Source organism: Streptomyces sp. NPDC001508 (genome assembly GCF_040298665.1).
Lineage (GTDB): Bacteria > Actinomycetota > Actinomycetes > Streptomycetales > Streptomycetaceae > Streptomyces.
The window spans coordinates 364,619-419,934 of sequence record NZ_JBEPAP010000002.1; the positions used below are offsets into that span (position 1 = coordinate 364,619).

Genomic DNA, 55,316 nt, shown 5'->3' on the forward strand with positions numbered 1-55,316 from the left:
ACCGGCTGCTCCCGAAACTGGTACATCCCAGCGAGGCCATCCATCACCAGGGGGGCTGAGATTCTCCGGTAGTCGGGAATCGGCACGTCCGTGCCCTCGTAACCCTGGAGTTCCCGCAGCGCCCAGGCCCGCAACGGTTCGGAGTGAGCGTGCCCGCCCAGGGTGATCACCTGGCGCAAGATCGGCGCGAGCGGGCGGCTCTCGTCGAGGACGTCGCCTTCCAGTCTGTCGAGGCGGCTTCGGCGGAATCTCACTTCACGGCCACGGTGACGATGACGCCAGCAACCGTCCCCAGAGCGGCGATGGCACCCCAGATGACCGAGGTGCGGTGCCACCAGGGCTGCGGAGTCGCGGGCGCGGGTTCATTGACGTTGGCGCTCGCGGTGCCGCCGCGGTCCGCTTTCGCGTTCGGCGCCACGATGTTGAAAGTGGAGCCGTCGCCTCCTGTGATGTTGAGGGCCTGTTGCGCGGCCGAGTTGATCTGGTCGGGGTTCGGGTTCTGCTGGCCCGGGGGCATGGCTGCTCTCACTTCCGCGACGAACTGGGTCAGACGTGTTCTGATTTGATCGAGGACGCCCGCGATACTGGCGACGGAGACGTCCCAGTGCAGAGAGGTGATCTGGGAACCTTCGTTTCCCTGCTGATGCTGCTCCTGCGTCATCAGTAGGGCGTAGTCGGCAGAACCGGGCGGGCTCAGGCGTACCGACGCCCTGTCGGTGCGGGCGACCAGCGCTTCGAGTTCCCGTACTCCTTGTCGGATCGGCGCGCTCTCCCCGATGCCGCGATCCTGTGCGTGTTGAGGTAGTTGGTTTGGACTGACCCGCTGGGTATTGTCCCGAATGATCTGACCTGGAAGGTAGAGATCGACCACGACTTCGAGCGCGGCTGGCACCTTCCGGTAAGAGGGCAGCTCATCGGACGCCGCGTACCCCTCCAGCTCTTTCAGCGCCCATGCGCGCAGCTCATCATGGCGCGCGTAGCCGGCCAACATGAGGCACTGCCGGAGCGCAGTGGCGAGAGAGGCAGCGTCGTCTAGGACGGCGCGCTCAAGCTGCTCTAGTCCTCGGACGTCGGGTGTCGTCACGGCATCCAGTTTGCACGGCCCCACTGACAACACCGGTCGGATTCGTTGTCCTGGTGCGAGGATCCAGCCTGGAGCAGTGGAACCGGGCGTTCACCGGAGACCACACCCGGGCCCTCGGCCGGCCCACCCAACAACCAAATGGGCCCCCGACTCCGTCGGCGGCCCATCGCGAAATATCGAGGCTCGGGGGCAGCGGTATTTCCGGCGGGCCGGGATGACCTCGCGTATCCCGCTGCCGGTCACGAGGTCACGCTTCCCGCTTGGCGTCGATCTCGGCGATCAGCGCCTCGATGCGGGTCTTGATCTCGTCGCGGATGGGGCGTACGGCCTCGACGCCCTTGCCCGCCGGGTCTTCCAGCGCCCAGTCGAGGTACTTCTTGCCGGGGTAGATCGGGCATCCGTCGCCGCAGCCCATGGTGATGACGTAGTCGGACGCCTGGACGGCCTCGGTGGTCAGGGTCTTCGGCTTCGCCTCGGAGATGTCGATGCCGACCTCCTTCATGGCCTCGACCGCGGCGGGGTTGACCTGGTCGCCTGGGATGGAGCCGGCGGAGCGGACCTCGATCCGGTCGCCCGCGAGGTGGGTGAGGAATCCGGCGGCCATCTGCGAACGCCCGGCGTTGTGGACGCAGACGAACAGCACGGAGGCGAGCGGCCTGGAGGACATTGGTTCTTCCTTCGTAAGTGGATCAAGAGGGTGATGAGGGACGGTCTCAGGCGCTCGGCAGCGAGTCGAGCAGTTCGGTGATGTGGGCGTCGATCTCGTCGCGGATGCTGCGGGCGACGGCGATCAGGGCACCCTCGGGGTCGGTGACGGGCCAGTCCAGGTAGCGGCGGCCGGGGACGATCGGGCAGGCGTCGCCGCAGCCCATCGTGATGACGATGTCGGCGCCCTGCATCCGGCGCGCGCATCGTTATACTCCGGATCTCCGCTTTCGAGGACGCGGAGTAGGGACGCCGTGACAACACGCGTCTTACGGCCGATGCGTAGCACACGGCACGGAAACTGCCCGTTGCGGATCAGGTCGTATCCCTTGGCCCGTGAGAATCCCAGCGCCTTTGAGGCGTCCTCCACGCTCCCCGTTCCGTCCCAGGTGGCGCGGATGTGAGCGGGGCTATAGCGAGGGCCCAGAGTCTCTTCGATCTGCGTGTGCATTCCGATTACTTTCGTCTTGGCGGGTAGCCCGTGCCGGGCCTACGGACACCGCATGCGCCCGTCATCGCGGTGACCGTCAATCCTCCGCGTTATCGCCGGTTTGGCTAACCGGCGATTTGGGGCTATGTTGCCTCGCTCGCCGTGGAGGGGCCCACTCTGACAGCCTGAGGCACGATGCCGGAGAGGAGTCGGCAGAGTCCAGCACTACACTGCATTGCCTAGCACTGTGACGAACGGTTACCACGGATGAGTTGGGTGTTGTATGGGTCGCAGTTCGCCCCGTTGCACCACTGCAGGTCAATCGGGGTCTGGCTCTTCGGGGTCAGGCCCCCTAATTTTCACCGTGCTGGATAGGTGCTGGATTTCCTGACTTCTCGTCACCTGCCGTCAACTCCGCATCTGCTGTACTGTGCTGGATTCGTGCTGGACGCCGACGAATCACGGGTACCACCGGCCTGCGTGCTGCACGCCGGGGCAACTGACCCGGTCGATCGGGCCTCCGGCACACTTTCTTCACGTGACTCGCGCCGGTTGCGGAAACAAAGCTCTGCCTGTCCGACGTTGTCGATCTCCTATGCGATAACGGGGGTGGTCGGCTTGAAGTTGTTCCGGACGGACGCATCGCAATGCGGAGTGAGCGAGGTCATGCCGCGTCTTGCTGAGGTCGAGGCAGATGTGCAGGGTCTCGTCGAGGCGCACATGGAGACGCTGCTAGGCGTCCGTTTCCTGGCGAGTGAGTACGGCACCGGGCCGGTCCACAAGGGCCGGATCGATTCGCTCGGGCTGGACGAGAACGGATCGCCGGTCATCGTCGAGTACAAGCGCGGTGTCGACGCCGGCGTCATCAACCAGGGCCTGTTCTACCTGGCATGGCTAATGGACCACCGTGCCGAGTTCGAGCACCTGGTCCGCGACCGGCTAGGGGTGACGGCCGCGTCCCAGGTCCTGTGGACCGGTCCGCGTCTGATCTGCATTGCCGGCGATTTCACCCGCTACGACGTGCATGCGGTGCGCGAGCACCGGCGGTCGATCGACCTGGTCCGCTACCGATTCTTCGGCACCGACCTGCTCGGGCTTGAGACCGTGGCGTCCGTGAGCGGCGATATGCAGGTGGTACGCCGAGGGCGCCGCCAGGCGGTTGCTCGGGCAGCAGCCGATGCCCAGGACGCGTCGATGGTGGAGCTGGCGAGGGCGGTCGATGAGGCACTGCTCGCGCTCGGAGACGGTGTGAACCGCGTCGAGCGCAAGACGTACCGGGCGTATCAGCGGCTGCGGAACTTCGCCTGCCTCTGTCCGCCCCAGCGGAGCAAGCTGCTGGTCTACCTGAAGGTCGACCCGAAGGATGTCGACCTCGTCCCGGGATTCACCCGGGATGTCTCCGGTCTCGGTCATCACGGGACAGGTGATCTGGAGGTGCAATTGCGTACCCCGAGGGACGTGGAGCGGGCGCAAAGTCTGTTCATGGCGAGTTACGCGGCGGCGTGATCGCTGGCGGGTCTCTCGGCCGTGCGTGCTTCCTGGGTGGCCCGTGCCCGTCGGGTGATGCCTTTCGACGTAGGGGCAGTGAGGTGCTCGTAGTCGGCGACTACATCGGAGACAGCACCCGAGCTGAAATCGCCTACGCCCGGTCGCTGGGCAAGCCCGTGCGGTTCACGCACCCCGAAGTCGACCCCTACGCCTGACCGCCCACCCCCACACCCTCCGCAGGCGCCGACCGCTGGGCTGGCGCGCTACTTCGTCGCGATGACGTAGACGCTGCCCCACTGGCGCTTCGGGTTGGCAATGGTGGGGTCGAACGTCCAGGGTTCGACGGTGGTGAAGCCGGCCTCGGTGAAGAGCTGGACAAGCTTGTCGTGGTCGTAGGCCCACAGGTGCGGGGTGTACGTGGGGTCGTCGTCCTGGTCTCGGAAGACGAGATTGACGAGGTCGAGGCGGGTGTTGATGTCGCTGAGGCCGTCGCGCTTGGCATACCAGCGCCGGATCATCTCGTCGGAGTCTTCCAGGGCACCGGGGTACTCGCTCAGGGCGAAGGCGGCGTCGGGGACACCAGTGACGATCCGGCCGCCCTGTACAAGGACTCGGTGCGCCTCTCGGACATAGTGCTTCGCGGAGCGTGGGTAGTCGATGTGCTCCAGGAAGTGCTCGGAGAAGATCTCCTCGGCGCTGTCGTCCTGAAGGGGTATGCCTTCGCGGATGTCCCAGAGGAGGTCGGCCGGCGGGACGAGGTCGATGTTGAAGAAGCCGTCGACGCGGTGGGTCCCGCCACCGATCTGGACCTTGGCGGGCTTGTCGTCGATGCGGCCGTGGGGCCAGGCGTGGCGGCTGGCGTGGTGGTAGCGGTGGAGTTCGATCTCCTTGGCGGCGGCCCGAAGGGCGCGGGCGAGGCCGTGGGTGGTGGCGGGGTCGGCGAGGACGGTTTCGATCTGCTCGCTGAGAAGGTCGACGGAAGGTACACCGAAGGGACTCATCACGGGGCTCCTGTGCGAGAGTGCTTGTGATGGGTGGATCCGCTGGTGGCTCAGGCGGCGCTAGGCGCGGGGGACCACTGGTTGTTGCGCATGAGGGTGTACTTGATGTCCACCAGTCGCGGGGCGATGGTCAGCGAGAGCTCCTCGGCCGGGTGCAGGTGGCCGGCCTCGTCTTGCTCGGCGCGCCAGACGCGGTAGTCGAGGTTGGGGTAGGCCGGGTTGATGCCGACCTCACCTTTGGGCATCGTGCCGTTGAAGGGGGCGACGATGTCCATGTGGTTCCAGTAGTTCCAGGCTTGCAGCGCCTTGTGCTGGTCGAAGTAGAAGTAGAAGTCGGGGTAGCGGCCGAATGTGCGCAACTCCCGGTGGATGAGATGACCCAGCAGAGGGCCGAGCTGGGTGGCCAGCGAGTCGAACTCCCAGCGCGTGTGGTGCCAGTCTTCGGGGGCGTCGCCGGGTGCGAAGAGGCGGGCTGCGGCGAGATAGCTGATCCGCTCGACCAAGTACGCGCTCGCGTGGCTGGCATCGATGGTCGGATCGACTCGGTGGATGAGCGCGGAGAGCTGCTTCGGGCGGGGCCGGAACCTCGTCAGGTCGAACTTCCCGGCCATGGCGGGGAAGGCGGCGAACAGCATCTCCTTGTATAGCCAGTTGTTCAGCTCACCGAGTTCGGCCAGGCGTCGGGTCTGGTGCGAGACCGAGTGGAGCATCAGGTATTCGGCGACCGCTTCGAAATACAGGTAGCCGAGGATCGGCAGGCGGGGGATCGTCTCGTCAAGCAGCTTGAGGAACGGATCGGCGCCGACCCTGATGCCCTGGTAGGCGACGGCGGCAGCGGTAGCGAGGAACGCGACCGAGTTTTTGACCCGGCTGACGACGGTCTCGCGCAGATGGTGTCGTTCGTTCTTGCTCAGCAGATATTCGAGGTGGCTGTAGATCTGCAGGTGGATGAGGCCCAGCCGCAGGTAGTCCACGCCGGCGAGCCCGCGGTACACCTGAGGCGGGGTGTCGATCTCGAAGATCAGCGGGGTGGGGACGCGGCCGGTGACGCCGAGCTTGGACAGGAAGGTCGGCGCTTCCTTGGTCAGGACGTAGGCGCCCAGGTTGTGCATGCGGAAGCCCTGGTCGGTCGCGGTGAGAGGCGCGCAGTAGATGCTTCCGACGAGGCAACCGCCCGACGGGTAGAGCACCCCCTGCCGGCTGATCTCCTCCAGAGCGTGGGTGACGTGCAGCAGGTGCAGCTTGCCGTTGCCGCTCAGGGCCTCGAAGAGGGCGTTCCGCCGCAACAGGTGGCCGTTCGGAGTGTCCTCGGCGAGCCGTCTGTCCCAGCCTGCGGCCTGAGTGGCGAGCGGGTCGCTGTCGTCGGAGGGGTTGGGGATGAGGGTGGAGTCGAAGAAGGCGTGGGCGTCGGCCCACAGGTGGTAAGCGTCGAGAAAGTCCATGGCTAGACCAGGCCCTTCTCGGCGAGCGCGTAGCGGACGGCTGTGCTGCCGCTGGCCCCGGCGAGGTGCGCCCGCTCGGAGACGAGGACCAGGTTGAAGGCGAGACCGCGTAGCTGGTCGAAGGCGGGCTCGCGGACGTACCGGGCGTCCGGCCACCACTTCAGCTTCGGCAGACGGTAGCGGTCCAGGGCATCGGCGGCCTTGACCACGTCGGTGATGCGCTCGGCCCGGGCGTGGTCGGCCTTGTCGTCCGCGGTGAACGCTTCGTACGGAATGTCGTGCAGGCGGATGGCGGTGCACGCCTGCACGATCCGTCGGGGTATCGCGGTGAGGCCGAAGTGGCCCCAGACGGTGTCGGCGTTCGCAGCGAGCCAGATGGCCGCGCGGGCGCCGTGTCCGCGGTCGTCCTGGTCGTGGCGCCGCTGGCAGTCGTGGATGGCGGCGGCGATGATCGCGGTGGTGGCGTCGGCATCGCCGAGGCCGTTCGCCTCGGCGAGGAGGGCGGCGAGCGCCGCCGTCCTCATGGCGTGCCGGACTCCGTGGAGGGAGGTGTACAGGCGAGGGTCTGCCCACCATCGGGTGGGCAGATCGCCGTGCGCGAGCAGCTCCTTCGGCTGCGGGCGCAAGGCTGGCTGTGGCGCCGGCGGGAGGTCGGGCCTGTGGTCGCTGATCCACGCGACGGTGGCGTGATCCATGTGCTGGTGGAGCGGGAGCTGCCCTTGGGCGGCCAGGTCGATCAGACTTGCGGTCAACGGGGTCGTGCTCATTCGTGCCCACCCCCTTGGTGGTTTCCGCGGTGATGTTCCCTACCGGATCGGCGCGGCCTGTTGCTCGCGCTCCCTGCGCTCCTTCTCGGCGGCCTCGAAGGCTGCGGTGAAGTCGGTCAGCTCCTGCTCCGTCATCAAGGTCACGCCGAGTGCCGTTGCGACGTCTGTGATCTTGGCCTCAGCCTCGGCGCGGGTGGCGTCCGGGGCGCCGTCCTCCAACAGGACCTCGAACTCGGCGTGGTAGCCCCACGCCTCACTCCACTTGACCGCGATCTCGACGCCGTCGAGGCGGAAGTTGTGACGAAAGTTGAACGCCTCGTGCATCGTCGTCTCGAACCCGAGGGCGTTGAAGACCTTCACCGCAGCGGGAACGTCGGCTGGAGCGATGGCGAACTCGGTCTCCGAGAAGGCCGCGCCCTGCCCGATCTTGCTCCCCTTGAGTGTGATCTTGGCGGTGCCGGCAGCGGTGTTGTCGGTGACCTTGAGGAGCTGGTCGGGGAGCACGTAGAAGTAGATGTGCTTGTCGTCGGGGCCCAGGTCCTCCCCGTCCGCCTTCAGACGGGTGACGAGCTGGTCGTGAACCTCCATGGTGAAGCGGGCGCGCATCTCGATCTCGACGGCCACGGGACTGCTGCCTCCTCGTTTCAGGCATGGCGAAGCCAGCCGGACGCTGCCGTGCGGGGCCTGTCCGGTCGGGCGATCGCTATGGGGTTGGTGGTCGAACGCGGGGCAATGCGGCCGATGCGGTCCCGGCCGCATCACCCCGGTGGATCGGTGGGTTTCAGCCCAGGGCGCCGAAGCGCTCCTGGACGACACCTGAGTGCAGGTAGGTCGGCAGCTGGATGCCTCCCACTGACGTGCGGCCGGTGGCGACCTGCTCCTCCGTCTCGCTGGGGAAGCCCTCCAGCAGACGGAGGCACTGCTCGGCCCACTCACGTGAAGCGGGCCAGTCCCCCAGGTCGCGGTGGCGCGCCGCCAGGGCGTACGCGGTCTCGGTGGCCGCCCACAGGTCGGTCGTCAGCTCACGCTGGAAGATCGACTCCAGCTCGTCGGTGGAGGCCAGGCGGGTCTGGTTGGTCATGGTGCCCTCTCGGTTCAGACGGTCGTGCCCCAGTGGTGATCAACGCGACGGCGTCCCCGCAGTGACGCCGTGACCCGCTGTTAGTAGGTGTAGATCTCGGCCAGCGTCTTGTAGTCCTGCAGCTCGCCCTTGTCGAACCACAGCTCCACCTCCTGCTTGGCCTCCTCCGCGTTGCCGGAAGCGTGTACGAGGTTCGCGACTGCCTTGCCAGAGGCGATGCTGGCCGCTGCGCTGTAGTGCGAGAAGTCGCCCCGCACCGTGCCGGCCGGAGCCTGGTTCGGGTACGTGCTGCCGACGATCTTGCGGACGGTGGCAATGGCATCGAAGCCCTCCAGCACCAGGGCGATGACCGGGCCCTGCTGCATGAACGTCGACGTGACGTTGTAGACCTCCGAGCCCAGCCGTTCCTCAAGGTCGAAGTAGTGCCGACGGGTGAACTCCTCGTCCATCCACTTCATCTTGGTGCCGACGATCTTCAGCGCGGCGTCCTCGAACCGCGCGATGATCCTTCCTGCCAGGCCACGCGCCAGCGCATCGGGCTTGAGCAGGACGAGCGTGCGCTCGACGGTGTGTACCTCAACCTCGGACATGGCTCCCTTTCGCCTTGCCAGCAAAGTCTTATGACGGTCAATCATCCATCACTAATTGAGGTTACCGGCGCCGCCCGGGGTGCTCGGGCGGGCGTGCAATACCCCGGATGGGTGGACGTCGGCATGGCGTCGCTGACCAGCCAACCGAGGTGACCGATCTAGCCAACTTCGCCTCCCTTGTCGTCCGCCGGTGATACGCACCTAGAATCCCCACGTGATCGTCTGGTGCACTCGTCCCTTCTGTGGCCTGCCCAAGGGCTGAGACTGTGGCGGGTGTTTGCCTGGCTCCTGCGACTCTGATTCTTCCGACGCTCCAGCTGCGTGACCATGCAGTGCCAGTGCGGTGGGAGTGCACCTTCCGCGCGCAGGTTCCTGCACCAGAGCGACGATGAGGGGACAGCATCATGGACGTGGTCGAGCGCTGGACCGGCCGCTACGCCTGCCTGCTGCAGTCCGCCCTGCGCCTCGGCAACGAACAGTTCGCCGCGCACTTGGGTATCGCCGTGAGAACCGTGGCCGCTTGGCACTCCGACGCCTCGGTCGTCCCTCGCAGGGAGATGCAGCAGCTCCTCGACACGGCCTACGAACAGGCTCCCGCGGCTGCGCGGCAGCGCTTCGCGCTCCTGCTGGCGAACGAGCGGGGCCCGACAGATTCGACACCGTCAGGCGCCCAGGCGCTGCGTGTGGCCATCGCTGTGGTCATCCGGAACCGAGATGTACTGCTCGTGTGCCGGCGCGACGACGACGCCGCCGGGATCACCTGGCAGTTCCCGGCCGGTGTCATCAAGCCAGGAGCCAAGGCGGAGACCACCACCGTGCGGGAGACCTTGGACGAAACGGGTGTCCACTGTGCGGTCCGGCAGCGCCTTGGGAACCGGCTTCATCCCGTGACCGGCGTGCTGTGCGAGTACTTCCTGTGCGAATACCTGGCGGGCGAAGCCAGCAACACCGACGCAGTCGAGAACATCGACGTCATGTGGGTCCCAAGAAACTCGGTCCCCCGCTTCATCCCCGTCGATACGATCTTCCCACCCATCCTGGCTGTCCTGGAGGAGCAGACGTGACGCAGCAGAACGCGGAGGAGCAGCCGGGCATCGCCGCGGCCATCGTCGTCAGCGAGGGGCGCGTGCTAATGGTGCGGCGCCGGGTCAGCGAGGGACAGCTCTCGTGGCAGTTCCCGGCCGGCGAAATTGAGCCGGGCGAGACCCGCGAAGACGCCGCCGTACGAGAGACCCATGAGGAGACCGGGGTGGAGGTGGCCGCCGTGAAGCTGCTCGGCGAGCGGATCCACCCGAAGACGGGTCGGTTGATGTCGTACACGGCCTGCGAGGTGGTGGGCGGTACTGCCCATGTCGCGGACGCCGAGGAGTTGGCTGAGCTTGCGTGGGTCGCCCATGACGATATTCCGCAGTACGTGCCATATGGGCTGTTCGAGCCGGTGCAAGAGTATCTGGACGCAGTCATGGCAACCTGAGTGGTTCCAGCTCAAATGGATGATCTCTTGAGCTCGAGTAAGTGCGTTGGCATCAAGGCTGGAACCGGTGTGGCTATGACGTCGTCAACCGGACCCAGCGTGACGGCCCGAAATGGCCCCACTTTGTGAAGACCACCGACGGGTGATGGGGCCCCGGCGCGGCCCGGAAACCGCCGACCTCCCGGCCCGGCCTGCCGTGGGAGTGACGCTTAATGCCCCACGACCTCACGGAAGTCGTGATTCTGTTACTCCAAGCGCCACCGTCCAGCACTGGGGCGGGGTGGCGGTCAGGGTCAGGCGTGGGGAGAGGCCAGAGGTGAACGAGGAGAGGTTCAGCGAGATGGCGGGCCAGCTCGCCCGAGCCAGCTTGGATTCGTGGCGCGCGGGAAACCGAGCCTTCGCAGTGCTGCATTGCGGCATCGGGTGCGAACACATTCTCAAGGCCCTCTTGTGCCGCCACGACCCGCTTCTCATCTCAGAGAAGGGCGACCGGGCCCACCGCTTCCATGCCCTCGGATTCGGAAACGCGCCAGGAGTCAAGCCGCTGGCCGAGGCTCGAACCATCGGCATCACGGAAGCGTTCAGGGACGCGACAGTCTTCATGGACGGACGTATGCCCCTCGACGAGCGCGGCTTTCATCCGGTCGCCGCATCACGCAACGGCGTTGCTCATTACGCGCACCACAGCGAAGAGTCTGCGGCCGAGGTAGTCAAACTCGGTCTCCAGGTCATCGAAGCCGTACGCGCCGAACTGTGCCTCGACTCCTCCACCTTCTGGGGCGAGTACCAGTCCGTCTTCACGAACCTGGACAAGGTCGCCGACCTGCCGAGCCAGAAGGGCCAGAGCGACCGGCCGGCCATCGAAAGAGCGACCGAGGACCTAGCGTTTCGCCAAGCCCAGAAGGTCTTCAGCGAGCTCACCACAGCCGCCCGGACGGCTCAGTCGGTCATTTCATGGTGGGCTGAGGCGCGGCACGCCGACGTCCAGGAAGCTGTAGCCCGCCCGACCTTGAGCGCAGCCCTGCTCACCGCCCTCGACTCCGCTGGGGACCGGATAAGGGACGCGGCGAGAGAGCTTCTCGTCGCCTACGACATAGTCCCCTACACCTTCCCGCTCGAAGCTCCGCCCAGCCCTTCCGAGATCGAGCAGCGGGCGCGGACCGCAGTGATGGTGAAGGTTGTACTCGCATCGAGCGTGGGCGCCGCCATCCGTCGCGTTCACAACGACTTCCCTGCCTTGTCCATCGCGCCGATCCTGGCTGAAGTCAGCGCTTCAGGGCGTCTACTGGAAGACGCCCAGGCGAAACCCGGCACACGCCGCTGGTGGCATAACTGCCCGGCCTGCGGATACAGCGGCAACGTCTACGGTGACCTGGAGCCCATGGGCTGCTCCTGCGAAGGGGAGTGGGACACCTGCCCGCACTACGACCGGAACGAGGGGGTGGGAAGTATCCAGTCGTTCCTCTGCCCGTTCTGTGGGCTACTTCTGAATCACAGCCCTGAGCTGGCGGCGGCCGGCGTCGCGCCCGAGACGGCAGTGCCCTTGGACGCGTCACCGGCGAGTGGGTGACATAGAACCACCGCCTGCGCCAGGACGGCGTGCAAGATTCGCCGGACAGACCCTAAGCGTCACGAACACCAATGTCAGTGGCATCGGCGACGATGGCCCCGCCCGGCACCACACCACCCCTTGGTCTGAGAGGACTCCTCGTGGCCCAATCCTTCACCGTGCAGCTGACCTTCGGCAGCCACCGCATCGAGAACGTCACCTTGCAGTGGGGGGTTGGGATGGGCGGCGATACGCGGAGGGACGCTCCCAGCTGGGGCACTGACATCGAAGTCCCGGCTGTGATTGAACTCCTCGATCTGATTACAGCTGGAGCGATCACTGCCGAGCAGGCCCGAGACAAGCTGGACCGTCTGACAGCCGCAATCAAAGAGCGGATGGATCGCGAGTATGAGGAGATGATCGAACTGATGGAGCAGCCCACGCCTCGTGCGGTGCGCGAAAAGATTCGCTTCGATGACCGGTGGGTGTATGTCATATCGACCGACGGCACCCCTGGCTCAGTCAAGATCGGCGTTGCGAAGGACATAGCAATGCGGATCAAGTCGTTGCAGTCAGGCTCCGCGACCAAACTGGAACTTCTCTGGAGCGCTCGCGGTGGGTTCCCTCTTGAGCGCTACCTGCATGAGCAATTCAACGCCAGGCGCACCCACGGGGAGTGGTTCGACTTCGAAAGCTGCCCCGACCCCGTCAAAGAGATCAACGAGGCCGCTCACGCCTTCCTCCAGCAGTTCGCCGAGGAAGGCTCCACAAACCCCTAAGTCCACTGGACTCGTGCATGCCACCCGCGGTGGACTGCTTCATACCGTCGGTGGTCTTCACAAAGTGGGGCCATTTCGGGCCGTCACGCTGGGGCCGGTTGACGACGTCATAGCCACCGGTGCGTGGCTGCTGGAGGCAGACCTCAACCTCGGTGAGCAGGACCAGCCTGCCCCTCGAGCTGGAAGCCCAGGCGGGTGGACTGCACCGGCCACCGCATCGACATCGAGATAAGCGCGAGCGCCATCGAACCAAGAAGGACCTCAGCCGCCCGAAATCCGCCTGTGTTCCGGGTTGTTCAGGTGCCCCATTCCATCCGTACGGGCTCGCGGGCTGCGGCGAGGGCGCCGTCGAAGTCGGCGAGGCGTTCGGCGAGGGTGGTGGTGGCGATGCGGGGCGGTAGGGCCGCCGAGAACTTCAGGCCGCGGACTGCCCGCGGGTCAACGGTGGGCAGGGTGAGGGAGTCGGGGAGCTCGGCGCGGGCGGTTTTCCAGTCGGTGGGGGAGAGGTCCTGACGGAGGCGGACATGGGTGTCAGTGGGGCGCTGTACGGGGTCGGCGAGGCTGCCGAGGGAGGCGGTGAGGGTGGCGTTGGCGCGGTACCCGGCCCAGGTCCACCAGCGGGTGGCGTCCGCGTCGCGGACCAGTAGGGTGCCCGCCGGGTGTACTTCGTGGGGTGCGCGGTCCATGCGGAGTTCAGCAAGGGCCGCGACGGCGCGGCGGGTGAGGCGGACGTCGGGATCCGTGCCGAGCAGGACGTCGCGCATGGCGCGGGTGAGGACGTAGGAGAGCCCGCGGGCTTCGCTGCCCTGCCATTTGGCGATGCCGCCGTCCTCGACGGGTTCCACGAAGGCACGGCGTCGGGCCCAGTCGATGAACGTGACTTGCCAGCTGCGGCCGGCCAGCAGCAGGCGGCGCGGGCCCGGTCGTTCTTCGGTGAGGACGGTGGGGTCGGTGGTGCCGATCTCGGTGCGTCCAGCGAGCACCGTGAACTCAGGGGGTGCGGTGAAGGAGGCGGTCAGCTCCATGAAGTGCCGGCGGCCGAAGTGCTTCTCGGCTTCGGAGCCGATGAACAGCATGCCGCCGTCGCTGTCGAGGAAGCCTTCCGCGACCAGGTGCGACAGGAGGGGCGCGGCAGACTGGTCGAAGGGAGCCAGGCCGTTCCACTGCTCGGGCCACAGCCGGTCGCCGACGCGGTGTTCCTGCAGGGTGATGGCGAGGAGCTGCTGGGCGACGAGATGGCGGGGTGAGGGGGGCGGGGTGACGGGTTCAACCCAGCCACGGGCCCACAGAGTGAGCAGGCCGGCGGCTTGGAGCAGAGTGTCGGGCCGGGTGGCGAGGAACAGGCAGTTGCGGGATGTGCCGGCGCGGCGCCCGGTGCGGCCGATGCGCTGCAGGAACGAGGCCACGGTGCTGGGTGAGTCGATCTGGATGACACGGTCGAGGTCGCCGACGTCGATGCCGAGTTCCAGGGTGGAGGTGGAGACGATGACGCAGTCGCGGGCTTCGGCGAATGCCTGCTCGGAGCGTGCGCGTTCGTCGGTGGACAGCGAGGCGTGTGAGAGGAACACGGTGACGTCGCGGGCGCGCAGTGCCGCACCGAGTTCTTCCACCTGCTTGCGGGAGTCGCAGAAGACGAGCCGTTTCTCGCCCCGGTGCAGGGCGGAGATCACCTTGGCGGCGTTGGCGAGCGATCCGACGTAGTCGAGCTCCACCTCCCCTGCGGGACGCGGGTGTTCGGTGGTGTCGGTTGTGGCGGGCAGAGTGACGCCGGGGGCGACGACTCGGCCGGGGCGATCGGCGGGGCGTGCGCCCTGGAGCCAGGTGAGCAGGGTGTCGGGGTTGCCGACTGTGGCGGACAGCCCGATGCGCTGGATGCGGTGGCCGGCGAGCCGTTCCAGGCGTTCGAGCACGGCGAGCAGGTGCCAGCCGCGGTCGTCCCCAGCGAAGGCGTGCACCTCATCAACGACGACGGCACGCACCCGGCCCAGCATGTGTGCGTGGTCGGTCTTGACGCTGATGAGCATCGCTTCGAGCGACTCGGGTGTGGTGAGCAGGAAGTCGGGGGATTCGGTGCGGATGCGACGGCGTACGGACTCGGGGGTGTCGCCGTGCCAGAGGGCGGCTCGGCGCCCCAGCCACTGGGCGTAGCTGTCGACCCGGTGCACCAGGTTGTTCAGGAGCGCCTTGAGCGGGGCCAGGTAGAGGACTGAGGTGCCGGTCCAGCGCTGCTCTCGCATGGCGGACAGCAGGGGGAAGGTGGCGGCCTCCGTCTTCCCGCCCGCCGTCGGCGCGAGCAGGACCGCGTCCTCGCCGTTCATCAGCGGGTGCACGGACGCCTTCTGCAGCGGGCGCAGATCGGGCCACCCGAGCGTGTTGACGATGTGGTGCAGGACTACCGGGTCAAGGCGCTCCAGCGGGTCGGTGCCGCGCGGCTGCTCCTGCACGTCTGCAACTCCCGGGCCGTTCATCAGAGTTCGGGACTTCGGGACTGGGTCGTCAGATGTCGAGGTCGAGGTCGTCAGCCGAGGCGGCCGGTGCGGGCGCGGCGAAGTTCCGTTCGGTGGCGGTGAGCTCACTGCTGCCCACGGTCAGCTTGTAGTGCCTGCGCGGGTCGAAGTCGGGGAACTGGTCGATCCGGTCGAGTACGTCGCCAACCAGCTTCTTCAGGTACAGCCGTGGTGCGACTCCGACCTTCCCGCCCAGTGCCCCGCCCACAGCCCGGGCCAGGTCGGTGAGGTAGGAGTCGTCGGCAAGCTGCTTGATCCTGTCGGGGGACTGGGAGCCTTCGGTATACAGGTCGCGGATGGTGGCGCCCAGGCCGGTCAGTGATGCCTCGGTGAATCCGGGCAGCCGGATCTGGACGGCCCGCGGGTTGTCGAAGCGGGGGTCGGTGGTGAAGTCGGTGGCGAGGCGCTGGGCGAGCGGTGCGAGTCGCTGTACGCCCTGCTGCCCGTCGTAGAAGGCGGGCGTGCCGGTGATGATGAGATACAGGCCGGGGAAGCGGCCGGAGTGGACCTCGTCGATGAGCTGCCGCAGCGCGTTGAGTGCTTTGTCGCGGGCGTCGGAGCGGACCCGTTGCAGGGTTTCTACTTCGTCCAGGACGAGGACGAGGCCGGCGTGCCCGGCGTCTCTCAGCACGGTGAGCAGGCCCTGAAGGAAGCCGAAGGCACCGAAGTGGTCGAGGTCGCCGCGGACGCCTGCACTGCGCCGGGCGGCTGCGGCGACGTGCGGCTGGCCGCCGAGCCAGGCCATCACCGCAGCGGCGGTGGCCTCGTCGCCGGCATCCAGGGACTGCTTGTATCCGCGCAGGGCGGTGGCGAACGCGGGGGCGTGTCGGGACACCTCGGCCAGACGGGCAGTGAGCAGCCGGTCCACAGCCTGTGGCAGCTCGCTCTCGCTCGCGCCGTCGGCGAGTGCATCCTCCTCGAGTGCGTAGAACCAGGCGTCTACGACCGGCCGCAGGGCGCTGGGCGGGAAGCTGGCGGTGGCCAGGCGCTCAGTGAGTCGCCGGTAGACCGTCTCCAGCTTGTGCAATGGGGTCTCGGTCTCTGACACCTGCACCTCGGCCACGGCAAAGGTGCGCCGTTTGGCGCGCTCGCTGAGCCAGCGGGTGAAGAAGGTCTTGCCGGATCCGTACTCGCCGCGCACGGCCTTGAACACCGAACCGCCTGCGGCGGCAGTGTCCAGTTCCTCATCGACGGCCCGCTCGAAGCGGTCTAGTCCGGTGGCGAGCAGGTCGAGGCCGCTCTCGGGGACGGCGCCGCGCCGCAGCGCGTCCACGACAGCACGCCGCCGCACCGCGCTGACCGGGGTGGTAGCCCCGGATGCTGAAGATCCAAACGGGTTCACCCGAATAGTCTCCCATCCGGCTGCCCACCTGGCCGGACACCCGTGCGTGCACCGCGCCGCTGGTGCTCGGAGCGGCCGGGCGGGCCGACTACCCCGCCCGGCATGGCCGCAGACACCCGGTTCACAGTCCGAACTGCTCGATCAGCTGGCCCCGGTGCAGGCGCAGGGTGCGGTTGTCGGGGAGAATCTCCAGGATCTGGGCACCGTCATAGTTGAGGAGCTGGGCCAGGGTCGCGGCGAGGCCAGGGGCACGGGTAGCGGGTTGGCCGGCGCGTTCGGCCAGGGCGGTCATGGGCAGGGTGCCCGCTTCGACCAGCGCGGCCAGAGCCTTCGGCAGAACCGCCTTGTCGCGTGGCACACGGGCGAGCAGTGCCAGCTGTTCCTGGTACAGCGCGGTGGCCATGAGGCGATTCACCAGTGCGGTGGCAGGGTCCTCTGTTTGATCGGAGACGGGTACGGCGGTGGGCTTCACTACAGAGGCGACAGGTTCCTGTGGTGCGGAGGGTGCGACCTCGTCCTCGCCGAAGAGACTGATAGCGCCCTCTGTCAGGGGCGGGGTTGCCTTCTTGGCCTGCTTGCGGCTTGGGCGTGCAGCGGTGGCCTCGGGTGCCGCGACGGCATCGGCTCCGGCCCTCGTCTCGGCCGCTAGTCCGGTGGTGGCCTCGTTGTCCTGCTCCCACCATGCGGGCGTAAGGTCGCCCAGTTCCCGCCATCCCGTAGGTGGCTCCGCGCCGAACGGCAGTAGGGCGAGCAGGGGGATGGTGAACTCGGCGAGGGTTGCCCCGCCGTGGTAGCCCGCCTTCAGCGCGGTATACCGGGCGTCGTGGTCCCGCAGCGCGACGATCCGCGATCCGGGCTCCGGCCAGACCACCCGTGGCCCGGACAGCTCAATTTCGGCCGGTGCGACGGGTCCGCCGGGGGCTCGGTGACGGGCCGACCCTATGGCGCCGGCCGCCGCGTCGATCTTGCTGCCGCGTCGCTCGACCACATGGCCGTGGTCGGAGGTGAGGAGCACGGTCATGTCGTTGGCGCGGGCAGCCCGCAGCAGCGGTTCCAGGCCGCCGATCTCCTTGATCTCCCAAGCGCCGTCGCCGAGCTTCTGCTCCTTGGCGAGCCGGTCGTCGACGGTGTTGAGGACGACCGCTACATGGGTGCGCTCGTCGGCGAGCGCTTCAGTCAGGGCGGTGGAGAAGGGCGAGCCGGTGTCGGGGCTGCGCAGATCGTCCTTGTGGAAGACAGCCGCAGGGGCCCCCTTCCAGCACGGGTGCTGGGGGAAGAGCCGCTTCTCGTCGTTCTGGTCGCCCTTCATCAGGGTGCCGGCGAACAGCGAGGTGCGGGAAACGGTGGTGAGAGTGGGCAGCGCAGCGGCCACGGCACGCCTCACCGGTGCTCCGGTCGCGCCCTGCAGCGGGTCGAACTCGGACCAGTGTCCGTGCAGTTCTTCACCCAGTTCGGCTGCGATCGCCGCACTCATTCCGTCGATGAGGAGGAGCAGGACCCGTCGGCCGGGACAGTCCACGACGGGCGCGACGACCCGGTCCAGGAAGCTTTCGACGGTGAGCATGGCGCCGGGGGCGGTGCCATCTGCGGTCCACACCGCGAGCCGCTCGGAGAACGCGCGGTCCAGCTCACGACGTTTGCTGCGCACCTGCTCGCCGATCCGGCTGTAGGCGTTGGCGAGTGCGTCGTCTGCGTCGCCGCCCGCGTCCAGGTGTTCCAAGGCTCGGTCTACCCAGCCGAATTCGCGTATCTGGCGGGCGGCGCCGTCGGCCACCGAGGCGATGTCGACTTCAGGCTGGGACGCCAGCCACCGCCGCAGCCGCGCTGCCATCCGTACCCGTTCGATACGGGCCTGGGTGGCGCCGTCGACGGCCAGGGCGTGTTCGGCCAGCGCGGTGATGGCAGCCGTGACCGTCTCGGGACCGCCGTCGGTGAGGGCGCGGCCCGCGGCGGTGAAGCGGGCATCGAGTCCGGCGGCGAGCAGCGGACTGGCAGCGGCGGCGGTCTGCGCCCCGAACTGTGTGACGAGCTGTGCGGCCCTGCTCAGGACCGGGTCGGCGAGCCGGTGTTCGCCCCGGTCGACGAGGCCGCGGACGTACGCCTCACCGCTTTGCCCGAAAGAGGTAAGGAGTCGGTCGAGGTCGTCGCCCTGGGCGGGGGGCTGGTCGCCGAGCCATCGCTCGGCGCGCCCGCGCGCCCGGTACAGGTCGTGGTCGGCCTCCGCGTGCCCCCACAGAGCCGCGCAGACGACCGCGTAGGCGGCTGCGTCCGCCCCGTGGTCGGCGTCTACCAGGGCGGTAATGATCTTTCCAGTGGAGCCGGCCTGTTCGGGTTCGGCGAGGAAGCGGGCCAGGCCGGCCCGTTCCGGTCCGCGCAGGTCGCGCAGGAGGTTGGGGCCGCCGGGGATGTGGGTCCACCGGAACAGGGTGATGGGGTCGATGCGGTCCCCGTCGTCGTGTGCAGCCGGCCCGCCCAACGCGTCCGTGTCACGGCGGCCGAGCCGGAGCCGACGCCGGGCCAGCCGGGTGAGGGCTTCGTCTCGGGACAGCAGTCCTTTACCGAGCGAGGGCCAACCGCGGCTGGCCGCCGCGTCAAGGAGCGCTTCGGCCGCCCAGGTCTCCCTGCGCAGCCGCCCGTCAAGACCGCGCGCGTCGAACGCCTCCTGCACGACCTCCCAATTGTCGACGGACCGGATCCTTCCGCCGTAGACGCGGGCGAGCAGCCCGGGGTCGAGGTCGGTGTCCTCGCGGTCGGTGAGGACGACCAGGACTTTGGGGTCGGGAGGAGTCGGCGCGTCGAGGTGGCCCAGGATCTGCTCGTGCACGGCCAGCACCGAGGGCGCGACGACCACCCGCGCCTGCAGCCCGCTCGCCGTACGCTGCACGGCGGGCCCGTCCCAGACGGGAGCGGCCCGCAGCAGCAGTACGCGGACCGTGCCGTCACCGAGCCGACTGCGGGCGGCGAGGTACTGACGGACGGTTCCTGCCGACAGCCGGGCGGGGCCGGCGGTCGCGGTGACTGCGGTGACCGTGTCGGACATCAGTCGACGACCTTCCAGATGACCTCGACGGTGACGTTCGGGTGCTCGGCCGCGAGCGCCGCGATCTCCGCCTGCAGTTCAGCGGCGGCCCGGGCGGCGGTAGTCCGCCCGCCGCCGGAGCGGGCCACGGACCGCGAGGGTGTGCGCGGCCCCGGCTGCTGCGGCGGCTCCGGCAACACCTGCGGGTGGGCGGAGCCGCCGTTCAGGTCCACGCTGTCGGAATTCGGCGGAGGAGTGGGCGACGGCTGGGGGCGCTCGGCCGTGCTCTGGCGAGACCTCAGCAGGGACAGCACTTCCCGGCCGCTGGCGTGCAGCACGCCCGGCAGGTCGGGGTAATCACCCGGGTCGCCAGCAGCAGCATCCCGCACCCGCTCCAGAACGGCCGCACCGTCCACGCCGAGGGTGTCGGCCAGGCCCAGCTGGTCCCAGCTGGTGTTCTGCAGCGCGCTGGCGACCTTCCCGGCACTCTTCAACGACATGCCGTACCGGTGTGCGGAAAAGTCGCCGAGAGGGAAACGGGCGAGCCGATCCACGACGGTCTTCGCCTCGATGCCAGCTTCTGTCACCTCCTTGACCAGCTCCTGCGCCCGCCGGGCAAGGACGAGCCGGGGGGAGTCGTCGTTCAACTGGAGGAAGGCACGGTGCTTCTCCAGCTCCCCGACGAGCCGTCCGGCGTCCTGGCCGAGTGAGGCGGCGGCCTGCTTGATCTGTGCGGCGAACTGGTTGACGATCCGGCCGCGCCGCAGTTGCGGCGCCTGGTCGCCGAGCATGGTCTCGAACCGTTTGCGCGCCTCTGCCCAGTCACTCTCGGTGGGCAGTTGCTGCTCGCGCAGGGCGTAGTCGCCCTTCAGCTCGTGCGGTGCGGGCGCGGGTTCGATGGGGACGCCGCCGCGCACCCACACCCGGTCGGTCATCTCCGCGTACGCGGCGGCGAGCAGCCGGCGCAGCGGCTCGGGCAGTCCGCGCGGCTCGGGAAGGTCGCTCCAGTCGGAGAGCTTGACCAGGGTCGGCTCGGCGGTGCTGTTCCTGCGAGCCTGGTCGTTGAAGTGGTCGGGCCAGGCGGTGGACTGCCGGTAGTACGCCTCCCGCATGGCGCCGAGCCCGAGGCTGCCCGCGATCCGCGCCATGGTCTTGCGGTCCTTGCCGTCGACCTCGGTCTGGCCGTCACGGTTCTCGGCGGCCTTGCGGACATACTCGAAGACGGTCTTGATCTCGACGGGCTTCACCGGCCTGCCGGTGCCGTCCGGGTCCAGGTCGGGGTGGGCGGGGTACTGGTGGGCGAGCAGCTTGCCGGCCAGGTCGCGGGCGGCCGTATCCAGAGTCGCGCCGAGCGGAAGCCGCAGCTCGTGCACGTCCTGCTGGGCGACCAGGTGGGTGTCGAAGCTGAGGTCGACGACCCCTTCCTGCTTCTGCGTGAGCCCGTACGCCTGCCGCAGCGCCTGGGTGACGCGCTCAGTGAGGATGAGGAGCTGCGACTGGAGCATGCCCTTGGCGCGCTCTTTGTCGTCGGCGTTGAGGCTGCGCGCGAAGTCGGAGTCGAAGCGGGCCTCGTCAGCGAGGGCCTTGTCGATGACGACGAGGCGCTCGAAGTCGCTGCGGGAAGCATCGGTCAGGTGGGTGGGCAGCCAGGCCAGGGTGCGTGAGTCACCACCCGGTTTCTCCCGCAGGGCGCGCAGCCGCTGCAGGTCGTCCATCGGCCCGAACTCGCCCTCGTCGTAGGGGAAGTCGACAATGAGCCGCCAGGCGTCCTCCTGGCTGGGCCGCAGGGTCGCTTCGGGCAGCGAGTCGACATCGGCGACGTTACCGAAGACGACCTCGACCTGCCGTTCGGTGCCCTTCCACACCAGGTTGAGCACGTCGTACGCGTCGAAGCCGCCAGGCCCGTCGCTGACGCCGAGCGCCTCCTTGAGCAGGCCGCGCATCTTGGCACGCCGGTTGTTCTGGTTGTTGTGCACTTGGGCGTTGGCGAGGACGGCGTCCAGGTCGACACCGGTGAGCTCCAGCCGCACCACCGCACCCGGCCCGGTGCCGGTGACCTTTATCTCGGGGAAGGTCGCCGCCCACTCCTTCGCCTTCTGCTCGAGCCGGCCGACCTCGGTGCCCGCGATGCGGGTGGTGATGGAGCCGTGGTTGAGGGCGTGCAGCCGCGCCAGGGTGAGGTCGGCCAGCGCGGGCACACTGGGCGCGAGCGCAGACAGCAGCAGGGTCTGCAGCAGTCGGCTGTCACCGGTGAAGTCGCGGCAGCGGGCCGCAAGTTGCGGGTCGCCGAGCGTTTCGGGGCGGCGTCGGTACGCCTCGACCTGGTCCTCGGTGACCTGGTTGGTCTTCAGCAGGTACGGGCGCAGCTTGTCCCGGTACAGCTTGTCGGCAGCCTCGAAGTGAACACTGGTCTCCCCGCTGAACGCCTTGTCGCCGCCGCCCGCGATCGCCGGGTACAGGTCGCCCAACGGCACAAGCTGCCCGAGCCGCCAATCGTCGCGGTGATCGACGAGCAACTGGCTCATCAGCTTCAGGCCAGTGCGGGAGCGCTGCAGGGCCGCGGAGATGTGTACCAGGGTGTCCATGAACGCCGGCGGAAACGGGTACGTCCGCCTGAACGCGCCCTCGTCCGCGCCGGTGGTGGACTTGTCATGGCCGAGCAGGGTGTCCCACACGTCCGGACCGAGCCTCTTGGCCTCGGTGAACGCCGCCTCCACCTTCGCCTCGGCCTCCGGGCTGGTGGGCTTGAGCAGGCGGGCCTGCGCGATCTGTGGAAGGTTGCGGTCCTCCAGGACGATCTTGTCGAAGCGCCCGCCGCTGAGCTTCAGACTGTCCTGGACGGCGGCCTCGGCGGCCCCTGACATTTCCTCGCCGACCAGCTCACGCAGGTCGCGCTGGCGGGCGATGAATGACACCACCGGGATGGCGCGCCGTTCGTCGCCGCCCTCCACAAAGTTCGTGATCTTGTCAGCTTCGCGGGAGACAAACTTCTGGTCGTGGATGCGGGAGGCCAGCCACAGGATCAGCTCGTCCATGAAGAGGACGAGACCGTCGTAGCCGAGGGACTTGGCGTGCGCGGCGATGATGCCGAGCCCCTTGTCCAGCGAGACGAACCCGTCGGCATCCTCGGAGGCGTTGCGCGAGAACGACGGGAACAGAGTCTGGGTGAGGTCCTGCACGAGCCGGGCCCGCAGTTCCCGCGGCGTGGAAGGGTTCTCCAGGTCGAGGTCCTTGGTGTTCTCATGCTCCTCCGGTGCGTTCACCGCCTGGTCCAGTAGCTCAGTGGTCCAGGAGAAGGAGTCACCCCACTCGTCCTCCTGGCCGTCGCCGGCATCGGCGAGCTGCTCGATCACCCGCTCGTCGCCGTTCCGGCGGCGCTGCTCGGCGAAGTCCTCGAAGAGCCCGTCGGTCCGGTAGACCTGCGGCAGCGGGCAGTCGGGGTGGATTTTCCGTACGTGCTCCACGTACTTGCCAAGTACGCGCTGCTCCAGAGACTTGGAGCCCAGCATGTGGTAAGGCACCAGCAGGAACTTGCGGTCGTCTGCATCCAGCCAGGCGTGCCTGGCTCGCACCGGGTCGAGGTCGCCGCGCGCCCGGGCGGCCTGGTTACGTGACAGCAGCGCGTAGAGCACGGCCATGAAGTGCGACTTACCGGAGCCGAACGAGCCGTGTAGATAGGCAGCCTTCGACGAGCGGCTGTCCAGCGCGGACTTGATCAGGTCGAGGGCTTCGTCGAAGTTGCCGAGCAGCCGGTCGGTGACGACGTAGTCCTTCAGCGCCGCTTCGGCCCCCTCGGGCGTGACCGCTTCGTTCAGCTTCAACACGAAGTCGGAGGTGGACACCGACTCCGGGATGTCGATCAGCTCCCGAAGCAGCGGCCGGTCCTCGGGACGAGGATTGTTCCTGTTCATGAAAGCCATGGTGTGTCTGCTCCTCGCCCTGCTCAGGCGGACTCTGCGCCGCTTACGGCCTCGGTGACGGTGTCGTTGTCGGCATCGATGATGGACGTCTGGACGGCGGCCTTCGCGCCCGTGCGCGTACTCGATGTGGCGGCCTTCGACGCGCCGCGTCCACGGCTGGCGGCTGACGGACGCCAGGCCCGCAGTGCATCGTCGGTCAACCCGAGTTCGCCCTGCTTCTGCTGCCTGAACGCCAGGATCTCGGCTGCCGGCGACGCCCCGAACTCCGGGTCGTATTCGCCATACCACTGCTCCAACCACGGCTGCAGCTCAAGCAGCCCGGCCAGGTAAGGCACGAGGTCGTCGTCGCTGAGCCCAGCCTGCTGGATGTACGAGGCGAGCGCGAGGGCCTGCTCCAGGTGATCCCAGCCAGCCCACCCGTACAGCTCCGGCGACTGCGCGTTGACCGTGCCGTAGGACACGAACCGCTCCTTGGGCACATCCAGCTTGCCGCGCGCACGCCAGTAGCTCGGCTTCAGGAAATCCGCCGAGGTGTACTTCGGCGGCACGGGCGTCCGCTCACGGACCTTCCGCTTGGCGGGCTCGTCGGGCGCGGCGTCCTCCTCCCGCTGCAACTTCCACACCTGTTCCCAGTCGGCACGCTTCTTCAGCCCGGACGGCTTGTACCGCAGCGCGGACACGAACGGCACATGCTCCTCGGACAGCAGCTCCCGCACGGTCTTCACGAGGTCCTGCCGGGGCGCGTACAGCTCAGCAACGGACGTGAAGTCCTCGTCAGCGGAGAGGGTTTCGGAGAGCCGGGCGAGGGTGATGACAGTAGGATTGCCATTGGCGTCGAACCAGTACGCGCGGTCCTCGACCCGGTCGAGCAGCCAGGACTTCAGCGCCTTCTGCCGCATCGCACCCCAACCCTCAGTGGCCCAGCGCCGTTTGTACTCGGGGCGCTCCACCATGCCGATGGCACGGTTCGACTCGATGACCCCGATCCGCCTCCGCACGAGCGCCTGATAGTCGGCGGGCCAGTGCGCTGGGATCTCCGTGATCGGCGTCGAGGCGTGTCGCTTGAACCACTCGCCACTGGCCTCACCGGCCGCAACCCGCCGAGCGAGCACAATCTCGAAAGCCCGCTCGCCAAGGGCAAGTTCGGGCACGGCGGAGGTGTCGGGCAGGCGCAGATCCTCGGAGTGAAGGTCGTAGAGGGAGTACACCTGCCAGTCCAGCTCCTCCTGGAGGGCGATCATGCGGCCGCGAATCGAGTCGTAGCTGGCTTGGGCAGCGCGGAGGGTCGGAGCAAGGGGGGTGGCCTTGGCAGCGAGGGCGGCGGGGGTCGTCGCTGCGAGTTGCTGGGCAAGCGAATCGAGTTCCCCAGCGAGGGCGACGGGGTACTTAGCAGGAAGCGGGAATTCTCCGATCTTGCTGCCGGTGAACTCGTAGAAGCGTTCCCACGCCTGTGACTTGTAGCCCTCGTTTACGCCCTGGCTACCCTTGTCATGGCTGACCATCTTGAGCCAGAACCCGGCTGTAGAGCTATTGAGCAGCCCGAGCAGTCGCACGTGATCCTGCTCAGTCGCCCCGTCTCGCAGCTTAATTACAGGTGCGTGGCGATTAAAGACACTCCCACCTCGGTCCAGAACGAAGTGGTTATGGGTGGAGACAAATGCAAACATTACCGACAGGGGTGTAGCGTATGCCGATGACGTGAATTGCATGTAATCCCACCAGTTGAGGCCAGCGGCAGCCATATCCCCCTGGAAGGTACGCCGCTCCCGGAGGAGCGTCCGGTAAGGCCAGAGTTCCTCTTGAAGTTCTTCTGCCTTCATTCCCTCCGCGTACGGAAACCAAATGGAATCCTCTGCCGCGGCATGCCAATCTCTGACGACATCACCAGTCAGAAAGGGAAGGAGGCTCGACTTGTCGGCTCTGGTTTGGTATGTGGGACGGCTTGGCCTAACGTAGGCGCTATCGGCGCCTACGCGGACGGCGCGACCGATACCAGGGTCGATGACATTCACCAACGACTTTGCGGTCGCCGCGGACAGGGCTTCAACCAACTCCAGTCCGCCATCAGCCAGGATCCACGGCTGCTTCCCGAAATACCGACCTCGCTCCAGGTCGTCGACTGACACCCACTGTCCCGCGCTCCCCGGTCGGTCGATCAGCTCAACGATCGCCCGCCACACCAGCCCCTCCGCTTCCTTCCCCTCCTCGGGTGCCGAAGGCTCCCCTTGCACGCTGCGTACCGTCCGGATCGTCGCCTGCCGCTTCGATCCCTCCCTTGGTCGCCCGACGAGAATCACCGTCGGCGTCCCATGCCCCGGGATGACTGCCCCCGACGTGTCGATGACCTCCGTCAGCTCAACCTTGTGCGCGAAGTACTCTTCGATGAGCGTGGTGCCGAACTCTCGCTTCATGAACGAGTTCGCCGTGATCTGACCGACCATGCCGTAGCCGTTTCCGTCAGCTCTGCCTCGCTTGGCCAGCTCGAAGAACCGCTGGGCGAAGGGGACGGACAGCGCGTATGTTCCCGCGCACGCGTCGTACAGCTGCCGGTACAGCTGGTTGAGCTGCTTGTCCTTGACTGTGATGTAAGGCGGGTTGCCTACGACCACGTGGTAGCGCCCCTGCTCCAGGATCCCGGGATGCTCGTGCACGTCCTCCGTCGCGTACGAAAAGTCGGCCAGCGGGTCACCGGCTGCGCTGCCGCCCTCCTCCTCAAGGGCGAGCCCCAACTGCAGTTCCAGCTGCCGGTCCTTGATGAGCGAGTCGCCGACTGCGAGCTGGATGGGCCACTCGTAGCGCCGTGCCTCCTCGAAGGTCCTGATGCCGCTCGCGGCCATCGCCGCGACCAGGAGCCGGAAACGGGCCACGGCGACCGCGAACGGGTTGAGGTCCACCCCGTGCACCGAGTTCAGGGCCGCTCGCACCCGCTCGTAAGCGCCGACCTCAGGCCGCTGCTCGGCCCACATTCGCACAAGCCGCCGGAATGCGCCGAGCACGAAGTGGCCAGACCCGCACGTCGGGTCGATCATCTTCAGCTCTTCGAAGCCGAACTCCCGCACTGCCGGGGGCATCGTCCGGTTGAGGATGAACTCCTCCACGAACTCCGGTGTCTGCAGCAACGCGTACGTCTTGCGGGCCGTCTCGCTCAGGTCTTGGTACAGGTCGCCCAGGAACCGGGTGTCCCAGCCCTCGGTGCCGTTCTCGCTCAGCGGGTCGCTGAAGTCGTGCACGAGGACCGGACCGTCCGCCCCTTCGTCCTCGTTGACCTCACCGACGCGCTGCTCCCGCCAGAATGCGAGCAACGCGCCGGCGCCGTCGTGCGACAGCGGGATCTGGTAGAGCGGGTTGTGGTCACGATCGAAGAGCAGCCGCCCGGCCTGCCCTGCGCCCAACTCGGCGAACGCCGTCTCCAGCCATCCCCGGTACGTCGGGTCGGCGTCCTTCTCCAGGTATTCCTCGAAGCGCGCCTGGGCGGTCTCCCGCCCCGCCACGTCGGGGGAGGTGATGTATGGCTCGGCAATCAGCCGGTTGTCCTCGCTGAACCGCACGAAGACCGTGCCGAGCACCCAGGCAACCGCGACCTGGGTGATCCGCTCGCCAAGCCAGGCGTTCCACGTCGCCGCCGTACGGCCCAGCTTCCGGGCCTGCTCATACTCACCGCGCAGCCGCGTCCCGACCTCAGGGACGGCTTTGACCTGCTGTTCCAGATCGGTCTCTGCCGCCTTGACCTGCTTCTGCAGGTCGGCGAGGAGGATCTTGCGGTCGATCACGAACGGCTCCTGAGGAGAAAGGCGAGAGGACGGAAGAAGATCAGGTTAGGAGGAGGGGCGTCAGGCGTCCGGCTCGAGGTGTTTGCGCGCGACCCAGGCGTCAGGCACAACGATCCACTCGTCGAACCCCGCCTGGTACGGAACACTCTGCCCGGCCAACCGCGGAGCCCGTGCCGGATCGGACTGGGCGACGAGCAGCCACAGCGGGCTGCCGCCCTGTCGAGCCTCCTCCGAGAGGCGCCCGAGCAGGTCGAGCGCGTCGTAGCGGGCCAGCACCGCAGTGTCGGTGAGCAACAGCGGACCATCGGCCTCCGCCAGCTGCTCCCGCAGCCGCGGCTCGAGTCGCCCCCACGCCTTGTCCGTGCGTATGCGTAGCTGCTGATGGGCCCGGCTGCCCGGCTCGGCGGCGTCTGCCTTGAGGACGGTCTCCCAGGTCGGACGGGCAGCCTCGCCGACCACGCCGCGCAGTTCGGCCACGAACAGTCCGGTTACCGACACCGGCCGAGCCCCGTACGGCTCGCCGGCCAGCCGCCGCACCGCGTCCTCGGCCCGCCGCTGGGGCACGGTCAGGACCCGGAAGCCGTCCTGCCGCGCCGAGTGCATAAGTCGCTGCTCAGCCTTGACGGCAGCGGCGACGGCCGCGTCCGCGTCGTACTGGGTGGGGACCGAGCGGCGCGCAGCCGAGGCACCCCAGCTCGCCGAGGTCAGCCCGGCAGTGGCGTCCCCGGAGGGGCGGTCCGGGATGAGCCGGAGCACCTTGTCGTAGCGGGTGGCCAGTTTCAGCTCGAAGCCGGCCTGCTTCAGGGCGCGGACCAGGGCGCTGCCCGTGGGCAGCTCGCGGGGCGCCAGCGGATCGGTGCCCAGGTCGGGGAAGCGGGTGGCGACCCGCTTGTGCAGCGCGTCCACCGTCAGGCCCGGCTGCCGCTCCTCCTCGACGCCCGGCTGCACGGCGACCACGCCGGCCTGGGTGATCCGCAGCGCACGCACCAGGTCCAGGTCGCGCGGGTAGATCTCCAGGCGCGGGGTGAGCGCGGCCCGGGTGGAGGCGGCGACCGCGATCTCGGCCGTGCGCCGCTCGTCCCAGCCCAGGCTGCCCGGCGGCCGTCGGACCGCGTCCAGCTCGGTGAGGACCGTGCTCGCCGTCGGCAGGGACTCAAGCGCCGCGAGCCGGTCGGCCCGTACGCCCAGGTTCAGTGCGTACTCCTGCAGGGCGGGCAGTGCCGGGGTGTCCGGACCGTCCACGTCCTCCCGGACATCCAGGGCGAGCAGGCCGAGTACCGGATCGGCGCCCTTGGGCATGCGGGCGTGGAAGTAGCGGAAGAGCGGCGGGGACTCGTTGTCGTAACTCTCTCGTTCGACCACTGCACGCAGCAGCGACAGGGCGAGTGCACGCCGGTTGCGCCGTTCCACGTGCTGGGTGCCGCGCCGGGCGATGAGGGCGTCGGCGAGTTCGATCACCGGGGCCACCCGGCCTCGCTCAGCCAGGAGCTCCACCACCTGCTCACGCAGCAGCTCGAGGGCTGCGTCCTTGTACCAGCGCTCGCGCGCCTTCTTCACGATCTGCGGGATCCGGCCCGCGGTCAGGCCGACCGCATCGGCGACGTCCCGCTGCCGGACCCAGGCCAGGCCCCCGGGCAGCGTGCCTGTCTCATCGGGCAGCCGCAGCAGCAGCCGGATTGCTTCGCGCTCCTTGGCGTTGGAGCGGGCATTACCGCTGGATGGCTTCGGCACCAGGCGGGCGGCGAGCGCGTCCAGGCTCAGGCCGCCCAGCACCTGCGGGTCGGTGACGTCCCCGGCGACCGACTCCGCGACCGCCCGCTCCAGGTCGGAGAGCTCCTGGCCCGCCGCCTTGCGGGCCTCCGCGCTGAGCGGCGTGGGAGCCGCCTTGCCCAGGCGCGCGTTCCATTCTTTCTGCCGGCGCTGGATCTCCTCCCGGGTGCGCGAGCCCATGCCCGGCGCGGTGAGGAACTTCTTCGCCGAGTAGTCCAAGACGTCACCGACGGTGTTCAGCCCCATCGCGAACAGCTGCGACTGCGCTGCGACCGTCAGACCCGCCACCGACAGCGGCGTCTTTCGGTCGGCGCGTTCGGCCTGCTGGTCGCGGACCTGCTCGGCGGAGACGTCGTCATCCTCCCGCCCGATCCGCGGCTGCTCAGCCGACTCGGCAACCGCGTCAGTGCCGCCCTTCGCTCCGCGCCCCGACTTCTCACCGTGACCGGTGCTCGGCGCCGTGGTCTGCTGTGCGTCCAGGAAGATCCGCTGCCAGGCACGCTCCATCGGCTTGAGATCCGGGAAGCGGTCCTTCACATCTCGGGCCAGCGCCTTACGGAAGAACGCCACCAGGCCGTCCCGGACGGCCGGCTCAAAGGCGTCTGCCGCCAGCTGCGGGTATGGCCATTCCTTCGCATCCGTCTGCCGGGCCGTGACCGAGCCGTCACCCCAGCGGGGCAGCTCGTTCGACGCCATCTCATGCAGCGTCACGGCCAGCGCATACCGCTCGGCGTGCCCGTCGTACGAGCCGCGCGTGATGACGCCCACGAACGGGTCGAGGTAGCCCTCGGTGCCCGCCTCGATTTCCTTCGCCGGGTACCCGGCGAGCGAGAAGTCGATCAGCACCAGCTGACGGGTGCCGTTGGGGCGGACCCGGATCGCGATGTTGTCCGGCTTCAGATCCCGGTGCCAGATCCCCTCCGCCTCCAAGTGCTCCACAGCACCGAAGAGGTACTTCCCGTACGCCTCCAGCTGGTCCATGCCCAGGCGGCCGTTGTCCCGCAGCTGGCGGGCAACGGTGTCCTCCCTGCGGCGCGGGCCCTTACTCGCACTGCCGTCCTGGTCCTTCAGCTCCCGGCTGTCGCCCACGTACTCCAGGACCAGGACCCGGCGCCCAGCCAATGTCAGGGGCTGCGGCTCGTACAGCGAAATGATGCTGGAGTCCCTGTGGATCCGGCCCAGGACCTCCGCCTCACGATCCAGGACAGCATGCTTGGCCTCGCTCAGCGCGACCTTCAGCACTGCCACCGGCAGGCCGCCGCTGCGCCGAGGCTCGCCCTCCAGATCCCGCACCAGGAAGGCCCGCGCGGTCGAGCCTGTACCGAGGCGGCGCACGACCTCCCAGCGTCCGGCCAGTACGTCCCCGGCCACGGCCTCCAGCGGGTCCTTCTCCGGCTCGGATCTTTCCTCGCCCACGCCTGCGGCTGAACCGCCGTCCCCGCCCGCGACTGCAGCCGCATCCCCGCCGCCCGGGACCTCCTCGACGAATGCCTGCTCGACGTACTCCAGCATCTCCAGGAAGTCGTCGACCGTGGACAGACGCCGACCCGGTTCGTACGCGGTGGAAGCCTCCACCAGATCGTCGATGTCCGGATTGAGACCGTCGACGAGCGCGCTGGGACGCAGACTCTCGCCGGCCTCCAGACGTGCCATGACCTCGCTCTGGCTCGCGCCAGGCGCTTGCCCGGTCACCAGCAGATACGTGAGCACGCCGAGCCCGTACACATCGAGGCGTACTGGATCGGCCTTCGGAATCCTCAGCTCCGGAGCCAGATAAGGATCTGCCTGCTCGGCGACATGGAACCCCGTCACGTTAGTCGGAGCTAGGGTCAGCGGCCGGCCGCGGCTGGAGCTTTGCCCAGTGGCGATCTGCCAATCCGCGATCTGCGTCCACGGACGCAGCCAGCGCTGCTCCTCGCCGAGCTCCCGCCCGCGTGGACCGCGGTCGCGCGGAATCACATGCACCGCGTGCGCCGACAGCGTGCGGTGGTGGACCCGCCGGGAGTGCGCGGAGCGCACCGTCTCGGCAAGCTGCCGCACCAGCGCGAGGCGCCCCTGCAGGTCGAGACCCTCACCGTGTTGGACCAGGTAATCGTCCAGGCGCAGCGTCTCCGGGTGGTAGTCGAAGAGGATCGCGGGCCCGGCGGGATGCCCCGACGGCAGATAATTCTTCAGCTGTACCGCACCGGGATGACGAAAACGGCTGAGTACCGATGCCTCGCGGGCGGCGGCACGCTCCACCGAGCGCCGCTCGTCGTCGGAGGCACCACGTTCACTGAGGAAGACCCGTACCCGTGCCAGATCGTGCAGCTGGGAATGGCGTCCCAGATAGTCGGCCCAGGACGGCCCGGAGTCGAACGCCTTCGCCTCCAGGAGGTAGGAGCCCACCTCGTGCTGGCGGCGGATCGGTGCGATACGGAGCTTCTTCAGGGCTGCATCGACAAAGCGGGATGCCTCGGCTGTGATCTGGTAGCGGGCGTCTCCCGGCGGCACGGCCAGCATCTCCACCAGCTGCTTGACCGTGAACACGCCGTTCATGTCGGCAGCCGGAAGGTTCACCTGAAGCTTGTCGTCCGTGAAGCAGACAGCCTCACCCACCCAGATCTTCGTTCGGTGCGCGGGCCGACCGGAGACGCCGTTGATCAGGCCCGACAGCTCCTTGGCCTTCCGGTTCGCCAGGTGCAGCGGATTGCCGTGCCGACGGCTGGTCCCGCTGGGCGTGGTCTGCACCCAGTCGTTGCCGCCGCCGTGGACCGAGCCGTGCCAGTCCTTCAACTCGACCAGGAAGACCCCGGCCGGCGCTACCACCAGAAGATCGACCTCACGGACGTGCCCGCTGTTCGCGGTGAACATGAAGTTCGACCAGGCCCGCCACGGCTCCTCATCTGGCAGACGCCGGCGGATCGCCTCAAGACCACGGCGCTCGTGCTCATACTCGGACTCGGTGACCGTCGTCCACCGGTCTTCCAGCATGCGGCTCCCCGTCCGTGTCTGTAAGCCTGCCGTGGTTCCTGCCGACGCGTTCAGGAAGCACAGCTCAACCCCTCGGACCGAATCCTAAAGGGTGTCACTGACATCAAGAGCGGCCTGAGCGTGCTACGACCGAGGCCGCGGAATCCCAGACCTGGCGTCGATGGAACGGGGCAGAATGCGCCGCGAACGAATGTGCGCGGGATCGCCGGTTTGGCCAACCGGTGATCCCGCGCTACGTTGCCCCGCTCGTGTGCGCCAATGATCAGCGTGCACGGGTGGCGGCTGGGCCGGCCGTAACCGTGGGCGTGGCCGGCGGACTGGTAGCGAGGCTGGTCCTGTGTTCGAGGCCCGCAGGCTCTGCCTGGCGCGTGCCGGCCTCGTGGGCGAGGGTTTCGAAGAGATCGGCCAGCAGTGAACTCGGGATGTGCGGGGACGCGGTGATGGCCCAGGCGGGCCGGTCCGGTCCGGGGCCGGCCCAGACGGTCCAGGTGGCCAGGTTCTGATTCGGGTGTTGTGCTGTGAAGGCGTCGAACTGGACGCCCGCGTCCCCGTCGGGGCATGTCCAGCGGATCCATCGCCCGTCCACGGTGTGCTTCCATCCGGCGTCGGAGAGGGGCTGGGTGGCCGCGGTGACCATCTTGTCGTCCACCGGTGCGCCGGTGGACGTGTCCCAGCCATCGCCGTCGGCGAGGTGATTCAGAAGCTCCTCCATCACCGGGGCGGGGGTGGCGCCGGTTGCGGTGAGGACCCACGTGCGGTCGGAGACGGGCGTCTCGTAGGCGGCTACGGTCCACGCGGTCTCGTGGGCCGGGGTCTCGTGGACGCGCTCGATGCGCAGGGTCTGCGACTCGTGGATGGCGTGGGTTGTCTCGTCGGACCAGGTCCGCCACTTCTCGAACTCGCCGTGCCTGTCGAGGAAGGCGTCGAGGAGGGCGTCGTGGTCGCCGGCATCGGCCAGGTAGACGGGGACGGTCTCCGGCTTCGGGCAGTGAGGCCCGGGTTTCGCTGCGCCGAGGTCAAAGGTGGCGCGGGCCTCGACGGCGGCGCGCTCGGCGTCGGTCAGGGGTGCCGGACCGGGGCGCACGTCGGTGCCGTGGATCTTCTCGAAGGCGAGCAGGGCCTGAGCGGGTGAGTCGAAGGTGTCGGCGACCTGGCGAAGGTGGTCCTCGCCGTGGAGGTAGACGGATTTGCCGTTGCGGCCGAGGTACGTGCCGACCGCAACGGTGGTGTGACCGTCGTGGGCGTGTGCGTGGATGAGGAGATGGCCGTGGCGGATGTCGTCGTGGATCTTCTGCGCCTGGTTGGAGACCTCGCGGATCTCGCTGCGGGTGCACCACGGCATCGGATAGTCCGCCCAGGTCCATTCCTCGTCCATGGCCTCCCGGAGTCGAGGGGTGATTTCGACGGTGATGCCGCCGGCGGACAGGTGCTTGGCTGCGTCCTCAGCCCAGTAGGGCTCCTCGTGGTCGATGCGGGCCAGGACCAGGACGTTGTCGGCGAGGACGGCCCAGTCGGCTGCCTCCAAAGCCATGCCAGCGATGCGGGCCTGGCTGCCGGTCAGGACAGCGGTCACGGCGCTGGGATGGGTTGGGTGGGTGTCGAGGCGGACGTGAGCGTCGATGGAGGGAGTCACGTTGGGTGTCGTCTCTTCTGCCGGTGGCCGGGCCTTCGGGTCCGGCCACCGGCGTGAGTGGGGTGCTATCGGGTTGCTCGCGCGGCGCGGGCGGCGTGAGCGGCCGTCGTGGTCGGCGGGCCGGCGCGAGTGGCAGGTGCCGGGCGCGGCCGTGGTGGCGGGACAGTTCCCGTGGCGTGCTGCCAGCGGGTGCGAACCGCGCTGACGTCGGCGAGGGCGCGGCGGGCGCCCACCACAAGCTGGAACGGGGTGTTCGCCGGGTCTCCGGCGTACGCCGAGATGCGCCGGCCAGCGTGATCGGCGGTGGCTAGGAGGGAGCGCTGCAGGGCACGTTCGCCCCAGTGCTCCACGGAACCGGCCGGTTCGGCCAGCAGGCGGAGCACCTCGCCGGGTTCACTCGCGTGGTCGAGCAGGCCGCGCTGTTGGGCCTCCCATAGGACGGTGACGGGGTCGACGGGCTCGCGGCGGCGGGCCAGGGCGGTCAGGCATTGCCACAGGCCGGCGTGCAGGGGCCGGGTGAGGTCGTCGGGGAGCAGCCACCGGACGGACTCGATGTCGGCGGGGTGGGCGGTGGCGGTCGCTAGGAGCAGCTGCTCCTCCTCGACCGCCTCGGTGCGGTCGGTGGTGATGGCCGGCGGCGGTGCCGCGGTGCGGGGCAGCACTCCGGTGCGCGGCGGGAACCGGCTCGCGATGTCGTCCACGACCGCGGTGATCGCGTCGGCCTCGGCGAGCACTTTCTCGACTGGGTGCGGGTGGGAGGCGTCGTCGACGGTCTGGATGAGGCGTTCGGCGGCCGTCTGCAGGCGACGGCGGGCGGCTTCGGCCTCGACCATGCGGGCGTAGGCCCGTGCGTGGCGGGGCCAGGGGCAGACCTGGACGAGGGTGTGGAGGTAAGAGGGGGTCAGTCCGCGCGCCTGTTGGCGGCTCATTGCGAGCACTTGGTCGAGCCACTTGGTGTTCTTCACGTGCTCGGCGGGGTCGGGCGGAGGCAGGGTGCTGATGGCGGCGAACAGGGCGGCGTGCGTAGCAGTGGAGAAGGAGCCGGCGGCGATGCCGCTGACGTCGCTGAGACGGTGTGGTTCGAGGAGGAGAGCGCCGAGGAGGGCCTGCTCGACGTGGAATACCGGCTGCGTCGGCGCGATCCAGTCGAGGTCGTCTTCGTCGGGTTCGGGGGTGTGGGGCATCAGGCGGCGAGGGCGAAGTCGTCGGGGTCGAGGGTGACGCCGAGGTGCGGGGCGAGGAGGTGGCCAGCGAGCAGCGGGGGTACAGCGTTGCCGATCTGCGAGAACTGCTGGCCCTTGTTGCCGGCCCAGGGGTAGTTGGCGGGGAAGGTCTGCAGGAGGCCGGCCTCGCGGGCGGTGATCCGGATTGGCTCCGGCACCGCTGGCACGTCCGTGTCGTTGGCCGTAGCCGACACTGGTTCGGCGACCCAGGTGCACTCGTTCGCGCGGTGACCGAAGAACAGCGTGCCCGCCGGCTCGGACAGCGGACGGACGGTGGCGTTGGCCTGGTTGTTGCTGCGCAGGGACCAGGACCAGCGGTGCGCCTCGGAGGTGAACGTCGGCGCCGGAGCGTCGGCGGCACGGTTCTTGCGGGTGCCGTGCCGGGCCGCCCATCCAGCGCCTTCGCGACGGGACTGCAGGACCACACCGTCCAGCCTGGGCATCCAGGTGCCGCGCTCCCGGGCGTCGGACAGCGTCTTGCGGGAGCCCGATGGGAACGGCTCGGGCCCGCCGCCCGGTCCGCCGCCGGCGCAGACGGTGGGAACGGGCCGGTCGGTCGCGCCCCATCCCAGGGCTTCGGCCATGCTGACCCAGCGGGCGCGGCCCGGACCGAACAGCGATTCCGGCTCGGCGACTTGGGCGTGCGTGGGCGTGGGGGGCTGTGCCGTACGGACCCGGGAGGCGAGCAGGATCGCCCGCCTGCGCGTCTGTGGAACGCCGAAGTCGGCGGCGTTGAGGATCCCGTACCAGACCGAGAACCCCCAGGTCCGCAAGATTGCCGCGTACTGCTTCCACAGCGGCAGGACGTCCGGCACCTCCTCCATCGCGACCCACTCGGGCTCGCCGACCGCGTTCAGGGCATGCAGGTAGCGCATCGGCTCTGCCGCGAGCAGGGAGCGTTCGTCGCGGCAGGCGGCGAGGAGGCGCTCGCGGGTGTCGCGTCCGGCGGCGAGGTCCTCGACTGCCGTGTGCACCAGCGGCTGGTCGAGTAGGCCGAGGCGTTTGCCGGCCATGCTCCATGCCTGGCACGGCGGGGAGGCGATCAGGCCGTACGTGCGGCCGAGGAAGGGCCATGTCGGATACATGGCCACGTCGGCGCGGATCGTCAACTGTCCAGCGGCCACGCGGGTTTTGCAGGCCCACTCGTCCCATTCCAGGCCGATGTCGCGCTCACCGAGGACCTTCAGTGCCCTGCTCCAGCCACCTGGACCCGCAAAGAGGTCGAGTATCACGTGGCCAGCCCGAAGTCGGACTGCGTCGGTGCGTGCTTGGCGATGGCCCGGGCGGTGATTGCCTTTGACGCGCGGACGGACGCCGCGGACAGTTCTGCCGCGCCGGGCTCCTGGTACCACGGGCGCAGGTCGAGCATGGCTGCGCGCATACCGGTGGCGAAGCAGAGCGCCGTGCCCTTGGGCAGGGCGCGGATCTCGTCGGCGGGCAGGATCCGCTGCTGTCGCATCGACACCGAGGTCGACTTGCCGGACTCGGAGTGCGAGGTCGAGGTGGTCTCGACGTCGTGGTCGCCGATCAGGCGGGACAGCTTGTCCGCGAAGTCGGGGTCGTCGATACCGGAGCCGATGACCTTGACGGTCGAGGCGGACCACATGGCGTCCATGCCGGCGTCCCCCCAGACCTTCTGGCCCTGGCGGTAGGACTGCAGGATCGTGATCGGGATGATCCCGCGCGATCCGAGGTGCGAGTACAGATCCGGAAGGTCCGAGATCTTGCACACGTTGGCGGCCTCGTCGAGGATGGCGAGCATGGGCGGGTCGAGGCGTCCGCCGGCGCGTTCGGCCTGCGCGGTCGCGGCCCGCATCACCGAATCCGCGCACGCGGCGATCAGCGCCGATGCTCCGCCTCCGCCGTCCTTGCTGAGCAGGAAGAGGGTGTCGGTGGAGGTGACGAACTCGGACGGCTTGAACTCCGGAACGTTCTTCTGCGGGGTGACCCAGGCCGTGATCTCGCTGTTCAGCAGCGCGGCGGCGTACTGGCGGGCGGTCTCGTAGATGCCGTCCCGGGTTTCCGGCGGTCCTTCCACGGTGCCCTTGAGTTGGGCGGCGATGGCGGTGAATCCGTCGTCGCGGAGGATGTCGAGCGGGGTGCGGTCGGCGGGGAAGGCCAGCCACTGCATGACGTCGGTGATCGGCCGCTCGTCCAGGGCCGCGGCGAGGAAGAGCTGCGCGAGGATGTTGGATCCGGCCTTGGACCAGAAGTCGCCCTGTTGGGAGGCGTCCACGGAGGCGGCGAGGAAGTGGCCGGCCAGCCGCCCGGCGCCGTCGAGGGTTTTGGCGTCCGCCAAGGGATTCCACCACATCTCGCGTGCGGCGTGCGCGATCTGCTGCGGGTCCATCGACCACACCCGTCCCACGGCGGCGCGGGCGTCGTAGGTGGCGGTGAACGCATCGCCGGCGGCCTTGTTCGAGGTCAGCAGGACCGGGCCGGGCGCGGCGAGGATGGAGGGGATCGCGAGCGAGGTGGTCTTGCCCGAGCGGGGCGCCATGATGGCGACGGCCACGTCCTCGTAGCCCATGCGGATCTCCTGCTTGGTGCCCTGCAGGTTGCCGAGGAGGATGCCGGTGTCGCGGGCCTCGATGTGCTTGGCGTCCTTCAGGCTCGGGCGCAGGGAGCGGGCCTTCTCGGTGATCGCCTTGGCCATCATCGGTTCGATGTCCCGGGCCTTGGCCATGCCGGTGATCTTCTTCTTCCGGCCGCCGCTGCGGTTCTTGTGCCGGGCCAACAGGGTGCCCGCTGTTGTCCCGAGGGCCAGGAGGAGGAGAACGGGAACGATGCGTGCCCCGATCAGCAGGGGTGTTTCTCCAGCGTGGGGCCAGAGGCGCTGGGGGTGGAGCAGGGCGGTGGTCGGCTGGTACGGCGCCCAGCCGCCTCCGGTGAGGTAGGCGGTGATGTTGCCGGACAGCCAGGCGAGGTGGGACAGGGGGACGACGACGGCTGCGACTCCGATCAGGAGGCGCAGGACGATGTCGTACCCGTCGGTGGAACTGTTGGAGGAGGTGGGGGGCAAAGAGTTACGTGCCTTCCGGGCGGGGGCGGGGCATTCAGCGGCTGCGGCTGTTCCTGGCCGGCGGCGGGCGCGGCGGGCCTGGAGTTGCCGGCGGGACGTCGCTGAAGGCGGCGATGAGTTCGACCGGGGTGCGGGCGCCGAAACTCGCGTACCAGGCGGGCCGGTCCGGCTCCGCTGCATGGTTGAGGTTCCACCACTGTCCGTGGGGGTCGGGTTCCAGGCGCAGGAGGGTCTCCTGGTCCGGGCTGGAGAGCAGGACGCGGGGTATCAGGGGGGCGTTGCCGTGGCTCCAGCCGCAGGCGCGGTGCAGGGGGACGGTGATCCAGGCGGGGTCACCGCCGCCGGCCAGGTGGCGCGGCGTGATGAAGTCGACCTCGACGGTCTCGGGAGTCGGGGGCGTGCTCACTTCCGTGCCGTAGCTCGCCGGTCGGGCGCGGTGGCCGGGGCCGGTGTCGGTGTGGGAGCCAGGGGTGAAGGGGCTTTACGGGCGGCCGTGTTGATCTCGCGGAGCGCCTTGCCGTGGGTGGCCCAGTCGTCGAGGTAGCTCCACGATTCGGCGTGATGTGCGGCGAGTGCGTCGTCGAAGTCCGGGGTGCCGGGCTTGGCGGTGGCGGGGAGGGCGTCGCGGGTGACCAGCCATTGCTCGTGCAGTTCGTCGAGTCGGTCGAGTGCGTCGCGCAGGACGCCCAGCTGGTAGACCCAGCGGCTCTGCACGTTGGTCTCCGGCAGGTGGGCCAGTTGCGTTTCGGCCGTGGCCAGCAGGTGACGGGCGCCGTACCGGAGCGGCTCGAATGCCTCGGCGGTGTCGGCGTCGCGCTGGCTCGCGCGCCTTCCGTAGGCGTGGTCGTCGTAGGGCCAGCCGTCGAGGTCGGTGTGTTCGTCGGAGTAGGCGTCCCAGGCGTCGAGGATCTTCTTGCTGTCGCTCACGTAATGGTCGAGGTGACGGAGGAGGGCGCGGTGGGCGCGGTGATCGGCGGAAATGGGAAAGGGGTCCCTGTCGGTTCAGCGGCGGGCGGCCGGCTGGGCGGTGTGGGCCTTTGCCGGCGTCGGTGCGGGTTTCGTCTGCTGCCTGCGGGCGGAGCGTGCCCGGGCACGGAGCGACTCGATACGGGCGGTGTGGGCGTCGACCACCTGCTGCGGGCGCAGCGGGCTGGGCTCCTGCACGGCGCTGTAGTGGCCGGTGCGGTCGTACATGCCGCGCTGGAGCGGGCTGCGGTCGGCCAGCGCGGTGAGGAACGATCCGACATGGTGGGCGGGGACGTCCCTGTCGAAGTAGGCGTGCCAGATGCGCGGGCCGGGGAACTGCCCGTCGCCGGGCTCGCAGGTCTCAACGTGCCAGGACGACCGGCCACTGAATTCGCTCAACGGGCGCAGTTCGATGTGGCACATGGAGTCCGGCGAGCGCGCCGTACCGTCCGAGTCGCGGTGCCAGCCCGCCGAGGTCACCGGCTGCCATGGGTCTGGCTGTTGTGGCGGCGGGGCGATGAGGGCATCGGTGAAGCCGGCGAGGACCTCGGCGGGCACGAGTTCACCGAACTCGGCGTACCAGCCGGGCTCGGTGTCGGTGGGCTCGGCCCGCAGCCGCCACCATGCAGAGGTGGCGGACTGCGGGTCGAACTGGAGGCTGTGGCGAAGGTCGGGACTGCGCAGGACGATCTCGGCACTCAAAGGGTCGGAGACGGCGCTCCATCCGGCGGTGGCCAAGCCGTGGGTGACGTGGCGGGCATCCCCGGGGCCGGCGAGATGGCGGGGGCTGGTGTCGAAGGGGATCCGCCAGGCGTGCTTGTCGGCGAACCCGGCGAGCTGCCGTTCGCTCAGCGGCACCGACCGCACCCCGGCTCACTCGCGGCGGCGCTGCCGATCACCTTGCGCAGCTCGTCCAGGACGTAGTGGAGCATGTACTGGTCGGTCTGCACCCACGCCGCGGCACGCAGCTCGGTGACCAGATCACTGATCTTCTCGCTGCGCGGTGTGTTCGGGTGGCTCTGTACGGCGCGGGCGAGGGCGCGCAGGGTGTCACCGAGCTGGATGGGCAGGCCGGTGTATTCGTCGAGGAGGGGCTCGACGAGAGCGAGCGCCTCCTTGGGGTCGGGGTTCTCGCGCAGGTATTCGGTGAGACGGCACAGGGTGTCGGTCGCGGCGCGGATGGTGTCCGGGGTGAGTGCGGGCATCGGGCTCCTCGGGGTGGTGGGTGTCGTGGTCAGCGGCGGGTTCGTGCGCCGTCGGCGGCGGCGTGGGCGCGGGCGGTGGTGCGCGGTCTGGTGCTTCGGGCGCTGTTGCGGGCCCAGGTGGCGGCCCGGGCGGCCGTGATGCGGGCCTGCTGCCAGGCGCTGAGCTGGGAGGGCTCGACGGATACCGACCAGGTGCGGATCTGCGCGCTGTGCGGGACGCGTCCGCGTGGGCGCATCACGGGGTCGGGGCTAGCGAGTTCGGTGGAGAAGGCTTGCACGAGGTGCATCGGGGTGTTCGGCGTGAAGTGGGCCGTCCAGCCGTTGCCCTGCTTGTCCTGCGCTCCGCTCCACCACATCGCCGTGCCGTCGGGGTTCTGGCCGTACTGCATCCACGCGGTGCTGTCGGGGCTGGTCGCCACGTAGTTTTCGCCCTCGAAACGCGTGTGCCAGTTCTGTTCCTGCAGCGGAGCCCAGACGTTGGGGGCGTGTGCGGAGCGGGGACGGGTGAGGGCGTCGGTCAGGCCGGCGACGATCTCCACCGGGGCCTGACGGCCCAGGTGCGCTGACCACTCGCCGCTGGCCCCGTCTGCCCGGCCGTGGATGGTCCAGCCGCCGGGAAGGACGTAAGGGTCGTAGGCGACGCGGACGGTCCGGTCCGGGCTCTCCATGAACAAAGGGCCGCCGGTCTTGGACTTGTCCCGCCAGCCCGAGGCACGCAGGAACTCCGAGACGTGCCGGACGTCGCCGCCGCCTGCCAGGGCACGGGGCTGGACGAGGTAGTGCTGCTCGGCCTGCTCGCCGGGCCCCCAGCCCTGCCACTGCTTCTTCTTCACCGGCGCCGCCGGACCACGAGCGGTGCGGGCACTGGGCGCTTCGCCTCGGTGGTGGCGGGCTGGGTGCTGACGTGCGCCAGGGCGTCCTTGTGTTCGTCCAGGTCGAGGGTGATGTCGTGCAGTTCGTTCGAGGCACGGCCCAGAGCGAGCCACACCTCCGCGGGGAGCGCGCCGCGCTCTGCCTGGTCCTTGGCGAACACGCTTCCGGTGGCGACGAGGTGAGTGACGCCGCCGAGGACTCCGGCGTCCGGGTCGAGAACGCGGGCGATGACCTGCGCGGCCTGGGGCGGGGGAAGCTGCGAGAGGTGGTCGGCGAGCTGGCCGAGCTGGCGGGTGATCTCGTCGGCCAGTCTCACCGGATAGGGGGCGGGGTGGGACATGCTCCTCCGGGGCGGTGAACGGTCAGTGGTGGTGGCGCTGCCCGACGCGCTGTGACTCGGTGAGGACGCCCCCCGGGCGGGCGCCGGTCAGCGGGGAGGTGTGGTCGGGACCGGTCGGTATGCAAGCGCGCAGATAGCGGCGGAACAGGGCTGTGGCGAGCCGGGGCTTGAGCCGGTTGCTGATCGGTGGGGGTGTGCGGGGTGCTACGGGTTTCTCCGGGAGTCGGGCGGTGTGCTGGGCGGCCCCGGCGTGGTGCCGGGGCCGCTCGGGCGTCTTACGGGGTACAGCGGGCCGGTGCGGAGTGCGACGGGGAGCCGTCCGGTGCCGGTTGCTGCGCTGCGGGACGGGCCGCTCTGGTGCGGAGGCCGTGCATGGCCCGCCGGTAGGTGGCTTCGTCGAAGACGCCGGGCGTGCACTTGACGTCATGACCGGTCAGGAGCAGGGAGGGGATGCCCAGGTCGGCCTCCGCCTGGTTCATCGAGTCCTGGCGGTTGGCGTACGGGTGCCGGACGGGGTCGGCGGCATGGATGCCGGGGCTGAGGTAGGCGCGGTTCGTCCGGCGGGGTGCTGGAGGGCGGTACCGATGCCGAGCGCGTCGAGGCGCGGGCCGATCTCGCGCAGGGCGCGGGCCTGGACCTGGGTGTCGTCACCACCCAGGCGGTAGATGCCGCTCTGCGGGTCCTGGATGAAGCCGTGGGCGACGAGGATCGTGCCGGCCCGGTCGTCGGCGGGGGCGGTGGCGACGCTGCCGTCCGGCTGCCAGGTCAGGACGATCCGGTCCGGCTGGGAGGGCTGGATGCCACCCAGGGCGTTGTGCCGGACCTGTGCGAGCGCACGGTCGTAGCGGGCGAGCAGATCGCCAGCGACCTGCTCGGCACTCAGGAACGGGTCGTCTGCCAGGGCGACGCCGTTGGGCTCAGGGACAGCCCGGTACGCCTCGTCGGGCAGGGCGCGCGGGGCGACGGCGGCGAGAAGGAAGCCGTCGCGTCCGTCGTGCCGGTCCAGGAGGACGAGCTGGGCGCCGTCGGGGCGGCTGAGGACGGCTGCCTGCGTCAGCGGGTGCTCGCCGAGGGAGGCGGCGACCAGGTCCAGGTCCCAGATCCGGTCGGCGAGTTCGGCGAGGTCGTCTTTGGCGTCGGCCGTCAGGTGCGTGCTGGTCCAGGTATCGGGGAGTTCACCGGCGAGGACGTCGGCGTACGAGGCGAGGTGCTCGGAGGTGTCGTGGTCGTGCATGGTGTCCTTGGGCAGTTGCAGGGGCTCAGCGGCGCAGGCGGGTGGCACCGACGGGCGGCGGTGCCGGGGCCGGCAGTGCACGCGGCGGGGGTGGGCAGGCGCACACGGCGGAGCGTTCGGGCTCGTGGTCGGGCACCTGCTCGGCGCAGGGGCGGCGGCCGGGTGAGGGGCGTGCCGGTCGGCCAGCCGTTCGCGGGTGTACGCGAGGTCGGAGTGGATGACGCGGACGTATTCGTCGGCGAGGTAGCGCAGGCGCCGGGCGGTGTGCGGATCGGTCGCGTTGCCGAGTCCGTCGAAGAACTCCGCCAGAGCGCCGAGGGTTTCCTCCAACCCGGCGAGGATGCCGTCGTGGGGCGCGGTGAGTTCGGTGAGGATGTCGGCTGCCTCGGCGGTGTCGGTGGCTTCGCGCAGGCGTTCGGCGAGGTGGGAGGCCGAGGTACCGAGCGTGGGATAGCGTGCGGGGCGGGCGTCGGTGTCGAAAGGTTCGTCGCAGTCGACGTGGTACCCGGCAGCCGGCAGGCGCGCTACGGCATCGGTGGCGAGACGGGACTCGTCGTCCTCGGTGAGGCCGGCGGGGGCGCGGTGGTAGGTCTCGTGGAGGCGGACGACCGCGATGAATCCCGCGCGCTGGAGAATGCTGTGTGCGTCCAAGTCGCCGCCGCGCGCGAGGAGTTCGCTGGAGTTCGAGTCGCGGCGGATGTCCATGAAGCGGCCGGTATGGGGCAAGAAGGCGTTGCTCCTACGGAGATCTGTGGGCGGTGTGCCGGGCTACGGGCGGTGCGTCGGCGATCCGGGACCGGCGGACCAGGTGGGCCGCGGTGGTGTCCAGGTCCTGCTGGATCGCGTGGAGCCGGCGGGCGATCAGCTCCAGACCGTGTGCTGCTTCGGTGCTGGCGGCTCCGGGCTGGCGGGCGATGCGGTGAGCGGTGTGCTCGATCAGTCCGCGGACCGTGGCCAGCGGGCCGGCCTGCTCGTCGGCGAGCTGCGTAAGGACGCTCGCGAACTGCGCGGATGCGGTGGGCGCCGTACGGACAGCGGGGCGTGTCGCGGGTCCGGTGCGGGCGGGGATCAAGTTGAGGTCCTGTTCGATGCGGCGTGCCTCGTCCGCAAGGCGCCGCAGTATGTCTGAGGGCGGGGTGCGCCAGGTGCCGTCGAGGTGGATCAGGTTGGCGATCAGGTCCAGGCGCCCGGGCTGTGCCTGGACGGCGATCCACCGCCAGCCGTGCTCCGCGGCGCCGGGTATCTCGATGCCGGCGGCTCGCGCGAACCGGTGAGCGGTTTCGGCCCACTCGGGACCGGTCAGCTCCCGGTCGTCCGGGTGGAGGCGGATGTCGAGATGGAGGATCGCCCGTCGGTCGTCGTCCGCACTGGCAGTGAACGGATGCTCCAGGTAGGGATCTTCGAGGTGCTCGGCCCACTGAGCGGATGTCCAGGTTCTCTGCTCGTCGTTGGGGGTGTAGTAGCCCAGGTCCGGCCAGTGGGCGACGATGGTGTACTTCGTCAGACCCTCGTTCGGGGAAAGGGGCCGCCCGAGTGCCTCGGCGAGCGGGTCGCGCGGCGAGTGGGTCCGTGCGTGCAGGCGGGGGATCATGACGGCACCCCGCTCGACGTGCGGGTGGGCGGCCGGTGCTGATGAAGGTCGCGGGCTGTGCAGAGCAGGGAGCGCTCGCGGACCAGGTCGGCGTGCACCGAGGTGTCCCCCGGAGGGAGACAGTCGATCGCCCTGTCGATGGCGCCCAGCCCTTCGTCGTACCGGCCCAGCCGGCGCAGGGCACCCGCCACGCGGAAGAGGACGATCGGGTCGCTGCCGGTGGCGAGGGCCGGTCGGGAGCTGAGGGCCAGGAGACGCTCCGCGCCCTGGTCCAGGTCCTGGCCGAGCCACAGCCCGTGCAGCAGGACGTGCAGGGTCTTGGTGTGCTGCCCGGCCTCCGCGAGGACCTCGTCCATGACCGCCAGGCCCTCCGGGCGGGACTGGCCCAGCAGCGCGAAGGCGTACAAGGCCCGGGTGTAGCAGTCCAGCGGCTGACGCGCGGTTTCCGCGAGTTGTTCGACGAGGCGTTGGAGGGTGGGGCAGCGGAAGTCGAACCGCAGGGCGCTCAGGTACAGATGAGCCAAGGTGCGGGCGGTGATCGGGTCAAGGCCCATTGCGGTGACGTCCTGCGGGGACAGCAGGGCCAGGACGCTGTGGCCGGCCGACCGTGCCGCCCAGGCAGCATCCGCGCACACCTCGGCCGAAGTTCTCCAGTCGGCCTCGATGTCGCGGAGGTCTTCGGCCAGGTGAAGCGGCCAGGAAGAATCGACCGGAGATGCGGTGGCTCGGGCCCTGGCTCTGTCGAGCGCGGCGGAACGGCCGGGACAGTGCGTGGGGGAAGTCATCGGCCACTCCGGATGTCCGCGATGTGCACGAGCTGGCCCAGGGCGGTGGTGGTGTACCAGCCGCAGTCGATCAGCTCGTCGCGGTCGGCGAACCGCGTAAAGAGGGCATCCTCCATGGCGCGCAGGTAGATCAGGCAGTCCGGGCAGCGGCGCGAGAGGTGCACGAGGTAGCGGGGGTGGGCGGTGACATAGGACTGGGCGCCGCCGGTCGCATCACGCAGCCGCCAGCCGTCCTCGTCGGTCGGGGTGTGCCAGGACGGGGCCACGACGCGCATCGCATCGCCCCACAGTTCTCCGCCGGCCATCCCCTTCAGGACGACGACAGTGTCACCGGCCTGGAAGTGGGCGTGGGTGATGTCTCGATCGGGGGTGAGCGGGTCGGGCGTCGGTGCGAACGCCGAGGTGGGCGGAAGCTGGGACATGAGTTCCTTCCACGCAGATGCTGGCGGGGTGGGAGCATCAATAGTCCGGAGGAACGCCGGTTTGGCTAACCGGCGTTATCCGGCTATGTTGCCCAGCCGTCAGTGGAACGGGTTCTCCGTCCCGCGGTCCGCCTCACTGGCTGCGTCGAGGAGTTCGAGCAGGTCAGTGCCTTCGGCGTCGCGCTGGTCGATCCACCATCCGGCACGGGTGATGGCGCGGGCCTTCTCCTCCAGCTCCGCCCAGTCCGCCTCGTCCCACGTGCCCTCGATGACGAGCGCGGTGTGCGCGGATGTCATCAGCTGGTGGCGGGAGCGTTCGCCCCAGTCCAGGGCCTTGGCCGGGCCCTCCAACTGCGGCATGTCGAACTGCTTCGCCCACGCGAGGGCTGCCTCCTGCTCCTCGGCCCGCTTGGCCGCGAGCCACTCCTCCTTGGACCCGGTGTCGGCGTCGCGCGCCGCCTTCCAGCAGTCGGTGCAGTCCTTCGACGCGAGCCAGCGGGCGAAGCCTGCCCGCTTGTCGGCAGGGCGATTGGACAGGTCATGATCCACGCGGTGGGAGCAGGCGTGCTCCACGGTCCAGTGCGTACGAACAGCCATAATTCGATCTCCTCAAAGGGGTTGCAAGGTGGGGGTTGCGCCCTGATCAGGGCGTCTTATGCCGGCCACGGAGCAGGCACCGGCGCAAGCCGCACCGCGAGTGCCCGCGGGGCCCAGACGTCGGCGCGCGGCGAGAAGGACGGTGAGAGCGAAGGCCGCGCCGGTGCCAGGGAGCGCCGGGTCGGCGAGCGGCTGCTTGGCGAGGTGTCCGGCGAGGGCGGTGCGGCGGGCGGGACGCTTGGCCAGGAGCACGGCCACCAGTGCCTGCAATGAGGCTTCGCGCGTGAAGACCAGGTAAGTGGGAGTCGCTGCAGATCGGCGCTTGGGCTCCCCCGAAGCGGTCACCAACTTGTCTGTGTGTCAGTGGGGTTGGCTACTATGGACGTGGTCGACGAGATCCTTGAAAGGCATGGTGCATCGGTGATGATGGCCAACCGCTACGGCGCTCCATCCGAGGAGCGATAGGCGCGCCTGGCCGGCGCTTCCCTATCGCGACGCCCGCTGGGCGGCGACGCTGTGACGTGAATCCAGCGCAGGATGCACCCTGCCCTGATTCAGGTGACGGCGCTCCGACGGAGTATGGGAGGGCCCTACTTGTCTGCCACCACTTCTACCTGTGACCACCGCGTGTATCACGTTGTCGTCGTTGCGCTGGTATCCGTCATCGCTGGGCTGGTTGCGGGGATCGGCTCCGCTGTTCTGGGGCAGCCTGCCCTCACCGCCGTCGCTTCTGGCGGGGCCGTCCTTGCCTTCACCTACGGCGCCGGCATGACCGCCGTGTCACATGTGAGTAAGCGTCAGTAGTAGCCGCTGCTCCGGGGCGGCTGGCATGGCCGCCCCTAGGCCGCGGGCGCTCAAGACAGCTCACGATCGTGCTCGTATTTTGCGAGGGCAAGGTTGATCGCGTACTGCTCCATGGGCTCGTGTTCGCCAAGTCCAGGTGGGACATGGGCTTAGCGGTGTCGGGCGGTGGTGCTGGCGCGGGGTGGCGGCGTGGGCGGTGTGGTGTCCACGGCGGGGCGCGGACGGGTGCGCAGCACGGGGGTGCGGTGCGGGGGCAGGACGGCGACGGTCGCGCCGAGGTCCTCGGCCGCCTCTTCGACTTCGCGGGTGAGGAACTCGATCTGCCGGCTCAGCGCTGCCAGGCGGGCGGCGATCTGGCGGCACTGTACGGTCTCCAGGGCGCTGGCGAACTGGCCGCTGGTCTCCAGGAGTTCCTGCAGGCGGACCATCGGGCCGGCGTCATAGCCGCGCTGGACAGCGCTGAGAAGCGCATTGGAGGCGTCACCGGCACTGTGGCCTTCGACGACATCGCGGATGAGGTCCTGCAGGGACACCTCCGGGACCGGTGCCGGGCGGTTGAACCGGGAGACGTCCGCGCGCAGCACGCCGGGCGGAACCGGAGCGGGCAGCACCTTGCCCGCCTCGTACTCGTGGGCGTAGTGCCCGACAACCTGCCAGCCCGGTGCGTCCGGGTCGCCGCGCAGCGCGACCACCGTCGAGTCGTCATCCTCGACCAAATAGGCGAGGGTGATCGGCTGCCCGTCGGCGGCGTACCACGACTCGGTCAGCTCCAGCTCGCCGCGCCTTTGCGCGGCCTGGGCCTTCTTGGTCCACATTTGCTGTTCCTCGTCGGTCAGCGGAGCTTTGTGGTGCTGGCCGCCCTGCTGGTCGGCGAGGTTGCTGGCGATGGAGCCGTGGTCCGCCCAGGCGGCCAGGTGCGGCCACAGGGCCGCGTGCTGAGCGCGCGCGGCCGGGGAACCGGGGGCGGCTGGCCGGTCGAGCGCCCGGCGGATCTCGGCGGCCGAAACGGCCAGGCCGTCCAGGACGGCCCGCCACCCGGCCAGGTGCCGAGCGGGTGGCAGCTCATCGAGCACCAGGCGGGCGGCATCGAGGAGAGCCTCGGCGTGCGGGGCGAGGTGGGCGGCGTACGCCTCCACCGCGGCCTTGTCGCGGTGGGCTCGTGCGGCAGCCGCGGCACCCGCGTTAACGGTACGACCGTAGCGGTCGCGTGTCCTATCGAGCGCGGCCTCGGTCGCGCGGTCGATGACCGCCAGCCGCAAACGGAAGTCGCATGCCGCGTTGGCCAGTTCGGGAGCGGTCGGCAAGGGGCCGTCGGGGGCCGGACTGCTCGCGGGAGTCATCGGGACCGCCCGCCGGTCACGGCCGTCAGGTGGACGGTCGGAGCGTAGGTGGGCTTCGGCGGGATCGGCCGGGCCGCTGGCGGGGAGGTGGTGGGCGGTGTAGAGCGCTGCGTCGTCCGGCCGGCGGCGGCCTGGGCGAGACGGCTGCGGCGCTCCTCGAGTCCGTGGGGCCGGGCGGAGTGTGCCGGTCCGGCCGAGAGGGACGGGTCAAGCCGGATGTCGGCCTGCACGGTGTAGCCCTGGCGGCGCAGGTCGTGGACGGCTTGGCGGGTGCGGCGGACTCCGTCGCGCTCGGGCTCGCTGAGCCGGTACAGGCCGGGTTCTCCGGGAACGGGCTCGAACTGCTCGCGCTCCAGGTACCAGTGGGCGAGGTGCGCGGGCATAGAGGCGGTGAAGGAGGCCACGAAGCCGTGTTCCTCGTGGTCGCCGAAGGCGAAGTGGGTGCCGGGTTGCAAGGGGGCGGTGTTCTCCTCGGGGCGGGGGCGGAAAGGTCAGGGGCCGCGGTGCGCGGGCCGGGCCGCGGTGAGGGGGCGGGCCGGCGCGGCGACGGGCAGAGCCGGGCGGCGGTGGGGTGCGCTGATGCGGGTCTGCCGCAAGAACGTTTCGCCGTCAGTGAGCCAGGTCTCGATGGCCGGCCACGCGCGTGCTCGGCGCTCCTGCTCCGGCACGAAACCGCCGTGGACGATCTCGTCGACCAGGGTCTCGGCATCGATCACGGCGTCGGCCAGACGGGAGAGGGCCGCGGCGTCGTCGGGCCACGGGCTGCTCGCGGGTCGGCACCGGTCCAGCAGCGCCGGGGCGTGGTCGACGACGGTCAGGAAACGGCGCCAGGCGTGGTCGAGGAACAACTCCGTCGCGGCGCCGAGAGCGGCGGCGCTCAGCGGGGTGGCGTCGCTGTAGCGGCCGGAGGCGTTCATGGCCTGCCAGGTGTCGTGCTCGCAGCGGATGTCCCCGAGCACGGCGGCGATGGCCGCCGTCTGGCGGGCGTGGACGGCCTGCTCGTAGGCGGGGAGGTACCGGCCGGTGAGGGCCTGGGCAGCCCGTCCGGCAAACGGCGGCAAGACGATGCTGCGCGGGGCGTGGGGATCGCCGTAGCCCCCTTCCAGCCCCTCGGGCGAGAAGGCCCCTACCAGGTAGTCGAGTTGACGGCCGGGGCGTTCGATGAACAGCAGCGTGGTGCCCTGCACCGCGTCGGTGAGGAGCGCGGCGTAGGGGATTCGCTCGCTCTGGACGGCGCGGCCGAGTTCGCCGCTGTCCCAGATCCAGGGGACGAGGTCTTCCTGCCAGGCGGGGTGCGAGTAGATCTCGACCGAGGCGCGCCACTGGCCGGGCAGGAGGCGCGTGAGGTCGCGGGCGGCGTCGCCGATGAACCGGCGGCTGCTCGTGTGCACGCTGGTGTGGTGCCGCTTCGCGCACCTGATCAGGTCGACCACGGTGGTCTTGGTGCCGTCCGCGGGCAGGTGCCAGACGCCGTCGTCGGCCCGCTGGAAGCCGTTCTCCGCGAGGGCGGTGTGCGCCCAGGGGTACTGCTCGCCCGAGGCGATGGCGACGATCCCGGACTCCCGGCTGTGCGTCAGGATGATCTGCGCCTCAGCCATGGACCAGGTCTGTAGGGAGCGCGACTTCGTGAGCACGGGCTCCCGCGGAAACATCGAAATCCGCACGCAGTGAGCAGTGGCGCTGTAGGTGGAGATTGAGCAATCGGTGGTTCTCCTAGCTCGGATAGGTAACGGCGAGTGAGGTACTAATGGCCGCGGTGAACGTTGGTTTCGGTAACCAGGGTCGGCCTTTACGCTGGTGGACCAGGTCGCCCTCGGCCCAGCAGGTCGGCGCGGCGGCTAGAGTCCAAACTCCCTTGCGAGGCAGGAGATTGGCTATGAGCGACCTGGCGATGGTGGCCGTCGTTAGCGCGTACAACCTGCGCTTCATCCGGTACTGGGACGCCGAGAGCCGGATTGTCGGGGATGCGGGGCCGAAGGTGACTCGACCCCTGCCCGGTGTTCCCGGCCTGCACATGTTCTATGACCAGTCGGACGTGGATGCTCCACACCAAGATCTCAATGAGGTGGGTCGTCGGGTCGTCGAAGCTTTCGGTCATCCGCGCCAGGACGAGATGCGTGGGCAACTCTGCATCTATCTCGCTGACGCAGAGGGTGCCCCGGTGGACATGCCGCCCTGGTTGCGCGACCGCATCCAGGAGGAGGTCGGCCGCGCCCGCGCTGACACCCGGGCTTGAGAAAGTGACAACTACTGAACGTTGCCAATGCTCATGATCACGCGGAAATGCTCACGAATTCGCGGATCCTAGAAGGTCCTCGCCGTGCAGGACGGAGCGCAGGCTGCGGCCGTACGCCCAGGCGTGCTCGCGGGCCGCCACCTCCAGCTGGTCGTATCCGACCTGGGCTGTCATCTGCCCGTTCCACTTGCGGTACCTGTACACGGGCACTGGCAGCAGGATCCCGCGCGCGAGCGCGGTGACGCCGAGGGCTGCGCAGTAGTCCTCGCCCTGGACGAGGCCGCCCATCGGCGCGGCGCGCACGAGGTCGGTGCGGGCGAGGATCGTGGTCGGCCCGATGGGGATGGTGTCCGCCGGCGACTTCCAGTACGTCCACACGTCGCCGGCCTCGTGCCGGCCGGGCGGCGTTGGACAGCGCCACAGGGTGGTCGAGCCGTCGGGGTAGTGGTCCTCGCTCCAGCCCGCACACCAGCCGACCCCGGTCGACTCCAGGGTGTTCAGCCGTACGGCCATCGCATCGTCGGTGAACTCGTCATCGTCATCCGCCCAGTTGGTGTACGGGGTGCGTACGTGGTTCAGGGCCAGGTTGCGGGCGCAGGCGGCGCCGACCGGCCGGGGCAGCGACAGGGTGCGAACGCGGGCATCCTGTGCGAGCGGGGCCGGCAGGCGGTCGGGCGAGGCACCGTCGAGTGCGATCACGGCCTCCCACGGCACGGACTGCCGGGTCAGGCTCGCGTGCATGGCGGTCAGGTAGTCGAGCCGGTCTTCGCGCAGGCGGCTGGCGATGACGACGGTGATCAGGGGCGTGGTGTGCGGGGGCAGGGAAGGCTCCGGGAAGACGAGGGAAAGCTAGCGGCGGGCGGTGGGGCGAGAGGGGCTGGCCTTCGCCGGGGCTGCGGCAGGAGCGCTCGGAGTCGGCGTGCTGCGCGATGCCCGGATAGCGGGCGGGGAGTCGAGGGAGGACCAGGCCGCCGGGTGGTCGTTGAAGGCGGTGCGCGGGTCGATGGACCAGCTCACGATGGGGCCGATGTCCTCGTGCAGGAGGCTGATCACCTCGACGCCCTCCTTGTGCAGGACGTACCCCCACTGCATGTCCTGGTCGTCGGCGGTCTCGTCGGTGACCGACATGCGTACCGGCGGCGAGCCGTCCGGGGTGACCAGGTGGTCGAGGGTTCGGCTGGGCCAGTGCTCGCCGCCGGTCAGCGCGGTCACTAGTGCGGGCGGGGCATCGTCGAGGAGATCGGTGCCGAGTTCGTCCCAGCCGACGGCGACGTCGTCGATGAGGTGCCGGCACATGGCCTCGATGTCGCGTCCGAACTTGTACTGGTAGGCGGCCAGGAGGAGGGGGAGGTGGTGGCTGGGCACGCCGTCGAGCTGGACGTGGATGCCGGTGTAGCCCGTGCCGACGGTGGGGCGGGCGATGAAGGAGCGAGTGGACAGGGAGCTCTCCGCAGCAAGCAGGGGGCGGGAAATGTTCGGCGGCCATCAGGTAGCGCGCGGGTGCGTCTATACGCGGTCTGACCAGGACGAGACCGGCGGGCCGGAGGCATCGGTGCGGGCACACGTGTAGCCGATCAGCCGGGACGGGGCGGCCTTCGCGGGGACAGCGGCGGCGTCGTTGCACACGAACGTGTACCTGATGGAGGTGCGGGACATGTCGTGGAGCCAGGCCCGGTCCTCCTTGCCCGGGTTGATCTGCAGGCCGGAGTGCGCGACGGCGTCGGTCTGCGTGTGCATGTGGGAGAAGAGAACCAGCGCGCCGCCGTCGGCGGTCTTGAGAGCGTAGGCGTCCGTGTAGCGGTTGGCGGCGCCGGCGAAGACGGTGGTGACCTGGTCCCCGAAACGGGTGCCGGTCTTGTCGTGGACCTCGATCTGCCGCTTGCTCGCCGTGGTCGGCGTGAAGACCTTCGTCCCGGTGTGCGTGCCGCCGGTGGCGAAGTTGTCGAGCACCGCGGCACGCAAAACGCCGACGTCGGCGGCGAGGTGCTTGTTGCCGTCGGCGGCGACGGCCGTTGCGTACCCGTCGTGGTCGAGTGCGATGTCCGGCAGTTTCGGGCTGTCGAGGTCGACGACGGAGACCAGCTCCCAGCGCTTGTGCTGGGGTCGTTCCGCGAACACCGCCAGACGCGAGGGGGCCTTTTCCTTGTCGTCCGAGAGCGCGGCGGCGAACCAGTGGTCCTGTCCAGCGGCCAGGCGCGGGATGTACAGCTTGGCGCTGGCGGTGTCGTAGGACCACGGCTTGTAGGGCGTGCGGTCGGCCGCGGGAAGTCCCTCGGTCTCGGTGTAGTCCGAGACGGACATGGCGTACAGCGGGCCGTCCTCGACGGTGTCGAGCTGGGCGCGGTTGCGGTCGGCGTTGGCCTCGTTGTTGATCTTTGAGTAGTGGGTGATGACGTCGCGGGCCTGGGCGGCGCTGAGGGCAGGTGCCGGCTTCGGCGCGCTGCCGGCGTTGGGCGGCTGCTTGGCGGCAGCGGTGCCGTCGTCGGCACAGCCGGTGAGGGCCAGGGCGAGGCAGGCGGCGCCGGCGAACAGCGGCAGGGTGCGGCGGGTGATGCGGATGGAGACTCCAAGGATTTGAGGGGCGGCGGGCGGGTCAGCGCGTACGGCGGATCGGGGACGCGGCCTTCGCTGAGGCCGGCGGAAGGGCGGCGCTGGTGGTGGGCGCCGAGTGGCGCAGGTTCACGCCGATGCCCTTGGCCGTGAGTTGCTGGACCACGGCGTGGACGCGAAGGGCGCGACCGGTGTCCCCGTAGGCGGTGGGCAGGAGGAACGCTGCTTGGTGCGGGTGGTACTGGAAGCCGTGGGTGTACAGGGTCACGCGGGCATCCACCGGCACGCTCTCGTACGGTGCGCCGAGGGCGCCGTCGCTGTAGAGGGTCAGCGTGAGGATCTGGTCGACCTGTGGCGGTTGGGGCCGGTGCGGTGGCTGGGGCTGGTGCGCCGCGTTGTTGAGGACGGCCTGCAGGGCTTCTCCGTAGCGGGGCAGCAGCCGCCGGGCGACTCGTGCTGCCGCGCGCGCGGGGTCCTTGGGAACGGCGATGCCGTTGGGTTCCTCGACTCCGGCGAAGTGGTGGGGCTTGATGTGCGTGCTGTCGGGTGTGAGCGGGGCGACGACGAACTGGTGCAGATAGCGGGGGCGGTCGGCCACGTACAGCCTCTGGTCGGCCGGCCCGTGGAGCACGGCGTCGTGGGTGAGGACGTACTGGCTGACGGCGTAGTCGACGTGGCCGGTGTCCCAGAGCTGTTCGGTGCGGGGGAACTGGTCGGCGTACTGCGAGTGGCGCTGGTACTGGCTGGTCCAGGTGCCGGGCAGGCGCGCGGCAAGGCCGGCGGCGAAGGCGGCCAGGTCGGTGCGGGGTGAGGTCATGTGTTCCTGGAGGGAAGCGATGGTCCGGGTCAGCGCGCGTTCCGCGGCTGCGCCGGCGGGAGCACTCGCGGGGGAAGGGACGGTGTACGGGCCGGGCTGGAGGGCAGTCGCGGCGCCGACGCGAGCGGGGTGAGGGCCCGCATCCGGTCCTCGGCTACGTGCAGGACCTCTGCGAGGTTGCGGATCTCGGCGGCGGCGTCGGCGAGGTCGTAGGACAGGTCGAAGCCGTCGTCCTCCTCCGCTTCCTTGGCCTTCTCCCCGGCTGCTTCGAAGAACTCGCCGAGTTGCGCCAGCAGGCCGTCGGTGGGCTCCAGGATCTGGTGCAGCAGGGCAGCGGCATCCGCATGCGACTCGGCTCCATTGAGCCGGTCGGTCAGAGCGCGCAGCGCGTCGCCGTAGACGTAGATGGGAGCGTCGTCGGGTGTGCCGGGGACGCCCTGGGCCTGGGGCGGAGGCGTCGGCTGGGCTGAGTGCACGTGTGGGCTTTCGCCGGGCAAGACGGGGTGCGGCAGCAGTCCGAGCTGGGTCAGGCGGTGGTTGATCGTCTCGATCAGGGGCTGGGCGCTGCCGCCGTGGCGGGCTTCGGGCCGCTGGGGAGCACCGGGGTCGTCGGAGGGGGCCGAGTCGTAGAGGACCTCGAACAGTGACGGGTCGTCGGGGTGCTCACGCGTCGCGATCCAGCCCTCGGGGTCTCCGGGCGGGCGCTCGGAGGACGGCTCCTGCGGCGGACCGATGATCAGGTAACTGTCGTCGGGGAGCGAGACGCGCACGATGTAGGCGCTGAGGCCGAACTCGATGTCGCACTGCAGGCCGCGCGCCCGCAGCGGCGTGGTGATGTGCGCGTGGCGACGCCACAGCTCCTGCCACCACGGGGTGTCCACGTTGCGGTGGTCGGGAAGCGGTGCGAGCGAGGCGACGCGGCGGGAGTCTGGGGTGCTCGCTTCGTCAGCGGCCACGGTTCCTCCCGCGGGAGGAGGCGGGAGATCGGTGCGGTGGAGGCGTCCGTCCAGTGGGGGTGACTCCCGGCTGCGACTCCTGACTGAAGCCGAGTTCGTACTCGTCGTGGGTGGCGATCAGGTCGTGTTCCATCTGGGCTTCCTGGTCGGCGACCTGTGCCATGAGGTCGTCGAGTTCGGCTCGGCGTTGTTGGTATTCGGCCCATTCGGTGGGGTTCAGGTGAGGGGGACGTTTCAAGAGGACTCCGTGTGCAGGCGGTGGCGGTGCCGTGTCGATCAACAGTGGTGGTCCCTCGGGATCGCGTTTGCGAGAGTCGGGCGGGACTGGAATCGCAGAAAGAGAGCTATCGGCGGGGCGCGGTGCCGGGGGACGGAGGAGCGGGTGGGACACCTGCGCTGGCCCCAGGCTGGCCGCCGGTCGGTGTCGCGGGGGTGGGGGCCGGGTCGTAGGCGGCGCGCAGCCTGCTCAGGCTGGCCTCGTCGGCGAGGGCCAGGACCGACAGCGCCCGGCTGGCCGCCGTCATCAGCAGGTTTGAGGGAGATCCCTTGGCCGCACCGCGGTTTTCCCGCCGCCACCGGGCGGCGGCGACGAGGTAGTCGCTCACGGCGCGCAGTGCAGGTTCGGCGGCGTCCAGGACGTGGTCGGTGACTGCTTCGATCTCTGCCGGAGTCTGAGCCGCGGCGAGGGCGTCCAGGTAGGGGGTGAGGTCGGGTGCGGGCCAGGGCTGGTCCGGCAGCGGATGCGCGTCGCGGAAGGGCTGCGCGTCGCGTCGCGCCCACCGCTTCAGGTCGCTGCGGGTGGCGAGGTTGTACCGGGCGGCGTGGATCGGGTCGGCGTCGCGGCCGACGTTGTCGTACAGGTCGAAGTCCGGGTCACGCGGGGAGATACGAGAGTCCTTCGATGGGGTGTTGTCAGGATTCGTGAACTAGACGCTTTTTGTCTCTATGACCGTGGGTTCCTGGGGGCTCTCGGGGCTTGTTTGACCTGGCAGGGCAGGCCACGGGGGGTTCACCCCTTGGGGTGAGAAATT

Annotated in this window: 47 protein-coding genes and 2 pseudogenes (1 of these 49 cut by a window edge); 6 read left to right on the forward strand and 43 right to left on the reverse strand. The window is 69.3% G+C overall.

Translation table 11 applies throughout. The annotated features are described in order from the left end of the window. From ABT245_RS03815 to ABT245_RS03835, 5 genes and pseudogenes are all read right to left on the reverse strand, one after another. Positions 1-254 carry the 5' portion of an AbiTii domain-containing protein gene (locus tag ABT245_RS03815; protein ID WP_351728173.1) on the reverse strand. It extends 532 nt beyond the left edge of the window, so only the first 254 of its 786 coding nucleotides appear in the window; the start codon lies at positions 252-254; its stop codon lies off the left edge, out of view. Beyond that, the gene (locus ABT245_RS03820; RefSeq protein WP_351728174.1) at positions 251-1,084 is read right to left on the reverse strand and encodes an AbiTii domain-containing protein; all 834 of its coding nucleotides are present in this window, start codon (positions 1,082-1,084) and stop codon (positions 251-253) included. Before ABT245_RS03820 ends, ABT245_RS03815 begins: the two co-directional genes overlap by 4 nt. A 247-nt stretch (positions 1,085-1,331) precedes the next feature. Continuing rightward, entirely contained in the window at positions 1,332-1,751 is a 420-nt protein-coding gene (locus tag ABT245_RS03825) for an arsenate reductase ArsC (protein ID WP_058082590.1), read from the reverse strand. A gap of 46 nt (positions 1,752-1,797) precedes the next feature. Beyond that, positions 1,798-1,983, reverse strand: coding sequence for a low molecular weight phosphatase family protein (locus ABT245_RS03830; protein ID WP_058082591.1), 186 nt, complete (start codon positions 1,981-1,983; stop codon positions 1,798-1,800). 44 nt (positions 1,984-2,027) lie between these two features. Next, positions 2,028-2,240 (reverse strand): annotated as a pseudogene (locus tag ABT245_RS03835) (helix-turn-helix domain-containing protein); the annotation flags it as partial. 588 nt (positions 2,241-2,828) lie between these two features. Between ABT245_RS03835 and ABT245_RS03840 the strand changes: the two are divergent. Beyond that, positions 2,829-3,725, forward strand: coding sequence for a DUF5655 domain-containing protein (locus ABT245_RS03840; protein WP_351728233.1), 897 nt, complete (start codon positions 2,829-2,831; stop codon positions 3,723-3,725). Positions 3,726-3,970: 245 nt separating this feature from the next. On the opposite strand, the gene ABT245_RS03845 is transcribed toward ABT245_RS03840, so the two are convergent. From ABT245_RS03845 to ABT245_RS03870, 6 genes are all read right to left on the reverse strand, one after another. After that, complete coding sequence (locus ABT245_RS03845; protein WP_058082593.1) at positions 3,971-4,708, reverse strand: class I SAM-dependent methyltransferase; 738 nt, start codon at positions 4,706-4,708, stop codon at positions 3,971-3,973. A gap of 50 nt (positions 4,709-4,758) precedes the next feature. Beyond that, entirely contained in the window at positions 4,759-6,150 is a 1,392-nt protein-coding gene (locus ABT245_RS03850; protein WP_058082594.1) for a hypothetical protein, read from the reverse strand. A gap of 2 nt (positions 6,151-6,152) precedes the next feature. After that, a complete protein-coding gene (locus ABT245_RS03855) occupies positions 6,153-6,917 on the reverse strand; it encodes a hypothetical protein (protein ID WP_351728177.1) in 765 nt (254 codons plus the stop codon). 39 nt (positions 6,918-6,956) lie between these two features. Continuing rightward, the gene (locus tag ABT245_RS03860; protein ID WP_058082595.1) at positions 6,957-7,541 is read right to left on the reverse strand and encodes a hypothetical protein; all 585 of its coding nucleotides are present in this window, start codon (positions 7,539-7,541) and stop codon (positions 6,957-6,959) included. A 157-nt stretch (positions 7,542-7,698) separates the two neighbouring features. Further along, entirely contained in the window at positions 7,699-7,998 is a 300-nt protein-coding gene (locus ABT245_RS03865; protein ID WP_058082596.1) for a hypothetical protein, read from the reverse strand. 80 nt (positions 7,999-8,078) lie between these two features. Further along, positions 8,079-8,588 (reverse strand): nucleoside-diphosphate kinase, encoded by a 510-nt coding sequence (locus tag ABT245_RS03870; RefSeq protein ID WP_058082597.1) that lies wholly within the window; start codon positions 8,586-8,588, stop codon positions 8,079-8,081. Between the two features lie 404 nt (positions 8,589-8,992). On the opposite strand from ABT245_RS03870, the gene ABT245_RS03875 reads away from it, so the two are divergent. The 4 genes from ABT245_RS03875 to ABT245_RS03890 all read left to right on the forward strand — a co-directional run bounded on the left by ABT245_RS03875 (position 8,993) and on the right by ABT245_RS03890 (position 12,390). Beyond that, positions 8,993-9,652, forward strand: coding sequence for an NUDIX hydrolase (locus ABT245_RS03875; RefSeq protein ID WP_058082598.1), 660 nt, complete (start codon positions 8,993-8,995; stop codon positions 9,650-9,652). After that, on the forward strand, positions 9,649-10,062 hold the full coding sequence (locus ABT245_RS03880; protein ID WP_351728180.1) for an NUDIX hydrolase: 414 nt from the start codon (positions 9,649-9,651) through the stop codon (positions 10,060-10,062). The genes ABT245_RS03875 and ABT245_RS03880 overlap by 4 nt, the downstream gene beginning before the upstream one ends. Positions 10,063-10,378: 316 nt before the next feature. Further along, positions 10,379-11,632, forward strand: coding sequence for a hypothetical protein (locus ABT245_RS03885; protein WP_058082600.1), 1,254 nt, complete (start codon positions 10,379-10,381; stop codon positions 11,630-11,632). Between the two features lie 140 nt (positions 11,633-11,772). Next, positions 11,773-12,390 (forward strand): GIY-YIG nuclease family protein, encoded by a 618-nt coding sequence (locus ABT245_RS03890; RefSeq protein WP_058082601.1) that lies wholly within the window; start codon positions 11,773-11,775, stop codon positions 12,388-12,390. Positions 12,391-12,686: 296 nt separating this feature from the next. Here ABT245_RS03890 and ABT245_RS03895 read toward each other — a convergent pair whose 3' ends face one another. The 25 genes and pseudogenes from ABT245_RS03895 to ABT245_RS04015 all read right to left on the reverse strand — a co-directional run bounded on the left by ABT245_RS03895 (position 12,687) and on the right by ABT245_RS04015 (position 49,324). After that, positions 12,687-14,858 (reverse strand): DEAD/DEAH box helicase, encoded by a 2,172-nt coding sequence (locus ABT245_RS03895; RefSeq protein WP_502982063.1) that lies wholly within the window; start codon positions 14,856-14,858, stop codon positions 12,687-12,689. A gap of 28 nt (positions 14,859-14,886) precedes the next feature. Further along, positions 14,887-16,239 (reverse strand): BREX system ATP-binding protein BrxD, encoded by a 1,353-nt coding sequence (gene brxD, locus ABT245_RS03900; protein WP_351728184.1) that lies wholly within the window; start codon positions 16,237-16,239, stop codon positions 14,887-14,889. Positions 16,240-16,360: 121 nt separating this feature from the next. After that, positions 16,361-19,279, reverse strand: coding sequence for a BREX-2 system phosphatase PglZ (gene pglZ / locus ABT245_RS03905; protein ID WP_351728185.1), 2,919 nt, complete (start codon positions 19,277-19,279; stop codon positions 16,361-16,363). Further along, entirely contained in the window at positions 19,279-23,178 is a 3,900-nt protein-coding gene (pglY, locus tag ABT245_RS03910; protein WP_351728187.1) for a BREX-2 system ATPase PglY, read from the reverse strand. The genes pglZ and pglY overlap by 1 nt, the downstream gene beginning before the upstream one ends. A 23-nt stretch (positions 23,179-23,201) precedes the next feature. Next, positions 23,202-26,948 (reverse strand): BREX-2 system adenine-specific DNA-methyltransferase PglX, encoded by a 3,747-nt coding sequence (pglX, locus tag ABT245_RS03915; RefSeq protein ID WP_351728188.1) that lies wholly within the window; start codon positions 26,946-26,948, stop codon positions 23,202-23,204. Positions 26,949-27,008: 60 nt separating this feature from the next. Further along, complete coding sequence (gene pglW, locus ABT245_RS03920; protein WP_351728190.1) at positions 27,009-31,691, reverse strand: BREX system serine/threonine kinase PglW; 4,683 nt, start codon at positions 31,689-31,691, stop codon at positions 27,009-27,011. A gap of 262 nt (positions 31,692-31,953) precedes the next feature. After that, positions 31,954-33,324: an SPDY domain-containing protein gene (locus ABT245_RS03925; protein ID WP_351728192.1), complete on the reverse strand. Its 1,371-nt coding sequence runs from the start codon at positions 33,322-33,324 to the stop codon at positions 31,954-31,956. A gap of 65 nt (positions 33,325-33,389) precedes the next feature. Next, the gene (locus ABT245_RS03930) at positions 33,390-34,508 is read right to left on the reverse strand and encodes a DnaB-like helicase N-terminal domain-containing protein (protein WP_351728194.1); all 1,119 of its coding nucleotides are present in this window, start codon (positions 34,506-34,508) and stop codon (positions 33,390-33,392) included. Continuing rightward, the gene (locus tag ABT245_RS03935) at positions 34,508-35,779 is read right to left on the reverse strand and encodes a DNA cytosine methyltransferase (RefSeq protein ID WP_351728196.1); all 1,272 of its coding nucleotides are present in this window, start codon (positions 35,777-35,779) and stop codon (positions 34,508-34,510) included. The genes ABT245_RS03930 and ABT245_RS03935 overlap by 1 nt, the downstream gene beginning before the upstream one ends. Then, positions 35,776-37,569 (reverse strand): type IV secretory system conjugative DNA transfer family protein, encoded by a 1,794-nt coding sequence (locus ABT245_RS03940; RefSeq protein ID WP_351728197.1) that lies wholly within the window; start codon positions 37,567-37,569, stop codon positions 35,776-35,778. Before ABT245_RS03940 ends, ABT245_RS03935 begins: the two co-directional genes overlap by 4 nt. 70 nt (positions 37,570-37,639) lie before the next feature. Beyond that, positions 37,640-37,975, reverse strand: a pseudogene (locus tag ABT245_RS03945) (SPDY domain-containing protein); the annotation flags it as partial. Further along, complete coding sequence (locus ABT245_RS03950) at positions 37,972-38,496, reverse strand: hypothetical protein (protein ID WP_351728199.1); 525 nt, start codon at positions 38,494-38,496, stop codon at positions 37,972-37,974. The gene ABT245_RS03950 and the pseudogene ABT245_RS03945, both read right to left, overlap by 4 nt. Positions 38,497-38,571: 75 nt before the next feature. Further along, on the reverse strand, positions 38,572-39,393 hold the full coding sequence (locus tag ABT245_RS03955) for an SPDY domain-containing protein (protein WP_351728200.1): 822 nt from the start codon (positions 39,391-39,393) through the stop codon (positions 38,572-38,574). Beyond that, complete coding sequence (locus tag ABT245_RS03960; protein ID WP_058082617.1) at positions 39,384-39,740, reverse strand: hypothetical protein; 357 nt, start codon at positions 39,738-39,740, stop codon at positions 39,384-39,386. Before ABT245_RS03960 ends, ABT245_RS03955 begins: the two co-directional genes overlap by 10 nt. 29 nt (positions 39,741-39,769) lie before the next feature. Further along, positions 39,770-40,573 (reverse strand): SPDY domain-containing protein, encoded by an 804-nt coding sequence (locus tag ABT245_RS03965; RefSeq protein WP_351728201.1) that lies wholly within the window; start codon positions 40,571-40,573, stop codon positions 39,770-39,772. Continuing rightward, complete coding sequence (locus tag ABT245_RS03970) at positions 40,570-40,953, reverse strand: hypothetical protein (RefSeq protein ID WP_061915785.1); 384 nt, start codon at positions 40,951-40,953, stop codon at positions 40,570-40,572. The genes ABT245_RS03965 and ABT245_RS03970 overlap by 4 nt, the downstream gene beginning before the upstream one ends. 275 nt (positions 40,954-41,228) lie before the next feature. Beyond that, positions 41,229-41,432 (reverse strand): hypothetical protein, encoded by a 204-nt coding sequence (locus ABT245_RS03975; RefSeq protein WP_351728203.1) that lies wholly within the window; start codon positions 41,430-41,432, stop codon positions 41,229-41,231. Next, a complete protein-coding gene (locus ABT245_RS03980) occupies positions 41,429-42,187 on the reverse strand; it encodes a hypothetical protein (RefSeq protein ID WP_351728234.1) in 759 nt (252 codons plus the stop codon). The genes ABT245_RS03975 and ABT245_RS03980 overlap by 4 nt, the downstream gene beginning before the upstream one ends. A 739-nt stretch (positions 42,188-42,926) precedes the next feature. Further along, the gene (locus ABT245_RS03985; RefSeq protein WP_351728204.1) at positions 42,927-43,778 is read right to left on the reverse strand and encodes a relaxase/mobilization nuclease; all 852 of its coding nucleotides are present in this window, start codon (positions 43,776-43,778) and stop codon (positions 42,927-42,929) included. After that, positions 43,775-44,563, reverse strand: a complete 789-nt coding sequence (locus tag ABT245_RS03990; protein ID WP_351728206.1) for a tetratricopeptide repeat protein — start codon at positions 44,561-44,563, stop codon at positions 43,775-43,777. The genes ABT245_RS03985 and ABT245_RS03990 overlap by 4 nt, the downstream gene beginning before the upstream one ends. Further along, positions 44,560-44,985 carry a hypothetical protein gene (locus tag ABT245_RS03995; RefSeq protein WP_055495473.1) on the reverse strand — a complete coding sequence of 142 codons (426 nt, stop codon included), beginning with the start codon at positions 44,983-44,985 and terminating at the stop codon, positions 44,560-44,562. Before ABT245_RS03995 ends, ABT245_RS03990 begins: the two co-directional genes overlap by 4 nt. A gap of 99 nt (positions 44,986-45,084) precedes the next feature. Further along, positions 45,085-45,582 (reverse strand): hypothetical protein, encoded by a 498-nt coding sequence (locus tag ABT245_RS04000; RefSeq protein ID WP_208611265.1) that lies wholly within the window; start codon positions 45,580-45,582, stop codon positions 45,085-45,087. A 953-nt stretch (positions 45,583-46,535) separates the two neighbouring features. Then, entirely contained in the window at positions 46,536-47,726 is a 1,191-nt protein-coding gene (locus tag ABT245_RS04005; RefSeq protein ID WP_351728207.1) for a hypothetical protein, read from the reverse strand. Next, the gene (locus tag ABT245_RS04010; RefSeq protein WP_351728208.1) at positions 47,723-48,181 is read right to left on the reverse strand and encodes a hypothetical protein; all 459 of its coding nucleotides are present in this window, start codon (positions 48,179-48,181) and stop codon (positions 47,723-47,725) included. Before ABT245_RS04010 ends, ABT245_RS04005 begins: the two co-directional genes overlap by 4 nt. Positions 48,182-48,217: 36 nt before the next feature. Then, entirely contained in the window at positions 48,218-49,324 is a 1,107-nt protein-coding gene (locus ABT245_RS04015; protein ID WP_351728209.1) for a hypothetical protein, read from the reverse strand. Positions 49,325-49,602: 278 nt separating this feature from the next. On the opposite strand from ABT245_RS04015, the gene ABT245_RS04020 reads away from it, so the two are divergent. Continuing rightward, positions 49,603-49,962 (forward strand): hypothetical protein, encoded by a 360-nt coding sequence (locus tag ABT245_RS04020; RefSeq protein WP_058082628.1) that lies wholly within the window; start codon positions 49,603-49,605, stop codon positions 49,960-49,962. A gap of 51 nt (positions 49,963-50,013) precedes the next feature. Here ABT245_RS04020 and ABT245_RS04025 read toward each other — a convergent pair whose 3' ends face one another. The 7 genes from ABT245_RS04025 to ABT245_RS04055 form a co-directional block, all read right to left on the reverse strand. Next, entirely contained in the window at positions 50,014-50,763 is a 750-nt protein-coding gene (locus ABT245_RS04025) for a glycosyltransferase family 2 protein (protein WP_079088142.1), read from the reverse strand. A 48-nt stretch (positions 50,764-50,811) separates the two neighbouring features. Beyond that, the gene (locus ABT245_RS04030; RefSeq protein WP_079088143.1) at positions 50,812-51,327 is read right to left on the reverse strand and encodes a hypothetical protein; all 516 of its coding nucleotides are present in this window, start codon (positions 51,325-51,327) and stop codon (positions 50,812-50,814) included. A gap of 141 nt (positions 51,328-51,468) precedes the next feature. After that, a complete protein-coding gene (locus ABT245_RS04035) occupies positions 51,469-52,536 on the reverse strand; it encodes a DUF8094 domain-containing protein (protein ID WP_502982065.1) in 1,068 nt (355 codons plus the stop codon). Between the two features lie 19 nt (positions 52,537-52,555). After that, positions 52,556-53,329 carry a hypothetical protein gene (locus tag ABT245_RS04040; RefSeq protein ID WP_351728211.1) on the reverse strand — a complete coding sequence of 258 codons (774 nt, stop codon included), beginning with the start codon at positions 53,327-53,329 and terminating at the stop codon, positions 52,556-52,558. Positions 53,330-53,358: 29 nt separating this feature from the next. Then, positions 53,359-54,285, reverse strand: a complete 927-nt coding sequence (locus ABT245_RS04045; RefSeq protein ID WP_351728212.1) for a hypothetical protein — start codon at positions 54,283-54,285, stop codon at positions 53,359-53,361. Further along, positions 54,275-54,523, reverse strand: a complete 249-nt coding sequence (locus ABT245_RS04050) for a hypothetical protein (protein WP_351728214.1) — start codon at positions 54,521-54,523, stop codon at positions 54,275-54,277. The genes ABT245_RS04045 and ABT245_RS04050 overlap by 11 nt, the downstream gene beginning before the upstream one ends. A 106-nt stretch (positions 54,524-54,629) precedes the next feature. Then, on the reverse strand, positions 54,630-54,890 hold the full coding sequence (locus ABT245_RS04055) for a hypothetical protein (protein ID WP_079088144.1): 261 nt from the start codon (positions 54,888-54,890) through the stop codon (positions 54,630-54,632). Between the last annotated feature and the right edge of the window lie 426 nt (positions 54,891-55,316).

Bases quoted from the DNA above. Each gene is read 5' to 3' on its own strand.
- ABT245_RS03985 (WP_351728204.1), bottom strand. From the start codon at position 43,778: ATGATCCCCCGCCTGCACGCACGGACCCACTCGCCGCGCGACCCGCTC.
- ABT245_RS03855 (WP_351728177.1), bottom strand. From the start codon at position 6,917: ATGAGCACGACCCCGTTGACCGCAAGTCTGATCGACCTGGCCGCCCAA.
- ABT245_RS04000 (WP_208611265.1), bottom strand. From the start codon at position 45,582: ATGGCTGTTCGTACGCACTGGACCGTGGAGCACGCCTGCTCCCACCGC.
- ABT245_RS03930 (WP_351728194.1), bottom strand. From the start codon at position 34,508: ATGCCCCACACCCCCGAACCCGACGAAGACGACCTCGACTGGATCGCG.
- ABT245_RS03875 (WP_058082598.1), top strand. From the start codon at position 8,993: ATGGACGTGGTCGAGCGCTGGACCGGCCGCTACGCCTGCCTGCTGCAG.
- ABT245_RS03850 (WP_058082594.1), bottom strand. From the start codon at position 6,150: ATGGACTTTCTCGACGCTTACCACCTGTGGGCCGACGCCCACGCCTTC.
- ABT245_RS03980 (WP_351728234.1), bottom strand. From the start codon at position 42,187: ATGCACGACCACGACACCTCCGAGCACCTCGCCTCGTACGCCGACGTC.
- ABT245_RS03895 (WP_502982063.1), bottom strand. From the start codon at position 14,858: ATGAACGGCCCGGGAGTTGCAGACGTGCAGGAGCAGCCGCGCGGCACC.
- ABT245_RS03825 (WP_058082590.1), bottom strand. From the start codon at position 1,751: ATGTCCTCCAGGCCGCTCGCCTCCGTGCTGTTCGTCTGCGTCCACAAC.
- ABT245_RS03990 (WP_351728206.1), bottom strand. From the start codon at position 44,563: ATGACTTCCCCCACGCACTGTCCCGGCCGTTCCGCCGCGCTCGACAGA.
- ABT245_RS04015 (WP_351728209.1), bottom strand. From the start codon at position 49,324: ATGGCTGAGGCGCAGATCATCCTGACGCACAGCCGGGAGTCCGGGATC.
- ABT245_RS03970 (WP_061915785.1), bottom strand. From the start codon at position 40,953: ATGTCCCACCCCGCCCCCTATCCGGTGAGACTGGCCGACGAGATCACC.
- pglZ (WP_351728185.1), bottom strand. From the start codon at position 19,279: ATGTCCGACACGGTCACCGCAGTCACCGCGACCGCCGGCCCCGCCCGG.
- ABT245_RS03995 (WP_055495473.1), bottom strand. From the start codon at position 44,985: ATGTCCCAGCTTCCGCCCACCTCGGCGTTCGCACCGACGCCCGACCCG.
- ABT245_RS04020 (WP_058082628.1), top strand. From the start codon at position 49,603: ATGAGCGACCTGGCGATGGTGGCCGTCGTTAGCGCGTACAACCTGCGC.
- ABT245_RS03960 (WP_058082617.1), bottom strand. From the start codon at position 39,740: ATGCCCGCACTCACCCCGGACACCATCCGCGCCGCGACCGACACCCTG.
- ABT245_RS04040 (WP_351728211.1), bottom strand. From the start codon at position 53,329: ATGACCTCACCCCGCACCGACCTGGCCGCCTTCGCCGCCGGCCTTGCC.
- ABT245_RS04005 (WP_351728207.1), bottom strand. From the start codon at position 47,726: ATGACTCCCGCGAGCAGTCCGGCCCCCGACGGCCCCTTGCCGACCGCT.
- ABT245_RS03845 (WP_058082593.1), bottom strand. From the start codon at position 4,708: ATGAGTCCCTTCGGTGTACCTTCCGTCGACCTTCTCAGCGAGCAGATC.
- ABT245_RS03870 (WP_058082597.1), bottom strand. From the start codon at position 8,588: ATGTCCGAGGTTGAGGTACACACCGTCGAGCGCACGCTCGTCCTGCTC.
- ABT245_RS03975 (WP_351728203.1), bottom strand. From the start codon at position 41,432: ATGAACCAGGCGGAGGCCGACCTGGGCATCCCCTCCCTGCTCCTGACC.
- pglY (WP_351728187.1), bottom strand. From the start codon at position 23,178: ATGGCTTTCATGAACAGGAACAATCCTCGTCCCGAGGACCGGCCGCTG.
- ABT245_RS03830 (WP_058082591.1), bottom strand. From the start codon at position 1,983: ATGCAGGGCGCCGACATCGTCATCACGATGGGCTGCGGCGACGCCTGC.
- pglW (WP_351728190.1), bottom strand. From the start codon at position 31,691: ATGCTGGAAGACCGGTGGACGACGGTCACCGAGTCCGAGTATGAGCAC.
- ABT245_RS03865 (WP_058082596.1), bottom strand. From the start codon at position 7,998: ATGACCAACCAGACCCGCCTGGCCTCCACCGACGAGCTGGAGTCGATC.